This window comes from Duganella aquatilis (assembly GCF_009674565.1).
In the GTDB taxonomy this organism is placed as follows: domain Bacteria; phylum Pseudomonadota; class Gammaproteobacteria; order Burkholderiales; family Burkholderiaceae_D; genus Rugamonas; species Rugamonas aquatilis.
The window spans coordinates 111,833-169,503 of sequence record NZ_WKJL01000005.1; the positions used below are offsets into that span (position 1 = coordinate 111,833).

At 63.3% G+C, this 57,671-nt stretch carries 52 protein-coding genes and 1 pseudogene (2 of these 53 running past the window's edge); 42 read left to right on the forward strand and 11 right to left on the reverse strand.

The window, feature by feature from the left end:
• The 21 genes from GJ698_RS09875 to tatC all read left to right on the forward strand — a co-directional run.
• A protein-coding gene (locus tag GJ698_RS09875) for an MlaA family lipoprotein (protein ID WP_154357449.1) crosses the window boundary here: on the forward strand, positions 1–402 show its 3' end. 405 nt of this gene lie to the left of the window's left edge; only the last 402 of its 807 coding nucleotides appear in the window; its start codon lies off the left edge, out of view; it ends in the stop codon at positions 400–402.
• Positions 403–432: 30 nt separating this feature from the next.
• Positions 433–1,071: an MlaC/ttg2D family ABC transporter substrate-binding protein gene (locus tag GJ698_RS09880; protein ID WP_154357450.1), complete on the forward strand. Its 639-nt coding sequence runs from the start codon at positions 433–435 to the stop codon at positions 1,069–1,071.
• 9 nt (positions 1,072–1,080) lie between these two features.
• Positions 1,081–1,503, forward strand: a complete 423-nt coding sequence (locus GJ698_RS09885) for an STAS domain-containing protein (RefSeq protein ID WP_154357451.1) — start codon at positions 1,081–1,083, stop codon at positions 1,501–1,503.
• Positions 1,504–1,663: 160 nt separating this feature from the next.
• Complete coding sequence (locus GJ698_RS09890) at positions 1,664–2,578, forward strand: ABC transporter ATP-binding protein (protein ID WP_154357452.1); 915 nt, start codon at positions 1,664–1,666, stop codon at positions 2,576–2,578.
• A complete protein-coding gene (locus GJ698_RS09895) occupies positions 2,575–3,342 on the forward strand; it encodes an ABC transporter permease (protein ID WP_154357453.1) in 768 nt (255 codons plus the stop codon). The genes GJ698_RS09890 and GJ698_RS09895 overlap by 4 nt, the downstream gene beginning before the upstream one ends.
• 16 nt (positions 3,343–3,358) lie before the next feature.
• A complete protein-coding gene (locus GJ698_RS09900) occupies positions 3,359–3,595 on the forward strand; it encodes a BolA family protein (RefSeq protein ID WP_154357454.1) in 237 nt (78 codons plus the stop codon).
• 2 nt (positions 3,596–3,597) lie between these two features.
• Positions 3,598–4,848: a UDP-N-acetylglucosamine 1-carboxyvinyltransferase gene (murA, locus tag GJ698_RS09905; RefSeq protein ID WP_154357455.1), complete on the forward strand. Its 1,251-nt coding sequence runs from the start codon at positions 3,598–3,600 to the stop codon at positions 4,846–4,848.
• 5 nt (positions 4,849–4,853) lie between these two features.
• Positions 4,854–5,519: an ATP phosphoribosyltransferase gene (gene hisG / locus GJ698_RS09910; protein WP_154357456.1), complete on the forward strand. Its 666-nt coding sequence runs from the start codon at positions 4,854–4,856 to the stop codon at positions 5,517–5,519.
• 5 nt (positions 5,520–5,524) lie between these two features.
• A complete protein-coding gene (gene hisD, locus GJ698_RS09915; protein WP_154357457.1) occupies positions 5,525–6,832 on the forward strand; it encodes a histidinol dehydrogenase in 1,308 nt (435 codons plus the stop codon).
• Positions 6,829–7,641, forward strand: a complete 813-nt coding sequence (locus GJ698_RS09920; RefSeq protein WP_154357458.1) for a DNA-methyltransferase — start codon at positions 6,829–6,831, stop codon at positions 7,639–7,641. The genes hisD and GJ698_RS09920 overlap by 4 nt, the downstream gene beginning before the upstream one ends.
• A gap of 13 nt (positions 7,642–7,654) precedes the next feature.
• On the forward strand, positions 7,655–8,749 hold the full coding sequence (gene hisC / locus GJ698_RS09925; protein WP_154357459.1) for a histidinol-phosphate transaminase: 1,095 nt from the start codon (positions 7,655–7,657) through the stop codon (positions 8,747–8,749).
• An 18-nt stretch (positions 8,750–8,767) separates the two neighbouring features.
• On the forward strand, positions 8,768–9,358 hold the full coding sequence (hisB, locus tag GJ698_RS09930; RefSeq protein WP_090190670.1) for an imidazoleglycerol-phosphate dehydratase HisB: 591 nt from the start codon (positions 8,768–8,770) through the stop codon (positions 9,356–9,358).
• A gap of 9 nt (positions 9,359–9,367) precedes the next feature.
• Complete coding sequence (gene hisH / locus GJ698_RS09935) at positions 9,368–10,006, forward strand: imidazole glycerol phosphate synthase subunit HisH (RefSeq protein ID WP_154357460.1); 639 nt, start codon at positions 9,368–9,370, stop codon at positions 10,004–10,006.
• A 29-nt stretch (positions 10,007–10,035) separates the two neighbouring features.
• Complete coding sequence (gene hisA / locus GJ698_RS09940; RefSeq protein ID WP_154357461.1) at positions 10,036–10,824, forward strand: 1-(5-phosphoribosyl)-5-[(5-phosphoribosylamino)methylideneamino]imidazole-4-carboxamide isomerase; 789 nt, start codon at positions 10,036–10,038, stop codon at positions 10,822–10,824.
• Positions 10,824–11,594, forward strand: coding sequence for an imidazole glycerol phosphate synthase subunit HisF (gene hisF / locus GJ698_RS09945; RefSeq protein ID WP_154357462.1), 771 nt, complete (start codon positions 10,824–10,826; stop codon positions 11,592–11,594). Before hisA ends, hisF begins: the two co-directional genes overlap by 1 nt.
• On the forward strand, positions 11,594–12,022 hold the full coding sequence (hisI, locus tag GJ698_RS09950) for a phosphoribosyl-AMP cyclohydrolase (protein WP_154357606.1): 429 nt from the start codon (positions 11,594–11,596) through the stop codon (positions 12,020–12,022). The genes hisF and hisI overlap by 1 nt, the downstream gene beginning before the upstream one ends.
• The gene (locus GJ698_RS09955) at positions 12,019–12,366 is read left to right on the forward strand and encodes a phosphoribosyl-ATP diphosphatase (RefSeq protein ID WP_154357463.1); all 348 of its coding nucleotides are present in this window, start codon (positions 12,019–12,021) and stop codon (positions 12,364–12,366) included. The genes hisI and GJ698_RS09955 overlap by 4 nt, the downstream gene beginning before the upstream one ends.
• A 13-nt stretch (positions 12,367–12,379) precedes the next feature.
• The gene (locus GJ698_RS09960; protein ID WP_371865223.1) at positions 12,380–12,748 is read left to right on the forward strand and encodes a histidine triad nucleotide-binding protein; all 369 of its coding nucleotides are present in this window, start codon (positions 12,380–12,382) and stop codon (positions 12,746–12,748) included.
• A 114-nt stretch (positions 12,749–12,862) separates the two neighbouring features.
• Positions 12,863–13,069 carry a Sec-independent protein translocase subunit TatA gene (gene tatA / locus GJ698_RS09965; protein WP_154357607.1) on the forward strand — a complete coding sequence of 69 codons (207 nt, stop codon included), beginning with the start codon at positions 12,863–12,865 and terminating at the stop codon, positions 13,067–13,069.
• 13 nt (positions 13,070–13,082) lie between these two features.
• Positions 13,083–13,595 (forward strand): Sec-independent protein translocase protein TatB, encoded by a 513-nt coding sequence (tatB, locus tag GJ698_RS09970; protein ID WP_154357465.1) that lies wholly within the window; start codon positions 13,083–13,085, stop codon positions 13,593–13,595.
• The gene (gene tatC / locus GJ698_RS09975; RefSeq protein ID WP_154357466.1) at positions 13,596–14,351 is read left to right on the forward strand and encodes a twin-arginine translocase subunit TatC; all 756 of its coding nucleotides are present in this window, start codon (positions 13,596–13,598) and stop codon (positions 14,349–14,351) included. It abuts the gene before it with no gap.
• Position 14,352: 1 nt separating this feature from the next.
• Here tatC and GJ698_RS09980 read toward each other — a convergent pair whose 3' ends face one another.
• From GJ698_RS09980 to GJ698_RS09995, 4 genes are all read right to left on the reverse strand, one after another.
• On the reverse strand, positions 14,353–14,826 hold the full coding sequence (locus tag GJ698_RS09980) for a hypothetical protein (RefSeq protein WP_154357467.1): 474 nt from the start codon (positions 14,824–14,826) through the stop codon (positions 14,353–14,355).
• A gap of 97 nt (positions 14,827–14,923) precedes the next feature.
• Positions 14,924–16,837: a DUF885 domain-containing protein gene (locus GJ698_RS09985; RefSeq protein WP_154357608.1), complete on the reverse strand. Its 1,914-nt coding sequence runs from the start codon at positions 16,835–16,837 to the stop codon at positions 14,924–14,926.
• Positions 16,838–16,914: 77 nt separating this feature from the next.
• Entirely contained in the window at positions 16,915–21,072 is a 4,158-nt protein-coding gene (locus GJ698_RS09990; protein WP_154357468.1) for a DEAD/DEAH box helicase, read from the reverse strand.
• A complete protein-coding gene (locus GJ698_RS09995; RefSeq protein ID WP_154357469.1) occupies positions 21,069–22,988 on the reverse strand; it encodes a S9 family peptidase in 1,920 nt (639 codons plus the stop codon). Before GJ698_RS09995 ends, GJ698_RS09990 begins: the two co-directional genes overlap by 4 nt.
• A gap of 115 nt (positions 22,989–23,103) precedes the next feature.
• On the opposite strand from GJ698_RS09995, the gene hemE reads away from it, so the two are divergent.
• Both hemE and GJ698_RS10005 read left to right on the forward strand, forming a co-directional pair.
• Complete coding sequence (gene hemE / locus GJ698_RS10000) at positions 23,104–24,189, forward strand: uroporphyrinogen decarboxylase (RefSeq protein ID WP_154357470.1); 1,086 nt, start codon at positions 23,104–23,106, stop codon at positions 24,187–24,189.
• 731 nt (positions 24,190–24,920) lie between these two features.
• Positions 24,921–26,936, forward strand: a complete 2,016-nt coding sequence (locus tag GJ698_RS10005) for a primosomal protein N' (RefSeq protein WP_154357471.1) — start codon at positions 24,921–24,923, stop codon at positions 26,934–26,936.
• Here the strand turns inward: GJ698_RS10005 and GJ698_RS10010 are convergent.
• Positions 26,933–27,823, reverse strand: a complete 891-nt coding sequence (locus GJ698_RS10010) for an ArgP/LysG family DNA-binding transcriptional regulator (protein WP_154357472.1) — start codon at positions 27,821–27,823, stop codon at positions 26,933–26,935. The genes GJ698_RS10005 and GJ698_RS10010 overlap by 4 nt on opposite strands.
• A 96-nt stretch (positions 27,824–27,919) precedes the next feature.
• On the opposite strand from GJ698_RS10010, the gene GJ698_RS10015 reads away from it, so the two are divergent.
• Positions 27,920–29,362: a dihydrolipoyl dehydrogenase gene (locus tag GJ698_RS10015; protein WP_154357473.1), complete on the forward strand. Its 1,443-nt coding sequence runs from the start codon at positions 27,920–27,922 to the stop codon at positions 29,360–29,362.
• A 90-nt stretch (positions 29,363–29,452) separates the two neighbouring features.
• Positions 29,453–30,589: an HD-GYP domain-containing protein gene (locus GJ698_RS10020; protein WP_154357474.1), complete on the forward strand. Its 1,137-nt coding sequence runs from the start codon at positions 29,453–29,455 to the stop codon at positions 30,587–30,589.
• On the opposite strand, the gene GJ698_RS10025 is transcribed toward GJ698_RS10020, so the two are convergent.
• On the reverse strand, positions 30,586–31,068 hold the full coding sequence (locus GJ698_RS10025) for an SRPBCC family protein (RefSeq protein WP_154357475.1): 483 nt from the start codon (positions 31,066–31,068) through the stop codon (positions 30,586–30,588). The two genes, GJ698_RS10020 and GJ698_RS10025, sit on opposite strands and share 4 nt — an antisense overlap.
• A 144-nt stretch (positions 31,069–31,212) precedes the next feature.
• Between GJ698_RS10025 and GJ698_RS10030 the strand changes: the two genes are divergently transcribed.
• Both GJ698_RS10030 and GJ698_RS10035 read left to right on the forward strand, forming a co-directional pair.
• The gene (locus tag GJ698_RS10030; protein ID WP_154357476.1) at positions 31,213–33,291 is read left to right on the forward strand and encodes a UvrD-helicase domain-containing protein; all 2,079 of its coding nucleotides are present in this window, start codon (positions 31,213–31,215) and stop codon (positions 33,289–33,291) included.
• A complete protein-coding gene (locus tag GJ698_RS10035; RefSeq protein ID WP_154357477.1) occupies positions 33,288–33,497 on the forward strand; it encodes a SlyX family protein in 210 nt (69 codons plus the stop codon). The genes GJ698_RS10030 and GJ698_RS10035 overlap by 4 nt, the downstream gene beginning before the upstream one ends.
• Here GJ698_RS10035 and GJ698_RS10040 read toward each other — a convergent pair whose 3' ends face one another.
• Positions 33,498–33,965 carry a heme-degrading domain-containing protein gene (locus GJ698_RS10040; protein ID WP_154357478.1) on the reverse strand — a complete coding sequence of 156 codons (468 nt, stop codon included), beginning with the start codon at positions 33,963–33,965 and terminating at the stop codon, positions 33,498–33,500.
• A gap of 94 nt (positions 33,966–34,059) precedes the next feature.
• On the opposite strand from GJ698_RS10040, the gene GJ698_RS10045 reads away from it, so the two are divergent.
• From GJ698_RS10045 to GJ698_RS10060, 4 genes are all read left to right on the forward strand, one after another.
• Positions 34,060–35,229 (forward strand): GGDEF domain-containing protein, encoded by a 1,170-nt coding sequence (locus GJ698_RS10045; RefSeq protein WP_229259917.1) that lies wholly within the window; start codon positions 34,060–34,062, stop codon positions 35,227–35,229.
• Between the two features lie 69 nt (positions 35,230–35,298).
• Entirely contained in the window at positions 35,299–35,745 is a 447-nt protein-coding gene (locus tag GJ698_RS10050) for an SRPBCC family protein (RefSeq protein ID WP_154357479.1), read from the forward strand.
• Between the two features lie 10 nt (positions 35,746–35,755).
• Entirely contained in the window at positions 35,756–37,126 is a 1,371-nt protein-coding gene (locus GJ698_RS10055; protein WP_154357480.1) for a hypothetical protein, read from the forward strand.
• A 7-nt stretch (positions 37,127–37,133) separates the two neighbouring features.
• Positions 37,134–37,709, forward strand: a complete 576-nt coding sequence (locus tag GJ698_RS10060; protein ID WP_154357481.1) for a TMEM175 family protein — start codon at positions 37,134–37,136, stop codon at positions 37,707–37,709.
• Here the strand turns inward: GJ698_RS10060 and GJ698_RS10065 are convergent.
• Positions 37,699–39,003 (reverse strand): DUF6630 family protein, encoded by a 1,305-nt coding sequence (locus tag GJ698_RS10065; RefSeq protein ID WP_229259918.1) that lies wholly within the window; start codon positions 39,001–39,003, stop codon positions 37,699–37,701. The genes GJ698_RS10060 and GJ698_RS10065 overlap by 11 nt on opposite strands.
• Before the next feature lie 12 nt (positions 39,004–39,015).
• On the reverse strand, positions 39,016–39,705 hold the full coding sequence (locus GJ698_RS10070; protein WP_154357482.1) for a hypothetical protein: 690 nt from the start codon (positions 39,703–39,705) through the stop codon (positions 39,016–39,018).
• A gap of 268 nt (positions 39,706–39,973) precedes the next feature.
• Here GJ698_RS10070 and GJ698_RS10075 point away from each other — a divergent pair, with 268 nt between their 5' ends.
• The 11 genes and pseudogenes from GJ698_RS10075 to GJ698_RS10125 all read left to right on the forward strand — a co-directional run bounded on the left by GJ698_RS10075 (position 39,974) and on the right by GJ698_RS10125 (position 56,188).
• Positions 39,974–42,103 (forward strand): M3 family metallopeptidase, encoded by a 2,130-nt coding sequence (locus GJ698_RS10075; RefSeq protein WP_229259919.1) that lies wholly within the window; start codon positions 39,974–39,976, stop codon positions 42,101–42,103.
• 29 nt (positions 42,104–42,132) lie between these two features.
• Positions 42,133–44,239: pseudogene (locus GJ698_RS10080) on the forward strand (M3 family metallopeptidase).
• 83 nt (positions 44,240–44,322) lie between these two features.
• Entirely contained in the window at positions 44,323–44,526 is a 204-nt protein-coding gene (locus tag GJ698_RS10085; RefSeq protein WP_154357483.1) for a VF530 family protein, read from the forward strand.
• A 10-nt stretch (positions 44,527–44,536) separates the two neighbouring features.
• On the forward strand, positions 44,537–44,812 hold the full coding sequence (locus GJ698_RS10090) for a DUF4404 family protein (RefSeq protein WP_154357484.1): 276 nt from the start codon (positions 44,537–44,539) through the stop codon (positions 44,810–44,812).
• 90 nt (positions 44,813–44,902) lie between these two features.
• A complete protein-coding gene (locus GJ698_RS10095; protein WP_154357485.1) occupies positions 44,903–47,308 on the forward strand; it encodes a YgiQ family radical SAM protein in 2,406 nt (801 codons plus the stop codon).
• Between the two features lie 174 nt (positions 47,309–47,482).
• The gene (locus tag GJ698_RS10100; RefSeq protein WP_154357486.1) at positions 47,483–48,961 is read left to right on the forward strand and encodes an RCC1 domain-containing protein; all 1,479 of its coding nucleotides are present in this window, start codon (positions 47,483–47,485) and stop codon (positions 48,959–48,961) included.
• 140 nt (positions 48,962–49,101) lie between these two features.
• A complete protein-coding gene (locus tag GJ698_RS10105) occupies positions 49,102–51,894 on the forward strand; it encodes an EAL domain-containing protein (RefSeq protein WP_371865225.1) in 2,793 nt (930 codons plus the stop codon).
• 445 nt (positions 51,895–52,339) lie between these two features.
• On the forward strand, positions 52,340–52,903 hold the full coding sequence (ahpC, locus tag GJ698_RS10110; RefSeq protein ID WP_154357487.1) for an alkyl hydroperoxide reductase subunit C: 564 nt from the start codon (positions 52,340–52,342) through the stop codon (positions 52,901–52,903).
• Positions 52,904–52,999: 96 nt separating this feature from the next.
• Positions 53,000–54,598 carry an alkyl hydroperoxide reductase subunit F gene (gene ahpF, locus GJ698_RS10115; protein ID WP_154357488.1) on the forward strand — a complete coding sequence of 533 codons (1,599 nt, stop codon included), beginning with the start codon at positions 53,000–53,002 and terminating at the stop codon, positions 54,596–54,598.
• A gap of 167 nt (positions 54,599–54,765) precedes the next feature.
• A complete protein-coding gene (locus tag GJ698_RS10120; protein ID WP_154357489.1) occupies positions 54,766–55,050 on the forward strand; it encodes a helix-turn-helix domain-containing protein in 285 nt (94 codons plus the stop codon).
• Between the two features lie 100 nt (positions 55,051–55,150).
• Positions 55,151–56,188, forward strand: a complete 1,038-nt coding sequence (locus tag GJ698_RS10125) for a HipA domain-containing protein (protein WP_154357490.1) — start codon at positions 55,151–55,153, stop codon at positions 56,186–56,188.
• A 5-nt stretch (positions 56,189–56,193) separates the two neighbouring features.
• Here GJ698_RS10125 and GJ698_RS10130 read toward each other — a convergent pair whose 3' ends face one another.
• Together GJ698_RS10130 and GJ698_RS10135 are read right to left on the reverse strand one after the other, a co-directional pair.
• Entirely contained in the window at positions 56,194–57,321 is a 1,128-nt protein-coding gene (locus GJ698_RS10130) for an AI-2E family transporter (RefSeq protein ID WP_154357491.1), read from the reverse strand.
• Positions 57,318–57,671, reverse strand: partial view of a cyclic nucleotide-binding domain-containing protein gene (locus GJ698_RS10135; protein ID WP_154357492.1) — the 3' portion only. It continues 129 nt past the right edge of the window; the window shows 354 of its 483 coding nt (coding positions 130–483); its start codon lies off the right edge, out of view; it ends in the stop codon at positions 57,318–57,320. The genes GJ698_RS10130 and GJ698_RS10135 overlap by 4 nt, the downstream gene beginning before the upstream one ends.

A 57,671-nucleotide genomic window follows, 5' to 3' on the forward strand; every position in this document is an offset into this window, starting at 1 on the left:
GTGTGGGGCGTGAGTTCCGGTCCGTACCTGGTGCTGCCGCTGCTGGGCCCATCGACCGTGCGCGACACCGTCGCCCTGCCGGTCGACATTTCCGGCGACATCTGGCGCTACAAGGACCCGACCAATGTGCGTAACATGGGCACCGTGCTGCGCGTGGTCGACACCCGCGCCGGCCTGCTGGACGCCTCGACGCTGTTCGAGGACGCCGCGCTGGACCGCTACGAGTTCCTGCGCGACGGCTACCTGCAGCGCCGCGAGAGCCAGATCCACCCGGACGGCGACGGTGCGCCACGTAAAGTACAAAAAGATGATACTGCTGAAACTTCTGCACCCGTGTCATCCGAACCGGCCGCAAAAGAGTTAAACTCCGGCACACCGGCTGCAAAACCTGACAGCCAGTGACCTGAAGAACCACTCATAAGGCATAGAACAATGAAATTCATCAAACAATTTATCGCTTTGGCCACTGTGGCACTGGCATTCAACGCGGCCCACGCGGCCGACGAAGCGCCGGACGCGCTGGTCAAGCGCATCAGCTCGGACGTGCTGAACACCGCCAAGACCGACAAGGCCATCCAGGCCGGCGACACCAAAAAAGTCATCGACCTGGTGGAAACCAAGATCCTGCCGTACGTCGACTTCCAGCGCATGACCGCGCTGGCGGCCGGCCGCTTCTGGCGCGACGCCACCCCGGAACAGCAAAAAGCGCTGACCGAGCAGTTCCGCACGCTGCTGGTGTTCACCTACTCGGGCGCCCTGTCCCAGGTGAAAGACCAGACCGTCGAGTTCAAGCCGCTGCGCGCCGATCCGACCGATACCGAAGTGGAAGTGCGCTCGCAGGTCAACCAGGCCCGCGGCGAGCCGATTCCGCTGAACTACCGCGTCGCCAAGGGCCCGCAAGGCTGGAAGATCTACGACATCAACGTGCTGGGCGCGTGGCTGGTCGAGACCTACAAAGGCACGTTCGCTTCCGAAATCAGCAAGGGCGGCATGGACGGCCTGATCAAGGCGCTGACCGAGAAAAACAAAAAACTCGCCAGCAAACCGCTGAACACCAACGCACCGAAGTAATCTGACGCCATGAACGCCGTTACCGAACCGCTCGACAATCTGCAATCGCTCACGTCCCTGACCGTGCTCAACGCCTCCGCGGCGCTGGAGCGCGGCCACGCCGCCATCAAGGCCGGCCAGACCGCGTTCGACCTGCGCCACGTGTTGACGGTGGATTCGGTGGCGGTGTCGGTGATGCTGGCGTGGCAGCGCGCCGCGCACGACGCCGGCGTCAAGCTGGAACTGCGCAACCTGCCGCCGGCCCTGCAAAGCCTGACCAAGCTGTACGGCGTGTGCTCGCTGCTGTTCCCGAGCGACGTCCAGCTGGAACAGGATTGCCGCGCGCCGCGCAACCCGGCGCAGGACGAATTTGCGCCGGTCAAGGCGCCTGACACGGTCTTCGCCAAGAAGACCGCGGTGGCCGGCGACTCCGCCGCCCACCATCACCATTGACCTCCGCCCCACCCCGCCGCCAGCAGTAAATCCCCGGTCCGGCTCGGACCGCCTGAATTTCCAATATAATTGAACGTTGCCGCAGCCGCAGTGCTGTGGCGTTCCGCAGCATCTTCCCGCGCGCCGGCTTTGCCGCCGCAACCTTATTGATAAGTCAAGAATGACAGCGATCCAAATTAGCAATGTCGAGAAGCGCTACAAGTCGCTCCAGGCACTGGGCGGCGTGTCCCTCAGTATCGAGGAGGGCGAGTTTTTCGGCCTGCTGGGCCCCAACGGCGCCGGCAAAACCACCCTCATTTCCATCATCGCCGGCTTGATCCGGCCGGACTCCGGCTCGGTCAAGATCCACGGCCACGACGTGGTCAGCGATTTCCGCGAAGCGCGCAAGAAGCTCGGCGTGGTGCCGCAGGAACTGGTGTTCGACCCGTTCTTCACGGTGCGCGAGACGCTGCGCCTGCAGTCGGGCTACTTCGGCCTGAAGAACAACGACGCCTGGATCGACGAGGTGATGCACAACCTCAACCTGACCAACAAGGCCGACACCAATATGCGCGCGCTGTCCGGCGGCATGAAGCGCCGCGTGCTGGTGGCGCAGGCGCTGGTGCACAAGCCGCCGGTGATCGTGCTCGATGAGCCGACCGCCGGCGTCGACGTCGAGCTGCGCCAGACGCTGTGGCAATTCATCTCGCGCCTGAACCGCGAAGGCCACACCGTAGTGCTGACCACCCACTACCTGGAAGAAGCGCAGGCCATGTGCAAGCGCGTCGCCATGCTCAAGCTGGGCCAGGTGGTGACGCTGGACACCATGGCGTCGCTGGTGCGCCGCATCTCCGGCTCGCAGCTGATCGTCAACCTCACCCACGGCGACCTGCCGGACGATCTGCAGACGCTGGTCACGCACCCGGAAAGCTCGGAAAGCGGCAAGAAGTACAGCCTGCGCATCAACGAATACGCTGAAGTCGAACAGATCCTGCGCCGCCTGCGCGAGTCGGGCGCCATCGTCGACGAAATGCAATTGCAACAAGCGGATCTGGAAGACATCTTCATCCAGATCATGGAAAAAGGTACCGTATGAACTTCCTCTCCGCCGGCTTCCGCACCCTGGTCTACAAGGAGACCCTGCGCTTCTGGAAAGTCGCCACCCAGACCATCGCCGCGCCTATCCTGACCGCCATGCTGTACCTGATGATCTTCGGCCACGTGCTCGAAGGCCGGGTCACCGTGTACCAGGACGTCAACTACACCTCGTTCCTGATTCCCGGCCTGGTGATGATGAGCGTGTTGCAGAACGCCTTCGCCAATTCGTCGTCGTCGCTGATCCAATCGAAGATCACCGGCAACCTGGTGTTCGTGCTGCTGACGCCTTTGTCGCACTGGGAGATTTTCTCGGCCTACGTGATCGCCGCCATGGTGCGCGGCATCATGGTGGGACTGGGCGTGTTCATGGTCACCGCCTGGTTCGCCCACCTGTCGTTCGCGGCGCCGCTGTGGATCATCGTGTTCGCGCTGCTGGGCGCCGCCATCCTCGGCACCATGGGCCTGATCGCCGGCGTGTGGGCGGAGAAGTTCGACCAGCTGGCCGCCTTCCAGAACTTCCTGATCGTGCCGCTGACCTTCCTGGCCGGCGTGTTCTACTCGATCCACTCGCTGCCGCCGGTATGGCAGGCGGTGTCGCATTTGAATCCGTTCTTCTACATGATCGACGGCTTCCGTTACGGCTTCTTCGGCCAGTCCGACGTCAACCCGCTGGTGAGCCTGGCCATTGTTGCGGCCTTCCTGGTGGTGCTGGCGTTCCTGGCGATTCGTCTGCTGCGCAGCGGTTACCGCCTGCGTCACTAAAATTCAAGGACCCATCATGCCTACTACTCCAGAACTCATCCACGGCTACATCTCGGCCGGTCTCGAATGCACCCACCTCGAAGTGGACGGCGACGGCCAGCACTTCCAGGCGGTGATCGTCTCGCCGGCGTTCGCCGGCAAGCGCCCGATCCAGCGCCACCAGCTGGTGTACGCCGCGCTGGGCGACCGCATGCGCGAAGAAATCCACGCGCTGTCGATGAAAACCCTCACCCCTGAAGAATATCAAGGATAAGCATGGACAAGCTTCTGATCCAAGGCGGTAACCGCCTGCAAGGCGACATCATCATCTCCGGCGCCAAGAACGCCGCCCTGCCTATCCTGTGCGCGGGCCTGCTGACCTCCGGCGACGTCGAGCTGTCCAACGTGCCGCACCTGCACGATGTGGCCACCATCCTCAAGCTGCTGGGCGAAACCGGCCTGAAAGTCACGCAGGACAACGACAAGGTCACCTTGAACGGCAGCGCCATCACCAAGCTGGAAGCGCCGTACGACCTGGTGAAAACCATGCGCGCCTCGATCCTGGTGCTGGGCCCATTGCTGGCGCGCTTCGGCGAAGCCAAGGTGTCGCTGCCGGGCGGCTGCGCCATCGGTTCGCGTCCGGTGGACCAGCACATCAAGGGCCTGCAGGCGCTGGGCGCCGACATCACCGTCGAAGGCGGCTACATCTACGCCAAGTGCGCCAAGCTGAAAGGCGCGCGCATCGTCACCGACATGATCACCGTCACCGGCACCGAGAACCTGCTGATGGCCGCCACGCTGGCCGAAGGCGAGACCGTGCTGGAAAACGCCGCCTGCGAACCGGAAGTGACCGACCTGGCGCACCTGCTGGTGGCCATGGGCGCCAAGATCGAAGGCATCGGCACCAACCGCCTGGTGATCCAGGGCGTCAGCGAACTGCATGGCGCCAAACACGCGGTGATTTCGGACCGCATCGAAGCGGCGACCTTCCTGTGCGCGGTGGCCGCCACCGGTGGCGACATCACCATCCGCAACACCCGCGTCGACATCATGGACGCGGCGCTGGACAAGCTGCGCGAGATCGGCCTGCAGCTGACCATCGGCGACAACTGGATCCGCGCGCAGATGGACAGGCGTCCGACCGCCGTCACCTTCCGCACCACCGAATATCCCGGCTTCCCGACCGACATGCAGGCGCAGTTCATGGCGGTGAACACCATCGCCGACGGCGCCAGCCGCGTGACGGAAACCATTTTTGAAAACCGCTTCATGCACGTCCAGGAGATGAACCGCCTGGGCGCGCAGATTGAAACCGATGGCAACACCGCCTTTATCAAAGGCGTGGAACAGCTGGTTGGCGCGCCCGTGATGGCGACCGACCTGCGTGCATCCGCTTCGCTGGTGATCGCCGGCCTGGCTGCGCGCGGTGAAACGCTGGTCGACCGCATCTATCACCTGGACCGCGGCTACGACCAGATGGAACTCAAACTCTCCGCCGTAGGCGCCAACATCAAGCGAATCAAATAAACACCATGAGTACCTTCCAAGCCGACTCGCAGCAGCTGATTCTTGCGCTGTCGAAGGGCCGCATTTTCGAAGACACGCTGCCGCTGCTGGCGGCGGCGGGCATCACCGTCACCGAGAATCCGGAAACTTCGCGCAAGCTGATCCTGCCGACCAACGATCCCAATGTGCGCGTGCTGATCGTGCGCGCCACCGACGTGCCGACCTATGTGCAGCATGGCGCGGCGGACTTCGGCGTGGCCGGCAAGGATGTGCTGCTGGAGCACGGCGGCGAAGGCCTGTACCAGCCGATCGACCTGCGCATCGCCGAATGCCGCATGTCGGTCGCGGTGCGCAACGGCTTCGATTACGAGACCGCGGTGCGCCAGGGCGCGCGCCTGCGCGTGGCCACCAAGTTCGTCGAGACGGCGCGCGCGCACTTCGCCAAGAAGGGCGTGCACGTCGACCTGATCAAGCTGTATGGCTCGATGGAGCTGGCGCCGCTGGTCGGCCTGTCGGACGCCATCGTCGACGTGGTCAGTACCGGCAACACGCTGCGCGCCAACGACCTGAAAGAGGTCGAGGCCATCATGGATATTTCGTCGCGCCTGATCGTCAACCAGGCCGCGCTGAAGATGAAACGCGAGCGCCTGCAACCCATCATCGAAGCGTTTGAACGCGCTTCCAACAAGTGAACGCCATGATCACCAAGCTCGATTCCAGCCAGGCTGATTTCAAACAGCGCCTGGACACGCTGCTGGCCTTCGAAGCCAGCACCGACGACGCCATCGAGAGCGCCGTCGGCGGCATTCTCGCCGACGTGAAACGGCGCGGCGACGCCGCCGTGCTCGAATACACCAACCGCTTCGACCGCATTCCCAACGGCGGCGCCACCAGCATGGCCGCGCTGGAAATCTCGCAGGAAGAAATGCAGGCCGCATTGGCCGCGATTCCCGAGGCGCAGCGCAAGGCGCTGGAAGTCGCCGCGCACCGCGTGCGCGTGTTCCACGAACGCCAGAAGCAGGAGCTGAACGGCTTCACCTACACCGAGCCGGATGGCACGGTGCTGGGCCAGCGCGTGACGCCGCTGGACCGCGTGGGCATCTACGTCCCGGGCGGCAAGGCCGCTTACCCCTCGTCGGTGCTGATGAACGCAATTCCGGCGCACGTTGCCGGCGTCGAGGAAATCATCATGGTGGTGCCGACGCCGGACGGCGTGAAGAACCAGATGGTGCTGGCCGCCGCCGCGATTGCCGGCGTCACCCGCGTCATCACCATCGGCGGCGCGCAGGCTGTCGCCGCGCTGGCGCACGGCACCGAAACCATCCAGGCGGTCGACAAGATCGTCGGTCCGGGCAACGCCTACGTGGCCTCGGCCAAGCGCCGCGTGTTCGGCATCGTCGGCATCGACATGATCGCCGGCCCGTCGGAAATCCTGATCGTCTGCGACGGCACCACCGATCCGGACTGGGTCGCCATGGACCTGTTCTCGCAGGCGGAGCACGACGAGCTGGCGCAAGCCATCCTGCTGTGCCCAGACGCCGACTACATCGCCAAGGTGGAAGCCAGCATAGAAAAGCTGCTGCCCCAGATGCCGCGCCAGGAAGTGATCCGCACCTCGCTGGGCGACCGCGGCGCGCTGATCAAGGTGCGCGACATGGATGAAGCTTGCGCCATCGCCAACAGCATCGCCGCCGAGCACCTGGAAATCTCCGCCGTCGCGCCGCAGCAATGGGCCGACAAGATCCGCCACGCCGGCGCCATGTTCCTCGGCCGCTTCTCGTCCGAGTCGCTGGGCGACTACTGCTGCGGCCCGAACCACGTGCTGCCGACGTCGCGCACCGCGCGCTTTTCGTCGCCGCTGGGCGTGTACGATTTCCAGAAACGCTCGTCGATCATTCACGTGAGCGAAGCCGGCGCGCAAACGCTGGGCAGGGTCGCGGCCGAACTGGCGTATGGCGAAGGCCTGCAGGCGCACGCCCGCAGCGCGGAGCTGCGCCTGAAATGACCGGGACGTGGCTCAATCAGGTCTTCTGTGAGGATGCGCTGGCCGGACTGGCGCGCATCCCGGATGGTTCCATCGATCTGATTCTGACCGATCCGCCGTATAACCTCGGCAAGGACTACGGCAACGCCTCGGACCATCAGACGGTGGACGAATACCTGCGCTGGACCGAGCAGTGGGTGGACGCCGCGCTGCCCAAGCTGAAGCCCAACGGCAGCCTGTATATCTTTTTGACCTGGCGCTTTTCGCCGGAGATCTTCGTCATGCTGAAAAAGCGCATGATGATGATGAACGAAATTATCTGGGACCGCCGCGTGCCGTCGATGGGCGGCAGCGTGCGCAGCTTCTCGTCGGTGCACGACACCATCGGCTTCTTCGTGCGCCGCAAGGATTACTACTTCGACCTCGACGCCGTGCGCATTCCCTACGACGCCGAGACCAAGAAGGCGCGCACGCGCTCGATCTTCGTCGGCGCCAAGTGGCTGGAAGTGGGCTACAACCCGAAGGATTTGTGGAGCGTGTCGCGCCTGCACCGCGAGCACCCGGAGCGCGCCGACCATCCGACGCAGAAGCCGCTGGAGATCATCGAGCGCATGGTCAAGGCCTCGTGCCCGCCGGACGGCGTGGTGCTGGACCTGTTCATGGGCAGCGGTACGACGGCGATCGCGGCCAAGCGCACCGGCCGCAATTACGTCGGCTTCGAGCTGAATCCGGAATACTGCGCCATCATCGCCGAGCGGCTGGCGCTGCCGGAAGTGCCGGCGCCGCCGCCGAAGAAACTCAAGAAATCCCGAAGTACCGTCAACTCATAGGAGCCCAAGTAAGATGTCCCCCATCGACACCCTGGTCAACAGCACCATCCGCCCAGACGTGCGCGCCGTAGCCGGCTACCACGTGGCTGACGCGAGTGGCTTTATCAAGCTGGATGCGATGGAGAACCCTTACCACCTGCCGCACCATCTGCGCGAGGAACTGGGCCGGCGCCTGGCCGACGTCGCGCTGAACCGCTATCCGGTGGCGTCCTACGCCGGCATCAAGCAGCGCATCCGGGACAAGCTGGGCGTGCCGGCCGGCCATGACGTCATCCTCGGCAACGGCTCGGATGAACTGATCTCGATCCTGTGCATGGCCTGCGCCATGCAGGACCGCCGCGCCACCGTGGTGGCGCCGACGCCGTCGTTCGTGATGTACCAGCGCTCGGCGCAATTCGCCGGCATGGACTACGTCGGCGTGCCGCTGAAAGCCGACCTGACGCTGGACCTGCCGGCCATGCTGGCCGCCATCGCGCAGCACAAGCCGGCGCTGGTGTTCCTGTCCTACCCGAACAACCCGACCGGCAACCTGTTCGCCGCAGACGACATCGTCGCCATCATCCGCGCGCTGGACGGTTTCGGCCTGGCCGTGGTGGACGAAGCCTACGAGCCGTTCGCCCAGCAGACCTTCATGCATCGCCTGCCCGAATTTAACAACCTGGTGGTGATGCGCACGGTATCGAAGCTGGGCCTGGCCGGCATCCGCCTCGGCTATATGTCGGCGGCGCCGCAATTGCTGGCGGAATTCGACAAAGTGCGGCCTCCTTACAACATCAACGTGCTGACCCAGGTTGCGGCCGAATTCGCGCTCGACCACGTGGAGGTGCTGAACCGCCAAGCCGCCAATTTGCGCGCCGCACGCGCCGATCTGACGGCTGCATTGGCCCGTCTGCCCGGCGTCGAGGTTTTTCCGTCGGCGGCGAATTTTATCTTGATTCGCGTCCCCGATTCCGACGATGCCTACGCGAAACTGCTGTCTCACAAGGTTTTAGTCAAAAATGTGAGTAAAATGCACAGTGTGCTGACCAATTGTTTACGCATCACCGTAAGCACCCCGGAAGAAAATTCCACCTTCCTCGATGCCTTCGCCGCATCGCAGGCAGCCTGACACCATCGCGAGCTTTTCATGAACCGCACCGCAGAAATCATCCGCAACACCAACGAAACGCAAGTCCGCGTTTCCATCAACCTGGACGGCACCGGCAAGCAGAAGCTGAACACCGGCGTGCCCTTCCTCGACCATATGCTGGACCAGATCGCCCGCCACGGCCTGTTCGACCTGGAAGTGGAAGCCACCGGCGACATCCATATCGACAACCACCACACGGTGGAAGACGTCGGCATCACGCTGGGCATGGCGGTGGCCAAGGCCATCGGCGACCGCAAGGGCATCGTCCGCTACGGCCATTCGTATGTGCCGCTGGACGAGGCGCTGTCGCGCGTCGTGCTGGATTATTCCGGCCGGCCGGGCATCGAATACCACATCCCGTTCACGCGCGCGATGATCGGCACCTTCGACGTCGACCTGACGCTGGAATTCTTCCGCGGCTTCGTCAACCATGCGCTGGTCACGCTGCACATCGACAACCTGCGCGGTACCAATGCGCACCACCAGTGCGAGACGGTCTTCAAGGCCTTTGGCCGCGCGCTGCGCATGGCGTCCGAGCTGGACCCGCGCGCCGCCGGCACCATCCCGTCGACCAAAGGCACTCTGTAAACACACACCATGAAAAAAATCGTAGTAGTTGATTACGGCATGGGTAATCTGCGCTCGGTCGCGCAAGCGCTGCGCGCCGTCGCGCCCGAAGCCAACGTGCTGATTTCCGGCGACGTGGCCGATATCCAGAGCGCCGACCGCATCGTGCTGCCCGGCCAGGGCGCCATGCCGGACTGCATGCGCAGCCTGCGCGAATCCGGCGTCCAGGAAGCGCTGCTGGCGGCGTCGAAGACCATCCCCCTGATGGGAGTATGCATCGGCGAGCAAATGCTGTTTGATGGCAGCGAGGAAGGCAATGCCGCCGGCCTCGGCCTGTTGCCGGGCAAGGTGGTGCGCTTCCAGCTCGACGGCCAGATCCAGGAAGACGGCTCGCGTTTCAAGGTGCCGCAAATGGGCTGGAACCAAGTGCGGCAAACGGCGTCTCATCCGATGTGGCAGGATATTCCGGACCACGCGTACTTCTACTTCGTGCACAGCTATTTTGCCCAGCCGGAGCAGGCCGCGCACACGGTCGGACAAACTGTCTACGGTGCGGCGTTCAGTTGCGCGGTCGCCCGTGATAATATTTTTGCGACCCAGTTCCATCCGGAGAAAAGCGCCGCGACCGGTCTGCAGTTGTACAAAAATTTCGTTCACTGGAACCCTTGATTCCCTTTTTTAATTTAACTTAAACCATCATGCTGCTCATTCCTGCCATCGACCTCAAAGACGGTCACTGCGTTCGCTTGAAACAAGGCGATATGGAACTCGCCACCGTATTCTCCGAAGATCCGGCCGAGATGGCCCTGCATTGGCTCAAGCAAGGCGCGCGCCGCCTGCACCTGGTCGACCTGAACGGCGCCTTCGCCGGCAAGCCGAAGAACGAGGCGGCCATCAAGGCGATTCTGCAAGCGGTGCAGGACTACGCGGAAGAAAACGACCTGGACGAAATTCCGGTGCAGCTGGGCGGCGGCATCCGCGACCTCGACACCATCGAGCGCTACCTGGACGCCGGCATCACCTACGTCATCATCGGCACCGCCGCAGTGAAGGAGCCGGGCTTCCTGCACGACGCCTGCGGCGCCTTCCCCGGCCACATCATCGTCGGCCTGGACGCCAAGGACGGCAAGGTCGCCACCGACGGCTGGAGCAAGATGTCCGGCCACGAAGTGATCGACCTGGCCAAGAAGTTCGAAGCCTATGGCGTGGAATCGATCATCTACACCGACATCGGCCGCGACGGCATGATGGGCGGCGTGAATATCGAGGCCACCGTCAAGCTGGCGCAGGCGGTGAAGATTCCGGTGATCGCCTCCGGCGGCCTGCACAACCTGGCCGACGTCGAAGCGCTGTGCGCGGTGCAGGACGAAGGCATCGAAGGCGTGATCTGCGGCCGTTCGATTTACGAAGGCACCATCGACCTTGCCTCGGCCCAGCTGCGCGCCGACGAACTCAGTGGCGATTTGATCGAAGAAGAAGACGAATAATGCTGGCTAAACGCATCATCCCCTGCCTCGACGTGACCGACGGCCGCGTCGTCAAAGGCGTCAATTTCACCGAGCTGCGCGATGCCGGCGACCCGGTGGAAATCGCGCGCCGCTACGACGAGCAGGGCGCCGATGAACTGACCTTCCTCGACATCACCGCTACCAGCGACAACCGCGGCCTGATCCTGGACATCATCGAGGCGGTCGCTTCGCAGGTGTTCATTCCGCTGACGGTGGGCGGCGGCGTGCGCGAGGTGGCCGATGTGCGCCGCCTGCTCAACGCCGGCGCCGACAAGGTCAGCATGAACTCGTCGGCGGTGTCGAATCCGCAGCTGGTGTACGACGCCTCGCAGAAGCACGGTTCGCAGTGCATCGTGGTGGCGATCGACGCCAAGCAGACCTCGCCCGGCAAGTGGGAAGTGTTCACCCACGGCGGCCGCAAGGCCACCGGCATCGACGCCATCGACTGGGCGAAGAAAATGGAACAGCTGGGCGCCGGTGAAATCCTGCTGACCAGCATGGACAAGGACGGCACCAAGTCCGGCTTCGACCTGGGCCTGACGCGCGGCGTGTCCGACGCGGTCGGCATCCCGGTGATCGCTTCCGGCGGCGTCGGCGGCCTGCAGGACCTGGCCGACGGCATCAAGCTGGGCAAGGCCGACGCGGTGCTGGCCGCCAGCATCTTCCACTTTGGCCAATATTCGGTGCAGGAAGCCAAGCGCTTCATGGCGCAACAGGGCATTCCGATGCGCCTGGACGGAGCAGCATGATGAATACCCCCAACGTCCAGCCGAAAGCGGCCTGGCTGAAAAAAGTAAAGTGGGACGAACACGGCCTGGTGCCGGTGATCGCCCAGGAAGCGGGCAGCAACGATGTGCTGATGTTCGCCTGGATGAACCGCGAGGCGCTGGCCAAGACGGTGGAGCTGGGCGAGGCGGTGTACTGGAGCCGTTCGCGCAAGAAGCTGTGGCACAAGGGCGAAGAGTCCGGCCACGTGCAGAAGGTGCTGGAAGTGCGCCTGGACTGCGACGAGGACGTGCTGCTGCTGAAGATCGAACAGGCCGGCGGCATCGCCTGCCATACCGGCCGCCACTCGTGCTTCTTCCAGAAGTTCGAGGGCGACGCGCAGGAAGGCGACTGGCAGAATACCGAGCCGGTGCTGAAAGATCCATCCGATATTTACAAGGCAGGCAAATGAGCACCATTCTTGACCGCCTGGCCGACGTGATCGAATCGCGCAAGCCGGCCAACGGCGGCGATCCCGCCACCTCCTACACCTCCAAGCTGTTCGCCAAGGGCGACGACGCCATCCTGAAGAAGATCGGCGAGGAAGCCACTGAAACCGTGATGGCCGCCAAGGATGCGCGCGCCGGCGCCGACAGCGGCAAGGTGCTGTACGAAGTGGCCGACTTGTGGTTCCATACGCTGGTGCTGCTGGCGCAGTTCGACCTCAAGCCGCAGCAGGTGCTCGATGAACTGGCGCGCCGCGAGGGCGTGTCCGGCATCGAGGAAAAAGCATCCCGTAAAGAATCATTGGAATAATCGGAGCCTCCGCGTGGAAAACTGCATCTTTTGCAAAATAGCCGAAAAGAAAATTCCTTCTACCACCGTCTATGAGGACGAGGACTTGCTGGCGTTCAAGGACATCAATCCGGCCGCCCCGGTGCACTTGCTGGTGATTCCAAAGAAACATTTCGCCACGCTGCAGGACGCGGCCGGCGAACCGGCGCTGCTGGGCAAAATGCTGGCGCTGGCCCCTCGCCTGGCAGAGGAATTTGGCTGCGCGGTCAGCTATGATGCGGACGGCGCGCCGGCCGCCGGATTCAAGACCGTGATCAACAGTGGACCAGACGGCGGCCAAGAGGTGTACCATTTACACTTGCACGTGGTTGGCGGCGCGCATCCGTGGCGCGGCGAGCGTTGATTTAACGGCGATCGACCACACTTACGCCAGAGACTGCGCATCGCTTATACTGTCGCAGCAGTTCTGGGAATCAACGAATAAATCTGGAGCGCATGCGCTCCCAAGGGGAATATGATGGGTTCATTTAGCATTTGGCACTGGCTGATCGTTCTGGTTATCGTGATGCTGGTGTTCGGCACCAAGAAACTGGGCAACATGGGTTCGGATATCGGCAAGGCCGTCAAGGGCTTCAAAGATGGCGTAAAAGGTAACGACGAAGAGAAGCCGGCTCCGCCTGCCGCGCCTGGCACCATCGACGTCGATGCGAAAGAGAAGAAGTAAGTAGCGCCTTCTTATGATCGATCTCGGTCTTACCAAACTTGCTGTCATCGGCGTGATTGCGCTGGTCGTCATCGGTCCTGAAAAGCTGCCCAAGGTGGCGCGCATGGCCGGGACGCTGTACGGCCGCGCCCAGCGTTATCTGAACGACGTGAAATCCGAAGTCACGCGCGAGATCGAGCTGGAAGAGTTGAAAAACCTGCAAAAGGAAGTGCAGGACGCGGCCATGGCAGTCAAGACGGACGTGGAAAACTCGATTTCGCAGAATATGGCGGAAGTGGAAAACGCCTTCACCGAGATCGGCAACGATACGTCCTCGTCCGCGTATTCGCATAGTTCGTTCAACAGCGTGACCCCGGACGACCTGTCGCGCAAGGCGCGCGAGTTCCGCCGCAAGAAGCTGGTGCGCAATTCGGCCATTCCCAACTGGTACAAGCAGCGCACTGGCGGCAAGATGCACGTGACGTCCGGGGCGGCGCGGGTGGCCCGCTTCCGTCCGCGTGGTCCTACCAACAGCTCTTTCTATTAAATGACTACACCTAACCAGGGCGAAGAGACCTTTATCTCTCACCTGATCGAACTGCGGGATCGTTTGGTCAAGGCGTCGATCGGCATTGCGCTGGTCTGCATCGGCCTGATGATCTGGCCGGGGCCTTCGCACATCTACGACATCATCGCCGAGCCGATGATCCGTTCGCTGCCGGTCGGCTCGAAGATGATCGCCACCGGCGTGATCTCGCCGTTCCTGGTGCCGATGAAGGTGACCCTGGTGATTTCCATCATCCTGTCGCTGCCGTGGGTGCTGTACCAGCTGTGGGCGTTTGTGGCGCCCGGCCTGTATGCGCATGAGAAGCGGCTGATCGCGCCGCTGGTGATTTCGTCGTCGGTGCTGTTCATGTCGGGCGTGGCGTTCTGCTACTTCCTGGTGTTCGGCCGGGTGTTCCAGTTCATTGCCGAGTTTTCGCCGCAGTCGATCGCGGTGACGCCGGACATCGAGAACTACCTGGATTTCGTGATGTCGATGTGCCTGGCGTTTGGCGCGACGTTCGAGGTGCCGGTGGTGGTGGTGATCCTGGTGCGCATGGGTCTGGTCACGGTGGCCAAGCTGAAGGAGATTCGTCCTTATGCGATCGTCGGCGCCTTTGTGGTGGCCGCGATTGTGACGCCGCCGGATGCGGTCAGCATGTTCTCGCTGGCGATTCCGATGTGCCTGCTGTTCGAGCTGGGCCTGCTGGTGGCGCCGATGTTCGTACGCATGTCCACGGCCCCGGAAGAAAAAGCCTGAGCTAGGGCAAGCGGTCGATGACCCGCACCAGCATGCCGATCGTAACGGCATGCAATGCCAGTGAAATTCCCACCATCCAATAGACGGTAACCAGCTTGCGGTCGATATATGCCCGCAAGCGCTGCTCCAGCGCTTCCAGCTTGGCATTGAATCGCCCTTCGAGTGCTTCCAGCTTGGCATTGAATCGCTCTTCCAGCGCCTCCAGTTTGGAATTGAATTGCTCTTCCAGCGCCTCCAGTTTGGCATTCATTTCGGCACGAAGCGCATCGAATTTCTCGTTCATTTCGATACGCAACATTTCGATGCGCGCGGTCATGTCGGTTCTGAGCAGCACCAGCTCGCTTGGCGCGACAGTGGCTTCGGCCATTGCCTGACTCAGCGCTGCGGCTTGCGCCTCGGCCTGAGGCGCCGGGATGCCGGCTTCAATCAGACTTCTGGTGTATTCAAGGGTGTCGAATTTGATGGGCATATTCATGTTACCTCCCCGATTTGATCGTAGCAGAAAACGGCTGATTCACAGCCGTTCTCCATCGTATCGAATCACATGCCCATCTGTTTGAGCGAACGCAGGACTACTGCGTCATCAAGCCCTTGATCACGCGCACCGGCGCGCTGCCGTAGCTGAGGAATTGCTCGTGGAACTGCTTCAGGTTGAAGCTGGCGCCCAGCTGCTGCTTGCGCTGCTCGCGCAATTCCATGATCTCGCTGTAGCCGCTGAAGTAGCTGGTCAGCTGCACCGACGACACCTGCACGCGATGCCATTTCTCCACCGCCTCACTATGCGTCTGGAACGCCTGGCGCTGCAGCAGATCCACCGCCTGCTCTTCCGTCATGCCCAGCACGTGCACGCTGTAGTCGAGTATCGTGTTGGTCACGCTGCGCAGATTCCACTTCGACCACATCAGCCACATCTCCGGCGCGTTGTCGCCGTAGCCGGACTCCAGCATCATGCGCTCGCCATACACCGCCCAGCCTTCCACCATCGCGCCATTGCCGAAGATCGATTTGACGATCGACGGCGAGCGGTTGGCGTAGACCAGCTGCGCATAGTGGCCCGGAATCGCCTCGTGGATATTCAGGATCTGCAGGATCCAGTAGTTGTACTCGCGCAGGCTGCTCTCGGCTGCTTCCGGCGTCGCGCCGTCCAGCGGCGTCACGTTGTAGTACGTGCGGTCCTGCGGACGATACGGCCCCGGCGCATCGATGCTGGCGCCCGCCACACCGGCCTGGTAGGCCGGCGTCGCGCGCACTTCCAGCTGCTTGTTCGGATCCAGCGTCAGCAGGTTGTGGCTGATCACCCAATCCTGCAACACCGGAATCTGGCGCTTGATCTCGCTGACGAAATCCTCGCGCGCCACGTGACGCGCCGACAGCTTGTCGATCACCATGCCGATCTTGGCAAAGCGGTCGGCCGGCCTGGCGGCGCCGCCCATGGTCTTGTCCCACAGCTCGTCGGACAGCTTGTCCATATTCGCCAGCAGCTCTTCGCGCGCCGCCAGGGCTTTCTGATAGGTCTGCTCGGCGGTGCTGCCGGACTGGATATCGTAGGCAAACTTCTGCTCATACAGCTCCTTGCCCAGGCGGAAAGTGCGACGGCCCCTGCTGTCCATCTGCTTGTCCATCTCGGTCAGGAAAGCCACGTAGCCGTCCACCGCCATCAAGGCCGCGTTGACGCGCTGCGTGTACTGCTGCTTCTCCACCGGCGTCAGGATCGAGGCCTGCGCCACCTTGTCGACCTCGGCCAGCAGCGCCTGCACGCCGGGCGCCTGCGCAATCGCCAGGCGGGTGTGCTCGCGCGTCGGATTGACGATGTTGGCGCGCGCCGCCTCGTAGTAGGCCGGAATGCTGGCGATGCGCTTGAGCAGCGTGCGCAGGCGCTGCGGCTGGGCCGCGTATTCGGTGTTGAGGATCAGGTCGATCGGACCGGCGACGTTGTAGCTGGCCGGATTCCATTCCCACTCGCGCAAGGTGGTCAGGCGGAAGCGGTCGCCATCGAGCTTGTTGAGCAGCAGCGCCAGGTCGGTGCGCTGCTTGGGCGCCAGCTTGCCGGCGTTGACGGCGGTCAGGCGCTGCTTCCAGTCGTCGATGAAGGCCAGTTCCTTGTCCTGCTCCGCCTTGTCGAACACGGTCAGCGTGGCGGCGGTGTCGTACTTGCCGGCGTAGATCGCGCTTTCCGAATCGATGCGCCACAGGGCGTTGAGGAACTGGTTGCTCAGGTTGTCGAACTGCCGGTCCTGCCAGCGCTCGGCCGCGACCTTCAGCGCCGGCACGGCGGCAACCGCGGCGACAGCCTTGGTCTTGCCGGGCGACTTGGCCGTTGACTTGCCTTTGCTCTTGGTGGATTTGGTGCTCTTGGCCTTGCTGGTGCTGGCCTTGGCGCTGCTTTTCTTGGTGGGAGCAGCCTTGTGGTGGTGTGTGGCGGCGCCGGCTGGCGCGGCGGCAAGAGCCGCCATCAGCGCAGCCAATGCAAATCTTGTCTTAATCATCATTATGCAGCCTTGTATCTGAAGCGGAGGAGATTATCACTAATCCGACCGCTTGAGAGCGCTCGATACAAGCCGAATTACTTTTTCAAGCCCTCTTGCAGCATCGCTAACATTTCGCCGGCCGACATGCGGCCGCTGACATCGCTGCCCTCCAGCAGGCTGTCGGCCAGGTCGCGCTTGTGCTGGTGCAGGTCGACGATGCCTTCCTCGATGGTGTGGCGCGCCACCAGGCGGTAGATGGTCACCGGCCGCAACTGGCCCATGCGGTGCGCGCGGTCGGAGGCCTGGTCTTCCACCGCCGGATTCCACCATGGGTCCATGTGGATCACGTAATCGGCCGCCGTCAGGTTGATGCCGACGCCGCCCGCCTTCAGCGAAATCAGGAACACGTCGCCGACGCCGGCCTGGAAGGCGTCCACGCGCTTCTTGCGGTCGGCCATGGAGGTCGAGCCGTCCAGGTACTGGTAGCTGACGCCCTGCGCGTCCAGATGGTCGCGAATCAGCGCCAGGTGGTCGACGAACTGGCTGAATACCAGCACCTTGTGCTTGTTCTCCAGCAGGCCTTCCAGCAGGTGCGCGAAGGCCGCCAGCTTGCTGCTGGCCAGGTTCAGTTCCGGTGCGATCAGGTTCGGATTGCAGCAGGCGCGGCGCAGCTTCATGATCTCGGCCAGGATCTGGATCGATTTCTTCTCGGCCGGTCCTTCGACTGCTTCCAGATTTTCCAGCGCGGCGCGGCGCAGCGATTCGTACAGCGCCGTTTCGTCGGCCGACAGGTCGACTTCCAGCGTGATCTCGGTACGCGACGGCAGCTCGGTCAGCACCTGCGCCTTGGTGCGGCGCAGGATGAACGGCTGGATCAAACGGCGCAGGCGCTTGCGCGCGCCCAGTTCGGCGCGGTGATCCTGCGGCTTTTCAATCGGCGCGGCGAAGCGCAGGTTGAATTGCTCGATGCTGCCCAGCAGGCCGGGATTGATGAAGCGGAACAGGTTCCACAATTCGCCGAGGTGGTTTTCCAGCGGCGTGCCGGTGACGGCGATGCGGAAGTCGCCCTTCAGCGCCATCACGGCGGCCGAGCGCTTGGTGGCGGCGTTCTTGATGGCCTGCGCTTCATCGAGCACGATGGTGTTCCACTGCACGCCCGCAAACAGCGGCGATTCCAGCTGCAGCAGGCCGTAGCTGGTCACCACCACGTCGTAGGCGTGCAGATTGTTCAGCACTTCGGCGCGGTCGCCGGCGCCGAACAGCTGCACGTTCAGCGTCGGCGCGAAGCGCGCGGCTTCGCTCATCCAGTTCATGCAGACCGAGGTCGGCGCGATCACCAGCGTCGGGCCTTGCGGTGCGCGCGATAGCATCAGCGCCAGCGCCTGCAGGGTTTTGCCGAGGCCCATGTCGTCGGCCAGGCAGGCGCCCACGCCCCAATGCGCGAGGCGCGACAGCCAGTTGTAGCCCTCGACCTGGTAGTCGCGTAGCTCCGCCTGCAGGGTGCTTGGCAGCTGCGGCTCAAAGACAGTCTGCTCCTGCATGCGCGCCAGGTGCTCTTTCCACAGCTTGTCGGATTTCAGGCCGCCGACGTCGTCGGCCAGTTCTTCCAGCGCGAAGGAGGCCAGCGGATGCACGCGCACGCCGTCGGCGGTGATCTCGCCGTAGGCCGAGACTTCCTGCAGGCGGCGGTACAACTCTTCGGTGAGCGCCATGTAGCGGTTCTCGCCCAGTTCGACGAAGCGGCCCTGGCTTTTCTGCATCATCTCCAGCAGCGTGCGCAGGTCGATCACCTTGTCTTCATCGACCTTCAGTTCACCGCTGGCCGCGAACCAGTCCTTGTTGCTCTTGATGGCGAGGCGCAGATGCTTGGTCTCGACCTTGGCAGTGACGCGGAAGCTTTCGCCTTCCGGCCAGGCGATGACGATGCTGGCCGGGTCCAGCTCCTGCAACTCCACCAGCAATTGCAGGCACAGCGCCGGCTGGCCGAGCAGCCATTCGCCGTGGTCCTGTTCCGCCGATTCCAGCACCGGGCATTTGGCGATCAGGTCGCGCTCCGCATCGCGTTCGTCGATCAGTTTGCGACGCGCCTGCACCGGCTTGCCGCCGATGTCGGCGATCACGCTGTCGGCGCCGTCGCCCGGCTTGTAGTAGGCGCCGTTGACCAGCGGCCGCACCAGGATCTGCATCTTCAGACCGTGCTGATACGGCAGCAGGTGCAGGTGCAGGCGCATGTCGGCCTCCATCTGCTCCATGTCCGGCGCGGCGCCGCCGATTTCCGATTGCACCGTCACCAGCGACGAGATGGCGCTGATAGCGGACAGCACCTGCTGCTCCGCGTGCGCCGGCACATTCAGCGCATCGCCGACGATGGCGGCGATGCGGCGGTGTTCGTCGAGGATGGTGACCACGCGCAGGCGGGTTGGGGTTTCCTTGGTGATCACCACCGAGGAGCTGTCGTCGGGGATCGGCGGCTGCAAGCGCAGTTCCAGGTTGCCCGGACTTTTCTTGATCAGCAGTTCAGGCTCGCCGGACAGCATCTCGACGCGCATGTCCGGCAGGTCGGACCAGAACAGCAGCGGGTGATTCACCAGCGTCGGCGCGGCGCGCTGCGGGTCGATCTCGTAGGTCAGGCCGGTGGACTGGTAGCCGCGATGGGCGACGGTGATCGCTTCCGCCGCGCGGATGTCCTGCGGCGTCAGGAAATCGAACTGCTCGGATTCGAAGCGCAGGCGCTTCAGGCCCACGGCGCGGCCCTTGCTCCACAGGCCGCGCGCATCGCGCTTCTGCTCCAGCGGCACGATGTCGGTCAGGCCGTGGCGGTTATCGTAGGTCAGCAGCCACACCAGGCGCGAGCTGCCCGCCGCATCGGGCGCGGACGGCTGGTGCAGGTTGATCAGCGCGGTGAGCTGGCGCTGCCAGCCTTCCTGCCGTTCGAACCAGGTGCTCAGGTCGGGGAAACCGAAGCGCGAGCGCAGCGCCTGCGCGTGCGTCTGCATCTCGGCGTCGCCCATCTGGCCCAGCAGCGCCGCGGCCTGGCCGGCGATGAACATATAGCCGGCGCGCTCGGCGTTCTTCACCAGCTCCTGCAACTGCTCCTTGCGCTCCTGCAGTTGCGGCAGCGAGAGCCAGAAGTACAGCAGGAACTGAAACACCTGCGTTTGCAGGCCCGGTTCCCACGCCAGGTTGGCGATGGCGTCGGTCTGCATGACGCCGGCGCGGACCTGGCGCAGCATGTCGATCTGCTGGTGCACCGAGCTGTCGTGGTTCTTCGGCAGCTTGACGGCGATTTCCAGGTAGGCTTCCACCGCCTTCAAGTGCTTGGCGTCGCCGCTGCGCAGCATCGACAGCAGGTACAGGTAGCTGCCCATGCCGGCAAACAGGTGCTTGCGCTTGCCGGTGTCGCGGCGCAGGGTTTTCAGCGCGGCGTCGAAGCCGATGATGGCGGCGCTGGCGGCGCCGCGCAGCAGCACGATGACGCTGGCGAGGTATTGGCTTTGCGGGCCGGCGGTGCGTTCCAGATAGCGCTTGGCGTCATCCAGGCGGCCGCACAGCAGCGCGTCTTCCGCCATGGCCATGCGCAGTTCGGCGTTGATGTCGCCGTGGCGACGCTGCATGTGCATCTCGCAGAATTCGCGGATGGCCGGCGCGGTGGCCGGTTCATGCTGGGCGTTGTGCATCAGGACCGCCAGCACGTCGTCCTGCAGCAGCGGGTTGACCAGCGCGATCATGCCCGGCTCGAACGGCCGGCCGAAGATGTCGACGATAGGATGCAGCTGCGCCGCTTCGTAGCTGCCCAGGCAGAAGGCCAGCACCTGCTGGATCTGCTGCGGGCCGTGGCCGCGCAAGAGGCCCATGCGCAGGCGCGCCATGCCGGCGCGGTAGCTGCGCGGTTCCATGCTGTTCCAGGTCTGGCGCATCGGCACCAGTTCGGCGTAGGCGGCGCACAGGTCTTCCAGCGCATGGGTGCCGATGGCGGCGCGCAGCGCGGGCCAGCGCAGCTTGGGATTGCAGACAAAGCCGCGTCCCGTCACCACGCTGATGAAGGCCAGGCGCTCCAGTTTTTGCAGGGCTTCGTCCAGCGTGCCCACCGTGTACAGGTTGCCGTCGTCATCGAATTCAATGCGCGCGTGGATCAGGTGATCGAGCACCAGCGTGCGTCCGGCCGGCTCGCCGATCAGGGCGAGCAGGGCGAGGATCATTTTTTCGTTGAAGGGCAGCGCGTCGAATTCGGCGAGCAGCTTGGGATCGGTCATGCGTTATTCAAGCCAAAGATGTTTTGATAGAAGTTCAGTTCCGCTTCCAGCGTGCGGATGATGTTTTCGGCTTTGCGGAAGCCGTGGCCTTCGCCTTCGAGCGGCACGTATTCTACCGGGATGCCGCGTTTCTTCAGCGCGTCCACCATCATTTCCGATTGCTGCGGCGGCACCACCTTGTCGTCCAGGCCCTGGAAGAAGATCATCGGGCGCGAAAGCTTGTCGGTGTGGTTGATCGGCGAGCGTTGCTGGTAGATGGCGTCGGCCTGCGCTTTCGGCGCGATCAGGTATTCATTGTAGTGCGATTCGAACTTGTGCGAGTCCTGGTCCAGGCCCTTGAGGTCGGAGACGCCGTAGTAGCTGGCGCCGGCCTTGAAGACGTCGTGGAAGGTCAGCGCGCACAGCGTGGTCAGGCCGCCGGCGCTGCCGCCACGGATGATCAGACGGTCGCCGTCGGCCAGGCCGCGCTCCACCAGCGCCTGGGCGCCGGCCACGCAGTCTTCGACGTCGACGATGCCCCACTGACCCTTGAGCAGGTCGCGGTAGGCGCGGCCGAAGCCGGTGCTGCCGCCGTAGTTCACGTCCAGCACGCCGAAGCCGCGGCTGGTCCAGTACTGCGTCTTGAGGTTCAGCGTGTTGACGGTCATGCCGGTCGGGCCGCCGTGGCTGATGACGATCACCGGCGGCTTGCTGCCTGCCGGCGCCCGCACGTCGCGGTTGCGCGGCGGGTAGTAGAAGGCGTGCGAGGTGCGGCCACCGGCGCTTGGGTAGCTGATGCTGGCCGGGATGGAGAGGTTGGCCTCGTCCGGCAGCTCTTCAATCGACTGCGCCAGGATTTCCACGCCTTCTTCGGTGAAGTCGATGCGCGCCAGTTCCATCGGGATGGTAGGGCCGCCGGCCAGCATGGCGATGTAGCCGGGACCGACGCGCAGTTCGCGGATTTCCTCGTAGGGATTGGCGATGGCTTCCAGCTTGCCGCTGCCCGGCAGCAGGCGCGCCAGGCGGCTCACGCCCTTGTCGATATAGGTGCAGATGATTTCGCTGGCCGAGCGGAAGCCGTACATGCTGTTGCCGAAGGTCCAGTGCGGGGAGGCGAATTCGGCTTCCATCGGGCACAGGCCTTCGATGCGCTGGCGGTCGGCGCACAGGCGGTACAGGTTCCACCAGCCGCTGCGGTCGGAGACGAAGTGCAGCAGGTTGTCCGGCGACCACTCGGGCTGGCAGATGGACTCTTCTTCGCCGCCGGCGATGCGCACCGGCGCGGCCAGCGTGCCGTCGGCGTTGACGCCGGCCAGCCACAGGGTGGTGCCCTGCCACGGCATGCGCGGATGATCCCAGCTCAACCAGGCCAGCGCGCGGCCGTCCGGCGACAGCCGCGGCGACGAATAGAAGTCGGCGCCTTCAGCCAGCACCGTTTCGGCGCCGGTGGCGATGTCGATCGCGCAGAGGGTGTTGGTGGGCTGCGCGTGCCCGTCGTCGCCATGCAGCTCGCGCACACCGATCAGGCGGTTGCGCGCGCGGTCCACGACGAAATCGGCGAAGCGCTGCTTGCCGGCCTGTGTGACCGCGATTGGCGCCTCACCGGCGGCCATGCGGTAGACGCAGTTATCCTTGAAATGCGAGAAGTACACCATCTCGCCATCCACCGCATAGGCGCCGCCGCCGTATTCATGCACCCGCGAGCGCACATTGAACGGCGCCGGCGTCAGTTCCTCGGTGGTGGCGCCGTGGTAGCGCAGCAGCGTGTTGCGTCCCGCTTCCGCCGCGCGGCCGGCCAGCCAGAAGATATCGCTGCCGTCGGACCCGCCCAGCATCAGCGAGGACAGCGGTGTCGCCCCGGCCGCCACGCGCGCGGCGCTGATGGTCGAAGGCCAGGCGCCATAGGCGGCGATGGTAGGCGATACGGTCGATGTCATGGCTACTCCAGAAAGGGTCAACGCAGGGTGCTACGCATGATAGAGAAAGCGTCGCGAAAAAAAAAGCGGCGCGGGATGCGATAATAGCCGCTTTGAATGTCTTTGATTGCCTTCCATGCCACAATTTGCTCCGCTCAAGAATGACACCTTCCTGCGCGCGTTGCTGCGCCAGCCCACCGACTACACCCCTGTGTGGCTGATGCGCCAGGCGGGAAGGTATCTGCCTGAATACCGCGCCACCCGCGCCAAGGCCGGCTCCTTCATGGGCCTGGCCACCAATCCGGACTACGCCACCGAGGTGACCATCCAGCCGCTGGACCGCTTCCCGCTGGACGCCGCCATCCTGTTTTCCGACATCCTGACGGTGCCGGACGCGATGGGCCTGGGCCTGCACTTCGTCGAAGGCGAAGGACCGAAATTCGAGCGTCCGCTGAAGACCGAAGCCGACGTGCTGGCCCTGCGCCAGCCGGAACCGGGTTCGCTGGACTACGTGTTCAAGGCCGTGACCCAGATCCGCACCGAGCTGAATGGCCGCGTGCCGCTGATCGGCTTCTCCGGCAGCCCGTGGACGCTGGCCTGCTACATGGTCGAAGGCGAAGGCTCGCGCGAGTTCCACAACATCAAGAAGATGCTGTACAACCGCCCTGACCTGATGCGCTTCATCCTCGACACCAATGCCAAGGCGGTGGCCGAGTACCTGAACGCCCAGATCGACGCCGGCGCGCAAGCCGTGATGATCTTCGACTCGTGGGGCGGTGCGCTGGCCGACGGCGCCTACCAGGAGTTCTCGCTGAAATACATGCGCCAGGTGGTGGCGCTGCTGAAACGCGAAAAGGACGGCGTCAAGATCCCGGCCATCGTGTTCACCAAGGGCGGCGGCCACTGGATCGAGGAAATCGCCGACATCGGCGCCGACGCGCTGGGCCTGGACTGGACCGCCAACCTGACCCAAGCGCGTCACAAGGTCGGCCACAAGGTCGCCCTGCAGGGCAACCTGGATCCGGCCATCCTGTTCGCCAGCCCGGACCAGATCACCGCCGAAGTCCACAAGGTGCTGGATGCCTTCGGCAAGCCGGGCATCAGCGGCAGCGGCCACGTCTTCAACCTGGGCCACGGCATTTCGCAGTTCACCCCGCCGGAAAACGTGGCGGCCATGGTGGAAGCCGTGCATACCTACAGCAAGGCGCAGCGCGCAGGCTGATTGGCGTCCGTCTCGGGGCACGTTTCGGAAGAAACGTGCCCTTTTTCATTGGTGCGAGCAGTCTGTGCAGACTGACTTATGCACAATTTTTTTTGCTGCGGAAATAACAGGCAGTGCATTTCGCCTAGCCCCGGAGCATGTTTCAAGTTGTTGATTTTTAACGATAAATTTCGTGGTTCATAGAGCAATGTTTAGCAAGCCGTAAACACTCTGGGAAAGGCGGATCCAGTTTATTTCTTCATTTTCCACAAAGTTATCCACAAAAACTGTGGACAAGAAATAAAATGACTTAGTAAACCGTGACTTAGCCATAATATTGCTGTTTGACCTGAGATTCATGTTGCGCTGCACGATTTTTAGGCAAAAATAGCAGGCTTGCCAAGCTAGTTATCAGGACGCAAAGCTTGGTGTGAGCATAAGGATAAAATTTGGAACGATGGTGCACCGCAAAGCAGTGGATAAGCGCAAAAAAGTGCTTGATTTCGGTGCAAAAAGTATCCTAAATACTTCACTTATGCACAGCTGAGCAGAAACGGCGGCGATTTTTCTTCCCCTAGGAAGCATTTTCCAAGTAACTGATTTTAAAGAGAAAAAATTTTGAATTTTTGCCCGGTTTACGACGATACCAACTTGGATGTCATGGCTTTCCGGGGATTAAGATTCCATTGTCCACAAAGTTATCCACAGAAACTGTGGATACATACAGCACCCGGTTTTTCGCAAGGTGCAGCATGAATAATCCACGCCTCTGTTACCTGCAAATCGCGATTGATACGCCGCTCAACGCGGTGTTCGATTACCGCTGGGAGTGCGATCCCGCCGAGCGGCCGCAAATCGGCCAGCTGGCGCTGGTGTCGTTCGCGCGGCGCGAGGTGGTGGGACTGATCGTCGGCGTGGCCGACCAGACCGATGTGCCGGCCGACAAGCTGAAGGACGCGCTGGCCGTGCGCAGCCAGCTGTCGCCGCTGTCGGCGCAGTGGCTGGCGCTGGCCGGCTTTGCCGCCGATTACTATCAGCGTCCGCTGGGCGAGGTGGCGCTGCCCGGCCTGCCGAAGAATCTGCGCGTGCTGACCACGGTGGCGCTGGACCGGGCGCTGAAAAAGCTGGCCAAGGTGGCGCCGGCGCACGATCCGGCGCCGGTCGACATGCCGGTGCTGAACGCCTCGCAGCAGGCGGCGGCGGACGCCATCGGCGGCCAGCAGGGCTTCAAGCCGACCTTGCTGTACGGCGTCACCGGCAGCGGCAAGACCGAGGTCTATCTGCAAGCCTGCGCCCAGGTGCTGGCGCGCGAGCCCGAGGGCCAGATCCTGATCCTGGTGCCGGAGATCAACCTGACGCCCCAGCTGGAAGGCAATATCCGCGCGCGCTTCCCCGGCGTGATGCTGGCCACTTTGCACAGCAGCCTGTCCGAGGGCGAGCGCATGCTGCACTGGCTGGCCGCGCACCATGGCAAGGCGCGCATCGTGCTGGGCACGCGGCTGGCGATACTGTCGTCGCTGCCGCATCTGAAGCTGATCATCATCGACGAGGAGCACGATCCCTCGTACAAGCAGCAGGAAGGCCTGCGCTATTCGGCGCGCGACCTGGCCGTGTGGCGCGCCTGGCAGTTGCAGATTCCGATCGTGCTGGGTTCGGCCACGCCGTCGCTGGAAAGCTGGCACCATGCCCAGTCCGGCCGCTACCGCAAGCTGGAGCTGCGCGAGCGCGCGGTGCAGAACGCCGTGCTGCCGACCGTCAAGCTGGTCGACATGGAGCGCGACAAGCCGTCCGACGGTCTGACGTCGCGGCTGGTGGCGGCCATCAAGCAGCGCCTGGAGCGCGGCGAACAGTCGCTGCTGTTCCTGAACCGGCGCGGCTATGCGCCGGTGATCTGCTGCGAATCGTGCGGCTGGGTCAGCGAATGCACGCGCTGCACCTCGTTCATGGTGCTGCACCGTCCGGAGCACCGGCTGCGCTGCCACCATTGCAGCCTGGAGATGCGCATTCCGCGCCATTGCCCGACCTGCGGCAACGTCGACCTGCAACCGCTGGGACGCGGCACGCAGCGCGTCGAGGAAGGCTTGCAGGCCATGTTCCCGGAGGCGCGCATCCTGCGCATCGACGCCGACTCCACCCGCAAGAAGGGCAGCGCGCAGGAGGCCTTCGACACGGTGCACCGGGGCGAGGTGGATATCCTGATCGGCACGCAGATGGTCGCCAAGGGGCATGACTTCAAGAAGCTGACGCTGGTGGGCATCATGAATCCGGACACGGCGCTGTTTTCGCAGGACTACCGCGCCAGCGAGCGGCTGTTCGCACAGCTGATGCAGGTGGCCGGCCGCGCCGGACGGGCCGGCATTCCGAGCGAGGTGCTGATCCAGACGCGCTATCCGCAGCACCCGCTGTACGGCGCGGTGGTGCACCACGATTACGACCACTTCGCCACGGCGCTGCTGGAGGAGCGCGAGCAGGCCGCGCTGCCGCCCTATCTGTTCCAGGCGCTGCTGCGGGCCGAGGCGCGCGAGCTGGCCACGGCGATCGAATTCCTGACCATGGCCCGCGATTGCATGGAGCATCCGGGCATCACCATCAACGATCCGATCCCGATGACCATGACGCGGGTGTACAACGTCGACCGTGCGCAGCTGCTGGTCGAGTCGCCGTCAAGGCCGGCGCTGCAAGCGTTTCTGAAGGAGTGGATGCTCACTCTCAAGGAAATGAAGAGCCGCGTGAAATGGTCGCTGGAAGTCGATCCGCTGGATATTTAAGCCGGCAACAGGTAGCGCCGGGCGGTCGTCACGATCTGCTCGGACAGCGCGCGGGTGAACGGCGTGTCGAGGTTCCAGGCGTACCAGTTGAGCGGCACGTCGACATGCTGGCCGGGCGCCAGATCCACCAGCCGCTCGTCGGCCAGCGCCGCCGCCACTTCGGGCTGCGGCATCAGGCCATACGCCAGGCCGCCGAACACGCACTCGCTGGTGGCCGCCGACAGCGGCAGCGTGTGATGCGGATAGGCGCCGCGCAGCGCCAGCGCCTGGTGCAGGAAAGCATCCATCATGTCGCGGTCGCTGACCACGGCCGGCGCCAGCTGCGCCGCCTCGATCAGGAAGCCGTCGCCGAACCAGTGGTTGGCAAATGCCTTGGTGGCCACGCAGACGTAGCGCATGTGGCCCAGCGGCGTCACCTGCGGGCCGTTGGCCTGCGGCTCGGCCGCACCGGCCGCCACGCAGCCGAACACGCTGCCTTCGCGCACCAGATGCAGCGCCAGCTCCGTGCTTGCCAGCTGCACGTTCAACTGGCAGCGCGGCGGCGACAGCAGCGGCTGCAAACTCAGCGGGAACCACGTCGCCAGGCTGGCGGCGTCCACCGCCAGCGCAATCTCCGGCATGCTGACCTGGTTGCCGAGGTCGATGTCCAGCGCTGCTTCCATCAGCTTGACGTTGCGGTGGTGGGACACCAGCCGCTGGCCCAGCCCGGTCGGCACGGCCGGCTGGCCGCGCACGATCAGCAGGCGCCCGGCCGCATCCTCCAGCGCCTTGATGCGCTGGGACACGGCCGACTGGCTGATGCCGAGCGCCAAAGCCGCCTTCTCAAAGCTGCCCTGGCTGACCACCGCATCCAGCACGGCCAACGCCCGATAATCCAGATTGTCCATAAGGCAAGCTTATAAAATTTGAAAACGATAAGCCATACTAATACCGTTTTGCCACAAAGTAAAACACGATTGAAACTTCAGAGTAGACTTATCCCCATGAAAACCGTACGCACTGAAGTCGCCATCATCGGCGCAGGCACCGCCGGCATGACCGGCTATCGCGCCGCCAAGGCCGGCGGCAAACAGGCATTGCTGATCGAAAGCAATGTCTATGGCACCACCTGCGCGCGTGTCGGCTGCATGCCCAGCAAGCTGCTGATTTCGGCGGCCGACGCGGCCCACACGCTGCACACCGCCGCCGACTTCGGCGTGCATGCGGGCGACGTGCGCATCGATGGCAAGGCGGTGATGGCGCGCGTGCGCAGCGAACGCGACCGCTTTGTCGGCTTCGTGGTCGACAGCGTGGAGGCCTACCCGGCCGAGGACAAGCTGCGCGGCCACGCCCGCTTCCTCAGCCCGACCCGGCTGCAAATCGACGACCACACGGTGGTGGAGGCCGAGCGCTTCGTCATCGCCACCGGTTCGACGCCGATCGTGCCGGACGAATGGCGCGCGGCCGGCCCGCGCGTGATCGACAGCGACGCCGTGTTCGACTGGGACGACCTGCCGGAATCGGTGGCGGTGGCCGGCACCGGCGTGATCGGGCTGGAACTGGGGCAGTCGCTGCATCGGCTGGGCGTGCGCGTGACCATCTTTGGCCGGGGCGGCAGCGTCGCCCAGCTGAGCGATCCGGAAGTGCTGGATGTCGCCCGCAGCGCCTTGCTGGACGAGCTGGATGTGCGCTTTAAAACCAAAGTGGTCAAGGTGGAGCAGCAAGGCGACGGCCTGGCCGTCACCAGCGAGGACACCAACGGCGACCAGCAGACCGAGCATTTCAGCTATCTGCTGGCGGCCATCGGCCGGCGGCCGAATGTGCATCATCTGCGGATGGAAAACACCGGCCTGCAGCGCGACCATCACGGCATCCCGCTGTTCAATCCGCAGACGATGCAGTGTGGCGCCAGCGCCATCTTCATCGCCGGCGACGCCAACAACGACCGCCCGCAGCTGCCGGAGGCCGCCGACCATGGCCGCATCGCCGGCGAGAACGCGGCGCGCTTCCCGGATGTCCATCCCGGCCTGCGCCGCACGCCGCTGGCGATCTCGTTCACCGAGCCGCAGATCGCCACCATGGGCGCCAGCTACAGCGAGCTTTGTATTACACACGCGGGCCGCTTCGCGGTCGGCAAGGTGTCGTTCGTGAACCAGGGCCGCAGCCGCGTGATGTTGCAAAACAAGGGCATGCTGCGCGTGTATGCGGAATACCAGAGCGGCCGTTTCCTCGGCGCAGAAATGATCGGTCCGCGCGCGGAAAACATCGGCCATCTTTTGTCCTGGGCAGTACAGGCCGGGCTGACGGTGGACGCCATGCTGGACATGCCGTTCTACCATCCGGTGGTGGAAGAAGGCGTGCGCAGCGCACTGCGCGATCTGGCGCATCATCTGCAACATGAACCGGCGCATGACTGTCCTTGCGTCGATTGCACACCCGCGCCTTGATTGTTATTGTTAAATCAAAGATACAAAAATTTTACACACATGACCCTGAAAAGCCGTATGCTGCCGCATCGATAGCATCTTTATCAGGGAATGAACATACGCAAAGTCACAGCGGCCGACTTGAAACTGGGCATGCTGCTACCGTGGGATGTCTACGGTGAAAATGGCGCTTTGCTGGTTCGCAAGGGACATATGATCGCCAGCGCCAACCAGATCGCGTATCTGGTCGAGCGCGGCGTGTTTGAAGACGGTGTGCCGCCCGAGGCGCCGCCGGAACCGCCGTCCGTGCTGCGCAAGCTGAACGCAGCCTATCTCGAATTGCACACCCTGCTGCAAGCGGTGTCGCAGGGCGTCGCGCCGGCCGATTTCTGCCGCAAGCTGGACGATATCGCGCTGCTGGTCCACGCCGCCGTGGACCTGAACGCCGACATCGCCACCGCCAGCGTGCTGCACAACCAGCAGGAGGCGCCATATGCGGCGCGCCACAGCGTCAACACGGCGGTGATTGCCGTGCTGCTGGCGCGCGCGCGCCAACGCTCGCGCAACGACGTCATGACCGTCACGCTGGCCGCGCTGACCATGAATACCGGCATGCTGGCGCATCACCAGCGCTGGCATGACAGCGGCGCGCCGCTGGACGCGGACGACCGCGCCCGCATGCTGGCCCATCCCGAACTCAGCGTGCAGCTGCTGCGCGCCGCCGGCGTCAACGACGAGGCGTGGCTGAGCTGCGTGCTGCACCACCACGAAAACGAGGACGGCACCGGCTACCCGCACGGCAAGGTCGGCGCGCAGATTCCGTTGCTGTCCAAGCTGGTGGCGCTGGCCGACCGCTATTGCGCCCGCGTGTCCGAACGCCGCTACCGGCCGGTGATGACGCCGAACGGCGCGCTGCGCGACATGCTGCTGGAAGCACGCACCACGCTGGACACCAACCTGGTGTCGCTGGTAATCCGCGAACTGGGCATCTATCCGATCGGCACCTGGGTGCGGCTGATCAATGGCGAGGTGGGCGTGGTGGCGCGGCGCGGCTTGCAGTCGACCACGCCGCATGTGGAATCGGTGCTGGGACCGCGCGGCGCGCCGCTGGACGTGTTCCTGCAGCGCGACACGCGCAGCGAACTGCATACCATCCGCGAAGTATTGACCAACGCGCAGGTGGCCGCGCTGCACGTCCCGCCGCTGCGCATGGCGCAGGTGTGGGGACGGGCGGCGCTCGCCGACTAGTTCAGCAGCGCGTCCAGGCGGCCTTCCTGCGCCAGGTTGCGCAGCATGCCGATGGTGTCGATGTCCGACTCGACGTAGGCCGAACGGCGGAACTCGTCGTACATGGCGTTGGCCGCATCGGTGGCGGCGTCGTGGCTGTCCTCGTACTGGAAGCGCACGAACAGCGCGTTTTCGCTTGGCGTCTCGATGGTCATGGTCAGGCTGGACTCGGCGATGTCCTGCTGCGCCGCCACGCGGTAGCGCACCTGGCGCATCGGTTCCAGCTCGACGCGGTCTTCCACCACCAGCTCGCCGTAGCGCAGGCGGCGGCGGAAACTGTTTTCGGTGCGCTCGTCGATGATGGATTCGTCCAGGTGCGGCACGAACAGTTTCGGCGATTCGGCGCGCAGCACCAGGCCGCGCCAGACTTGCTGGACGGTCAGGGCGTCGATCAGCGGGTTGAGCGGGTCGTTTACTTCGATTAAATGTTCAAATTTCATGATTGCAACCAGAATAAGGTTAGGCGGTGGCCCGATGTCCGCATGTTAGCGCATTGTCAGCAACGCCACATGCGGCATATCAGTGGCGGCCGCAGCGACTGATACAATGTGGGGCTGTTCTCCCGTTTTCCTAGTCCTCACGCCATGTCCACCAAAGTTCCCGTATTCGGCCTTAACTTGCCGCAGAGCCAGGCTGTTACCTACCTGGATGGTCCATGCCTGGTGCTGGCGGGCGCCGGCTCGGGCAAGACCCGCGTGATCACGCAGAAAATCGCCCATCTGATCGAGGACCGCGGCTACGATCCGCGCACCATCGCCGCGCTGACCTTCACCAACAAGGCGGCGCTGGAGATGCAGGAGCGGATCGCCAAGCTGCTCAAGCAGCCCAAGCAGGCCAAGCAGCTGACGGTGTCGACCTTCCACTCGCTGGGCGTGAAGATCCTGCGCCAGGAAGCCAACGGCGTCGGTCTGAAGGACCGCTTCTCCATCATGGACAGCGACGATTGCGGCTCGCTGATCCAGGATCTGGCGATCACCACCGACAAGCAGGTGGTGCGCCGCATCCAGACCGACATCTCGCTGTGGAAGAACGGCCTGGTCGATCCGCTGATCGCGCTGAACCAGGCCAAGGACGAGGACGAGGCGCAATCGGCGCGCATCTACGCCAGCTACGTGGCCACGCTGTCGGCCTACCAGGCGGTGGATTTCGACGATTTGATCCGCCTGCCGGTGGAACTGTTCCGCAACAACGACCCGGTGCGCGACAAGTGGCAGCGCCGCCTGCGCTACCTGCTGATGGACGAGTACCAGGACACCAACACCTGCCAGTACGAGCTGGTCAAGCTGATGGTGACCGGCGTCGGCAAGAAGCCGATGTTCACCGCCGTGGGCGACGACGACCAGGCCATCTACGCCTGGCGCGGCGCCTCGGTGGAAAACCTGAAAACGCTGCAGACCGATTTCCCCAACCTGGAAGTGATCAAGCTGGAGCAGAACTACCGTTCCACCACGCGCATCCTGCAGGCCGCCAACGCGGTGATCGGCAACAATCCCAAGCTGTTCGAGAAGTCGTTGTGGTCGGAGCACGGCCTGGGCGAGCCGATCAACGTGCTGGCGATGGCCAACGACGACCAGGAAGCCGAGCAGGTGGCGATCATGATTTCGGCCGACCATTTCCAGCGCAAGAACAAGTGGTCGGATTACGCGATCCTGTATCGCGGCAACCACCAGGCGCGCATCATCGAGCAGGCGCTGCGCAAGGAGCGCATCCCGTACACCATTTCCGGCGGCCAGTCGTTCTTCGACAAGGCCGAGATCAAGGACATCATCAGCTATCTGCGGCTGCTGGCGAATACCGACGACGATCCGGCCTTCATCCGCGCCGTGACCACGCCGCGCCGCGGCGTCGGCCAGTCGACCATGGAAACGCTGGGCACCTTCTCGGGACAGTGGCAGTGTTCGCTGTTCGAAGCGGTGTTCAAGGGCGGCATCGAGGGCCTGCTGCCGGATCGCCAGCTGAATCCCCTGCGCGACTTCTGCAACTTCATCAACAACCTGGAAGCGCGCGCCAGCCGGCCGGGACCGAGCGGCAGCGGCGACAACGCGGCGCAGGTGCTGGATGACCTGCTGGAGGCGATCAGCTACGAAAACTATTTATACGATATGTTCGACGAGCGCGCGGCGCAGAGCAAGTGGCAGAACGTGCTGGAGTTCGTCAACTGGCTGAAGGATCGCGGCCGGGGCGGCAAGGACCGCGACGGCGAAGAGAAGAACGTGCTGGAGCTGACGCAGATGGTGGCGCTGATGTCGATGCTGGAAGGCCAGGACGAGGATCCGGACGCGGTGCGCATGTCGACCCTGCATGCGTCGAAGGGACTGGAGTATCCGCACGTGTTCCTGGTCGGCGTCGAGGAAGGCATTCTGCCGCACAAGGGCGACGCCGATGCGCCGGCCGAGTCGATCGCGGCGCGGGTGCAGGAAGAGCGGCGCCTGATGTACGTCGGCATCACGCGCGCGCAGCGCACCTTGCAGATCACCTGGTGCAAGAAGCGCAAGCGCGCAGGCGAGCAGGTGCACTGCGATCCGTCGCGCTTTATCAAGGAAATGAAACTGGACGAGGGGACCGCCGTGCCGCTGGAAACCGAAGTGATCACGCCAAAGGAACGCCTGGCGCGCATGAAGGAACTGCTGGCCACCCCGAAACCGGACAAGGAACAACCATGAACACCGAAGAACGCTTCATCGAAATAGAAATCAAGCTGGCGCACCAGGAACACGTGGTGGAAACGCTGAACCAGCGCGTCTACGAGCAACAGCAGCAGATCGACAAGCTGGAACAGCTATGCGGTTTGCTGGTCCAGCGCGTGCGCGAAAGCGCGCAAGGCGGCAACGGCGGCCAACTCCCCCACGAGCGGCCGCCGCACTACTGATCAGGCCAGCACGGCGCGCAGGGCTTCGACGACCAGTGCGTGATCTTCGGCCTGGCGCAGGCCGGAAACGGTGACGGTGCCGATCATGCCGGTGCCCTTGATGGTGATCGGGAAGGCGCCGCCGTTGGCCGCGTAGTCCTGCGGATCGAGGTACTTGATCTCGTCAAACGCCACGCCGCGATGCTTGTGGTCGATGCCGATGTAGAACGAGCAGCGGCCGAAGCGCGCGACGACGTTGTTCTTGCGCCGTATCCAGTCGGCCTGGTCGGCCGCCGCCCCCTGCATCGCATGGTGGAACAGCACCTTGTCGTTGACGGTGATGTTGACCGTGATGATCTTCTGCTTGGCCTTCGCCAGCTCGACGATTTTCAGTCCCAGCGTCAGCGCGGTATCGCTGCTGAAGGCGGTAAATTGCAATTCTTCTTCCTGCTGCGTCAGTGTTTGCAGCAGTTCCGCGTAGTTTTCCATGCTTCCTTCCCAATCTTGAGGTGATGTCAGACCAGAGTGTAGCCCACGCGGGCTTGCTATACTCTTTCCCTACGCACACAAATTTTCCTCCGCCATGCATATCGACGTCGCTTCCCTGCTCATCGCCATGACGCTCAGCCTGCTGACCATGGCCGTGGCGTTGCTGGCGGTAATGGGCAAGGTCAACCTGGCCGCGCGCCGGGCGCAGCTCGGCATCAGCCTGCAGGCGCTGGGCTGGGTGTTGCTGCTGTCGTCCGGCCTGGTGACGGCGGGCGGCTGGGAGGATCGCCTGCTGTCGACGCTGTCGATGGCCGGCATTGCCGTCGGCCTGGGCTGCAACGCCATCGCCTTCGACCTGTGGTGCGGCCGCGTGGCGGTGGCGCGCGCGCCGATGGCGATCGCGGTGGTGATGACGGCCGGCTACTGCGCCGGCTTCGACAGCTATCCGTTCCGCGTCGGCTGGGCCAACGGCCTGCTGACCTTGCAGCTGGCGATGGTGGTGGTGGCGCTGTGCCGCACGCCACGGGTGCCGGTCGGCCGCTGGCGCTGGCTGCTGGTGACGTCGCTGCTGGTGCAGATGGCGGTGACCGCCGCGCGCGGCGTGCTGGGCGCGTTTTATACCGAACTGTTTCCGAATTTCTTTGCGCCGCATCCGGCCAACCTGCTGTTTGCGCTGGCCGCCAATGTGACGGTGGTGATGTCGATCGTGGCCATCCTGCTGGCGCACCGCGACGAGGCGGCGCGCGAGCTGGAACGGCTGGCCAGCACCGACGGCGTCACCGGCGCTCTGAACCGCCGCGCCTGGCTGCTGCAGGGCAGCGAGATGCTGGCGCACAGCCAGCGCCTGCAGGAACCGCTGTGCCTGATGCTGCTGGACCTCGACCTGTTCAAGGAAATCAACGATACCTATGGCCATGAAGCGGGCGACCGCGCGCTGAAGCTGTTTGTGCAAGGCATGGATGCGGTGGGCGGCGAGCGCAACCTGATCTGCCGCTACGGCGGCGAAGAGTTCAGCATGCTCAAACGCGGCGACCTGACCGCCATCCGCGCCTACGACGGACGGCTGCGCGCCTGGCTGACCGAGGCCGGTCCGCGCGAACTGGGCATGCAGCTGAGCTACAGCGCCGGCATCGCCGCGGTGCTGAATGAACGCGATACGGTGGAAGCCATGCTGCGCCGCGCCGATTCGCTGCTGTACAGCGCCAAGCTGCTGGGCCGGAATCGCACGCTGGACGAGCAGGCGCTGGAACTGGGCATGGAGTAGCGCCGCGTGTCGATTTCCGTTACCCTCGTTCGTCATGGAGATGAACAAACTTTTGAGGGGGAATCGATCATGACCACCAACACCGTACAACTGCAACGCGTGCTCAAGGCGACGCCGGACCGCGTCTACCGCGCCTTCCTCGACCCGGATGCGCTGGCCAAATGGCTGCCGCCGCACGGCTTCATCGGCAAGGTGCATCAGCTGGATGCGCGCGTCGGCGGCGCCTACCGCATGTCGTTCACCAACTTCACCACAGGCGGCAGCCACGCGTTTGGCGGCGAATACCTGGAACTGGTGCCGGGCCAAAAGCTGCGCTACACCGCCACCTTTGATGATCCCAACCTGCCCGGCCAGATGCAAACCACCGTCACGCTGCGCGCCGTGTTCTGCGGCGTGGAGATGAAGGTGGTACAGGAAGGCATTCCCGCCGTGATTCCGGTGGAGGCGTGCTACCTGGGCTGGCAGGAATCGCTGGTGCTGCTGGCGCAGCTGACGGAACCGGAAATCCGCGAGTAACAGGATCACAGTGGCCGAACTGGAGAAAATAGCGCTGGATAGCGCTGCATTTGCCAGGGCGTTGCGCGAAGGGCGTGGCGCTGCGCTGATGCACGTCCGCGCACACGGGCTGGCGGACGTGGTGCAGGCGGTGTTAAGCGCCTGCCTTGAAGAGCAGGCCTATGACGCGCAATGCGAAGGGCACCGAGCCGCGTGGCTCTATCTGATGTTCAAGGATGCGCCTGAGTATGATCTGTTCCACCGCCGTTTCATCGCTGAATTTGCCGATATGTCCGAGGACACCAGTGTGGAGCAGCTATGTGAACTGGCCAGCCTGATGGCGCTCGACGGCGATACCGAGATGGCGCGGGTTTTGCGCGCGTTCGTGTGGCAGCAGGATTTCGCTGGCAGCGAGACAGATACGTTCCAGGCGGCCGGCTGCCATGCCATTGCGATGCTGGATGGACTGAGTGCGATCGCCGAAATTGCGCGTCGATACGGTCGAATGTTACTGGCCGACCCGAAAGCCTTCGTCGATTCACTCGATGCGCTGACTGATGAAAATCAGGAAGCCTACGCAGCAGCTTTTGCCGGCTTGAGTACGCTCGCTGCAACAGATCCCGCCGTTGCAGCCTATATGGTGGCCGAACAGGATAGGATCGATGATCGCCTCAGGGAGGGGCAGCGTGGCGAAGCAGAAAAGGCCGCGCGCAAGGAATGGCGACGCACGCAAGTTCTTGGCGAATTTCCAGTTGATAAAATCCTTGCCGCCGCCAAGGAGCGTGACAACGCGAGAGGAAAGTTTCTGCGGTTCGGTAAATGGAGCGACGAAGCAGGATTGACTGCGGTGCTGCGGCAACTGGAGGTAGAAGAAGATCCAGAGGTTTGCCTGCGCTTGCTGTGGGTGTTTTGTCGTACAACGCCGCCGTTCATGGCTGAACGTCTCCGCAGTCTGGCGATGCATCCTGACGCAAGGTTGCGCCATGCGGCATGGGACGCATGGCGGCACGTCGATGATCCCCAGGTAGCGGAATTTGGCCGACAGTATTTGCGCAACAGTATCGCTGGCGCAGAAGACGCGGTAGTGATTGAGCTCCTCAGCAAGCATCCCCAAGCTGGTGATGAGGCGCTGATCCTGAACACACTGGAACGACTGCATCCCGGCGCGACGCAAGCGCATGATATAGGAATGAGTATTCTTCGTTACTGCGAAGAGCGGCGTGCGCCGTCAACGGTCGATATCTTGCATTGGCTATATCGGACGAACCCCTGTACGATTTGCCGTTGCGATGCGGTGAAATTAATGGTCGAAACCAATTGCCTTTCTGCGCGCATCGCATTGGAGTGTCAATATGATGCCAGAGGCGCAACGCGTGATTTAATGTGTCGTCATAACGGATAGAGAAAAAATGGGCAAAGGCCGGTTGGAAGCATTCAGCGATGGCGTCATCGCGATCATCATCACGATTATGGTGCTGGAGCTGAAGGTGCCGCATGGGGCGGACTGGGCGGCGCTGGCCGAGATCCTGCCGGTGTTTTGCAGCTATGTGCTGAGCTTTATCTACGTGGGCATCTTCTGGAACAACCATCATCACTTGCTCCATGCGTCGACGGTGGTGGATGGCCGCGTGCTGTGGGCGAACCTGCACTTGCTGTTCTGGCTGTCGCTGGTGCCGTTCACCACCGGCTGGATGGGCGAGAACCAGTTCGCGCCGCTGCCGGTGGCGCTGTATGGCGCCATGCTGTTCATGTCGGCCATCGCCTATACGATGCTGGAGAAGGCGCTGATCGTCTGCAACCCGAGCGACGCGGTCGTCACCATGGCACTGACCAAGGAGCGCAAGGGGATCGCTTCGGCGGTGATGTATTTGCTGGCGGTTCCGGCCGCCTTCCTGCACGTGTGGCTGTCGTTCATCCTCTACATCCTGGTCGCCATCCTGTGGTTCCTGCCGGACCGCCGCATCGAGGCGCGCTTCAAGTCTTAAGTGACGCCAGCAGCGGGATTTCCAGCGCTTCGGACAGTTCAAGCAGTTCGTTGCGGTAGATGCTGCGCACCAGCACGGCGTGCCAGGCATCGTCCTGCAGGTCGATCTGGACCACGCTGTAGCCGCGTGCGGGGCTTTCTTCCTCCCAGGTGTGCAGCATGGCCTCGCAACGCGCTGCCCCTTGGGGCGGCGCGAGCGGTCCTTCAAATGGCGGCAGGCCGCGCGCTTCGTTCAGGCTGCTGATCTGGGATTCCAGCGAGTCGTCGTCCTTGATATCGGCGTGCACGGCGATGTCGTTGTCGAACAGGGCGGACAACAGTTCTTCCGGATCCCGCACCTTGCGCAGTTTGCCGGTGATTTCCAGCACGCTGTCGGTGGCGCCGATGTCGCCATCGGCCGCCAGTTCCACCCAGCGCGCCAGGTTTTTGCGCTTGCTGTTGGCCAGGTCGGCCTTGACCGGCGGCGGCGGTGCGATCACTTCGACGCCGGCGCCCACATACTCGCCGCGCCAGCCGTCGCGCGTGCTGCGGATGTGGGCGCGGTAGTAGTCCACCAGATCGCGCGGATAGTAGGGATGCGTGTTGAAGGCGCTGTCATCGATGTCGTACAGCGCACACGCGAGCGCGACTTCAAACGCAAAATGGCAGAACCAGCGGTCGCTGTCGGGCGTGTCCTTGAGGTTGGGTTTCCAGCCGAACGGGCGCATGATGCGTGTCCACTGCTGCATGTGCTTGGCCATGGCGGCCGGCCGCTGCTGCGGCGGCAAGGCCAGCACGCGTACTACCGGGTCCAGCCATATCTTCTGATATTTGTCGGACTTGTATTTCTTTTGCACCTTATGCCGCGGATTGACGGCCAGCAGCATCAGGTCGTACAGATAGCTCTGGCAATCCTTGTAGGATGAAGTCATCTGACGGATCATTTCCATCAACTCCGGCTCCGGCAGCAACAGCATGGCCAGCGTGATGTAAGCAAAGGTGCGCCGGTGCTTGCCGTCCAGCGGGCTGGCATCGGACCATTCGCCGCCCTCATAGGCGCGCACATAGGCCATGTCGGCCAGCATGCGCGGCGTGCGCAGCTGCAGGGTGGCGATGATCTCGTCCAGGCTGGCGCCGATGCCGTACATGAGGTGCACATGTTCCTGGTCGCCGACATAGCGGCTGGCCGTGCGGTAGGCCTGGTTATACGGCGGCAGCGCCGCGAGAATTTGTTCCCACTTGGTTTCGCTCTCGACGTCGCGGCCGAGATGGAATTCGTAGCGATGGGGATGGCCGGCGGGATCGCGCATCTTCATGGGGATTGCTTTCTATCGGGGTTGGCATTGATCGGCAATGCGGGTCCAGCGCTGGACGCTGGTATCGCGCATGGCGACTTGATTGGTATAGCCTGGCTTCATGCCGATGCTGGCCAGCTGGGCTTCCAGCGCCGCCTGCCGCTGCGGCAGCTCGGCCAGCATCTGTTTCGCCTGCTGGCGCTGCTGTTCGCTGGCGCCGTGCCGCGCCATTTGCTCCAGCATGGGTTTGAGCGCAGTAACGTTGGGCACGCCGCCCATGATCTCGGCCGCGTGGCTGACTTGCCAGTGCGTGCTGTCCAGCCGCTGGAACACGATCGACATGCGCCCGGTCTGGCACTGGTGCACCAGCGTCAGGCTGTCGCCGCTGACGGTTTCGGACAGGTTCTTGCACACGGCCGGCAACATGTACGAGGGCAGCGGCGCGGCTTTGGCGGGGCGCGGCGGCACGCAGGTGGTTTCCGGCTGGTCCAGCGGCAACTGGCGCGTTACCTGCTGGTCTGGCGCGATGTAGGTGGTGGTTTCGGTGGCGCCGCTGCGTTGGGTGCGTACGCCCAGTGGCTGCTGGGTGTGCATGATCTTGGCATCGGCCTCGATGCTGTACAAGCCAGGCGGCGGCATGATGCGCGCGTAGTCGGCCTGACTGACGGCGGCCACATTGGCTGCGGCCAGCAGCGCAGCGATGGCGAGATATTTATTTTGCATGCTTTTAATGTAATTTCGTGGCGCGACGAAGTCAATTGTGCGGACCGTGATTGCATTGGCGCATCTCCTATTTCACATGACATTAGACGGGAATTTACAAAGAGGCAAAGTATTCTTCGGAAAACAGCCCATGATTCCAAGAAAGTGCAGTGCAGCATTATTTGCCAGTGACCACGCCGCATCACGCTGCTATGATCTATCGCTTCCATGCTGAACTTTTGAGCACTTCAGCATTTTTCCTGCCCTTCATAAGAGAAAAGAGATCTTCATGACCCGTCCTCATATGCTTGTCGTTGCTGCCGCCCTGGGCGTAGCGTTTTCGCAAACCGTACTGGCGGTGCCGGCCGCCGCCCTGGCCGGCAATCCGCTGGCCACCGCCAGCACCTTGCCGTTCCACTACCCTGCATTCGACAAGATCAAGGACGAACATTTCATTCCGGCCTTCAACGAAGGCATGCGCATCCAGCTGAAGGAAATCGACGCCATCGCCAACAGCAAGGCGGCGCCAAGCTTCGACAACACCATCGTCGCCATGGAAAAATCCGGCGCGCTGCTGACCCGCGTGCAGACCATCTTCGGCAACCTGCAAGGCGCCAACACCAACGACAAGCTGGACGCCATCGACAGCGAGATGTCGCCGAAGCTGGCCGCGCACGCGGACGCCATCTACCTCAACGCCAAGCTGTATGCGCGCGTCAAAGCGCTGTACGACAAGCGCACCACGCTGAAGCTGGACGCCGAATCCGAACACCTGCTGGAGCGCTACCACACCGACTTCGTGCGCGCCGGCGCCAACCTGTCGGCCGCCGACAAGGAAAAGCTGAAAGCCATCAACGGCACCATCGCCAAGCTGCAAACCACCTTCACCCAGAACGTGCTGAAGGAAACCAACGCCTCCGGCCTGGTGGTCGATACGCGTGAAGAGCTGGCCGGCATGAGCCCAGCCGCCATCGACGCCGCCGCAGCCGCCGCCAAGGCCAAAGGCATGGACGGTAAATTCTTCGTTGCCGTGGTCAACACCTCGGGCCAGCCGCCGCTGGCGGAACTGACCAACCGCGCCGTGCGCGAGAAGCTGATGGCGCTTTCGCTGGCGCGCGGCAGCCATGGCGGTGAATTCGACAACCGCGAAGTGGTGCTGAAGATCGCCAAGGCGCGCGCCGAAAAAGCCACGCTGCTGGGCTATGAAAACTTCGCCGCCTATTCGCTGGAAGACCAGACCGCGCACGACACCGCGTCGGTCAACAAGCTGCTGAGCGAACTGGCCAAGCCGGCCGTCAGCAACGCCAGGAAGGAAGCGGCCGACCTGCAAGCGGTGGTCGATGCCGACAAGGGCGGCTTCAAGATCGGCGCCGCCGACTGGGCCTTCTACACCGACAAGGTGCGCGCGCAGCGCTTCGCCTTCGACGAGAACCAGCTCAAGCCTTACTTTGAACTCAACAACGTGCTGACCAACGGCGTGTTCTACGCGGCCAACAAGCTGTATGGCCTGTCGTTCAAGGAGCGCAAGGATCTGCCGGTGTACAACCCGGACGTGCGCGTGTTCGACGTATTCGACGCCGACGGCAAGCAGCTGGCCATCTTCATCGCCGACATGTACGCCCGCTCCAACAAGCAGGGCGGCGCCTGGATGAACGAGTACATCTCGCAATCGTCGCTGCTGGGCACCCACTCGGTGGTGGCCAATCACCTGAATATTCCGAAGCCGCCGGCCGGCGAACCGACGCTGCTGACCTACGATGAAGTGAAGACCGCCTTCCACGAATTCGGCCACGCGCTGCACGGCATGTTCTCCAATGTGAAGTACCCGCGCTTCTCCGGCACCAGCGTGCCGCGCGACTTCGTTGAATATCCGTCGCAGGTCAACGAGATGTGGGCGGTGTGGCCCGAGGTTCTTTCCAACTACGCCAAGCATTACAAGACCGGCGAGCCGATGCCGAAGGAACTGCTGGACAAGGTCATCGCGTCGAAGAAATTCAACCAGGGCTTCCTGACCACCGAGTACCTGTCGGCGTCGCTGCTGGACCAGCGCTGGCACCAGCTGACGCCGGCGCAGATCCCGACCGACGTGCTGGGCTTTGAAGCGCAGTCGCTGAAGGACATGGGCGTCGACTTCGCGCCGGTGCCGCCACGCTACCGCACCACCTACTTCTCGCACAGCTTCTCGGGCGGCTACTCGGCCGGCTACTACGCCTACCTGTGGTCCGAGAAACTGGATGCCGACACCGTCGAATGGTTCAAGGAAAACGGCGGCCTGCAACGCAAGAACGGCGACTGGTTCCGCGCCAAGCTGCTGTCGCGCGGCGGCACCGACGATGCGATGAACTTGTTCCGCAACTTCCGCGGCCGCGATCCTGTGATCGAGCCGCTGCTGGAACGCCGCGGCCTGACCGGCAAATAAGAAAGGGACAGGCCATGAACCGTACCAATATGATCGTTGCCGCCAGCGTGGCGGCTGTCTTCGGCGCCGCGCACGCGGAGCCGGCGTCGATGCTGCCGGCATCGAATCCGTTTGCCAAGCCCAGCACGCTGTCGTTCGGCTATCCAGCCTTCGACAAGATCAAGAACGAGGACTATGCGCCGGCGTTTGAAGAAGGCATGCGCCAGAACGCCGCCGAAATCGAGGCGATCGCCAACAACAAGAAGCCGGCAACTTTCGACAACACCATCGTGGCGAAAGTCGGGCCAGCTGCTGTCGCGCGTATCCAGCGTGTTCGGCAACCTGTCGGGCGCCAACACCAACGACACCTTCAAGGCGCTGGAACGCGAGCTGTCGCCGAAACTGGCCGCGCACAGCGACGCCATTCGCCTCAACAGCAAGCTGTATGCGCGCATCAAGTCGCTGTACGACCAGCGCGACAAGCTGCACCTGGATGCCGAATCGAAGTATCTGCTGGAACGCTATCACACCGACTTCGTGCGCGCCGGCGCGCAGCTGTCGGACGCCGACAAGGCGAAACTGAAAGCGATGAATGCCGAACTGGCCAAGCTGCAAACCACCTTCGCGCAGAACGTGCTGGAAGAAGCCAACGCCTCGGCGCTGGTGGTCGACAGCCGCGAGGAACTGGCCGGCATGTCGGACAAGGCGATCGACGCCGCCGCTGCCGCCGCCAAGGCCAAGGGCCAGGACGGCAAGTTCCTGATCCCGGTGGTGAATACCACCGGCCAGGCCAACCTGGCGGTGCTGACCAACCGCGCCGTGCGCGAGAAGCTGATGGCGCTGTCGCTGGCGCGCGGCAGCCACGGCGGCCAGTTCGACAACACGCAGGTGGTGCTGTCGCTGGCCAAGCTGCGCGCCGAGAAGGCTGCGCTGCTGGGCTATCCAAGCTACTCCGCCTACGCGCTGGAAGACCAGACCGCGCACGATCCGGAAGCGGTCAACAAGATGCTGTCCGAGTTCGCCCGCCCTGCCGTCGCCAACGCGAAGAAGGAAGGCGCCGAGATCCAGCAGGTGATCGACAAGGAAAAAGGCGGCTTCGCGCTGGCGGCGCAGGACTGGTCGTTCTACAGCGACAAGGTGCGCGCCGAGCGCTTCAACTTCGACCAGAACCAGCTGCGTCCTTACTTCGAGCTGAATAACGTCATCACCAACGGCGTGTTCTACGCCGCCAACAAGGTCTACGGCCTGACCTTCAAGGAACGCAAGGATTTGCCGGTCTACGATCCGGACGTGCGCGTGTGGGACGTGTTCGACGCCAACGGCAAGCAGCTGGCGATCTTCATCGGCGACTACTACGCCCGCTCCAACAAGCGTGGCGGCGCCTGGATGAACGCCTACGTGTCGCAATCGTCGCTGATGGGCACCCATCCGGTGGTGGCCAATCACCTGAATATTCCGAAGCCGAATCCGGGCGAGCCGACGCTGCTCACCTACGACGAGCTGCGCACCGCCTTCCACGAATTCGGCCATGCGCTGCACGGCATGTTCTCGAATGTGAAGTACCCGCGCTTCTCCGGCACCCGCGTACCACGCGACTTCGTCGAGTTCCCGTCGCAGGTCAACGAGATGTGGTCGGTGTATCCGGCGGTGCTGGCCAACTACGCCAAGCACTACCAGACCGGCGCGCCGATGCCGCAGGAACTGCTGGACAAGGTGATCGCGTCGAAGAAGTTCAACGAAGGATTCCGCACCACCGAGTACCTGGCGGCGTCGATCCTGGACCAGAAATGGCACCAGCTGGGCGTGTCGCAGATGCCGGGCGACGTGCTGACGTTTGAAGCGTCGGCGCTGAAATCGGCCGGCGTCGACTACGCGCCGGTGCCGCCGCGCTACCGCACCACCTACTTCTCGCACGTGTTCTCGGGCGGCTACTCGGCCGGCTACTACGGCTACCTGTGGTCGGAGAAGCTGGACGCCGACACCGTCGACTGGTTCAACGAAAACGGCGGCATGCTGCGCAAGAACGGCGACTACTTCCGCAAGATGCTGTTGTCGAAAGGCGGCACCATGGACGCGATGCAGATGTACCGCAACTTCCGCGGCCGCGACGCGAAGATCGAACCGCTGCTGGAACGCCGTGGATTGACTGAAAAATAAGTTTGCGTGAAGTATCACACGGGGGCCGGCCTTGATTTGTGTAGAATCAAAGCTGGCCTTTTTGATTTTTGAGTAAGATAACCATGAATAACCAACTGCACGGCGTGACGCTGGAAGCCATCGTGACCCGTCTGCAAGAATATTATGGCTGGGAACAGCTGGCGCAGCGGATCGACATCAATTGTTTCCACAGCGACCCGAGCATCAAGTCCAGCCTGAAGTTCCTGCGCAAGACGCCGTGGGCCAGGGCACAGGTGGAAGAACTCTACCTGGCCACCAAATTTTAGGGAAAACACTATGGACAGCAATCTGAAAACCTCGCTCAAGAGCCTGCACGCCAACCTGGCCGATGCCGGTCCGATCGATGAGGAACTGCAGGAACTGCTGCGACAGCTGAATGGCGATATCCAGGCGCTGCTGGAGCGCGGCGCCGAACCGGCCCCCGGCGAGTCCACTACCTATGGCCTGGCGGAGCGCTCGCAGGAGCTGTCGGCCAAGTTCGCCGCCAAGCATCCGACGCTGGAGTCGGGCCTGCGCGAACTGGGCACGATCCTGTCAAACATGGGTATTTGATATCGTTTTCGCACAAGTGTTTGAAAAGTAAAAGGAAATTCACGAGCGCGTGAGCGGAACGGGCCTAACTCCGGTACAATACGGCCCCATATGAATCCCCCTACCAATTTATTTGCGGCCGTCCCGAAGCGGTCTGCCCGCGCTCCTGTGGCGCCTTTCCTGCCGATGTCCCGTGAAGAAATGGACGTGCTCGGCTGGGATCAGTGCGACGTCATCCTGGTGACCGGCGACGCCTATATCGACCATCCGAGCTTCGGCATGGCCCTGGTCGGCCGCCTGCTGGAAGCCAACGGCTACCGCGTCGGCATCATCGCCCAGCCGGACTGGCTGTCGGCCGACGCCTTCCGCGCGCTCGGCAAGCCGCGCCTGTACTACGGCGTCACCGCCGGCAATATGGACTCGATGGTCAACCGCTACACGGCCGACCGCAAGCCGCGCTCGGACGACGCCTACACGCCAAACGGCGAGCCGAACAAGCGTCCCGACCGCGCCGTCACCGTCTACGCCCAGCGCTGCCGCGAAGCCTTCCCCGGCACGCCGGTGGTGATCGGCTCGATCGAAGCGTCGCTGCGCCGCATCGCCCACTACGATTACTGGTCGGACAAGGTGCGCCGTTCGGTGCTGTTCGAATCCAAGGCCGACATGCTGATCTTCGGTAACGCCGAGCGCGCGCTGGTCGACCTGACCCGCCGCATGGCCGAAGGCGAAAGCATCAAGAATATCCGCGACCTGCGCGGCACCTCCTTCCTGGTGCCGGCCGGCTGGATGCCGAGCGAAGAGTGGGGCGTGCACAACAGCACCCGCGTCGACACGCCGGGCAAGGTCGACAAGCACGTCGACCCGTACCTGATGGTCGAGCCGAACTCGCCGACCTGCGCCACCAGCAACGATCCGAACGCCAAGCCGGGCGAGGAAAGCAATCCGGCCATGGTCGAGCCGACCAAGGCCGCCGCCCAGGCGGCACCGCCGCCACCGCCGCCGTCCGAATACAAGCCGATCCGCATCATGAGCCGCGAAGAACGCCGCGCCATGGAGCTGGAAAAACACCACAAGACCGTGGTGCGCCTGCCGTCGTTCGAAACCGTCAGCAACGACCCGGTGATGTATGCGCACGCTTCGCGCGTGTTCCACCTGGAGTCGAATCCCGGCAACGCCCGCGCCCTGGTGCAGGGCCACGGCGACCGCGACGTCTGGATGAACCCGCCGCCGCTGCCGCTGCAGATGGACGAGATGGACAACGTCTACGACATGAACTACGCGCGCGGTCCGCACCCGAGCTACGGCAACGCCAACATCCCGGCCTGGGAAATGATCCGTTTCTCGGTCAACATCATGCGCGGCTGCTTCGGCGGCTGCACCTTCTGCTCGATCACCGAGCACGAAGGCCGCATCATCCAGAGCCGTTCCGAGCCGTCGATCCTGCGCGAAATCGAGCACATCCGCGACAAGACCAAGGGCTTCACCGGCATCATTTCCGACCTCGGCGGCCCGACCGCGAATATGTACCGCCTGTCCTGCAAGGACAAGGAAATCGAGACCACCTGCCGCCGCCTGTCGTGCGTCTACCCGTCGATCTGCGTCAACCTGGGCACCAACCACAACCCGCTGATCAAGCTGTACCGCCGCGCCCGCGCCATCCCTGGCATCAAGAAGATCCTGATCCAGTCCGGCCTGCGCTACGACCTGGCCGTGCGGTCGCCGGAATACGTCAAGGAACTGGTGACCCACCACGTCGGCGGCCTGCTGAAGATCGCGCCGGAGCACACCGAGTCCAACGTGCTCAGCAAGATGATGAAGCCGGGCATCGGCGCCTACGACGAGTTCAAGGCGCTGTTCGAGAAGTATTCGCTGGAAGCCGGCAAGAAACAGTACCTGATTCCGTACTTCATCGCCGCCCACCCGGGCGCCACCGACGAGGACATGCTGAACCTGGCGCTGTGGCTGAAGAAGAACAACTTCCGCCTGGACCAGGTGCAGACCTTCATGCCGACGCCGATGGCCATGGCCAGCGCCATGTACCACTCGCGCCGCAATCCGCTGCACAAGGTCACCGATGACTCGGAGGAAGTGTTCACGCCGCGCAGCCTCAAGCAGCGCCAGGCGCACAAGGCTTTCCTGCGCTACTACGATCCAAAGAACTGGCCGATCCTGCGCGACGCCCTGCGCAATATGGGCCGTGGCGACCTGATCGGTACCGGCGAACGCCACCTGATCCCGCCGTACGTGGTGGGCGAGGAAAACTTCAAGGCTTCGCAGGGCAAGCGCGCGATGCCGATGCTGGCGCCAGGCGAAGGCCGGCGCGAGCGTGGCCTGCCGGTGGGCAGCCGCGGCAAGCCGAACGCCCTGACCGGTTCGCTGACCGCGCGCGCCACCGTCGAGAGCAAGGCCAAGCCGTCGATCCTGGACACCATCAAGATCAAGAAGGCGCCGCCGGCGTCGGCCAAGGGCGGTAAACCGGCCCGCGCCGCCGCCGCGCCGCCGCGTGGCCGCAAGTAATCCTGAAAAAGCACCTGCGGGTGCTTTTTTTTGCACAAATTCTCAAAAGAAATGTTGTTAAATCACCTTATCGCGGCAATTACGTGGATAATTCAGTCCTGCTCGTGCGATGCGCGGCCACCGTGCCGGACTACACTATGTGCACCGCAGACCTTCTCTGTGAACTGGAAGATCATGAAAAATTTTAAATTCTCCTCCCTCTTGCTGATCCCGGTGTTTGCCGTGCTGGCCGCGTGCGGCGGCGGTGGCGGCGGCAGCAGCAATAGCGGTTCGTCGACCCCGACCCTGAAAAGCATCGCGGTCACGCTGGCCTCCACCACCATCCCGGTCACCACCTTCCAGGATGCGACCGCCACCGGCACCTATTCGGACGGCAGCACCAAGGCGCTGACCGTGGCCGGCGGCCTGGCCTGGACCACCAAGAGCGGCAACGCCGCGGTGGCCTCGATCGCCACCGCCACCGGCCGCGTGACCGGCGTCGCGGTCGGCACCGAGACCATCAACGCCACCCAGGACGGCGTGGTCGGCTCGGTCCTCATCACCGTCACCGCGCCGTGGAAGGAGGTCTCGGCCGGCGGCTTCCAGACCATCGCGCGCCGCGCCGACGGCAAGCTGTACGCCTGGGGCCAGAACAACTGGGGCCAGCTGGGCGACACCAGCACCACCGCGCGCCTGACGCCGGTGGTGGTCGCCAACGGCGCCGCCACCACCGCCTGGAGCAAAATCTCGGTCGGCGACCAGTTCGCGGTCGCCATCCGCGCCAATACCGGCGCCACCGCGACCGGCGGCACGCTGTGGTCGTGGGGCCTGAACACCTATGGCCAGCTGGGCCAGGGCGACCAGACCAACCGTTCGACCCCGACCCAGATCGGCAAGGACACCACCTGGATCGGCGTCTGGGCCGGCAAGTACCACGTCGTGGCGCTGAAGGCCGACGGCACGCTGTGGGCCTGGGGCCGTAACGCCGAAGGCCAGCTGGGCGACCTGACGGTGCTGGTGCGCACGGCACCGGTGAAGGTCGGCGGTACGGATAAAACCAACACCACCACCTATATCGCCGCCAGCGCCGGCGGCACCCACACCCTGGCGATCCAGAAAGACGGTTCGCTGGCGGCCTGGGGCGACAACACCAGCGGCCAGCTGGGCAATGCGTCAACTGGCGGCTCGAATTCGACCCCGACCAAGGTGGGCAGCCTGACCTATGTCGCCGTCTCGGCCGGCGGCAGCCACTCGATGGCGATCGATACCTCCGGCAAGCTGTGGGCCTGGGGCGCCAATGGTTCCGGCCAGCTGGGCAACAACGCCGGCAGCGGTGTGCAGAATGCACCGACCCAGATCAGCACCGACACCGACTGGACCCTGGTCTCGGCCGGCGGCCTGCACACCCTGGCGGTGCGCAGCAACGGCACGCTGTGGGCCTGGGGCGCCAACACCGACGGCCAGCTGGGCGACGGCAGCGGCGCCGACCAGTTCTCGCCGGTACAGGTGGGCCTGGACCGTACCTGGACCGGCATCAGCGCCGGCGCCAACCATAGCGCCGGCCTGAAAGCCGACAACACGCTGTGGACCTGGGGCCTCAACGCCGATGGCCAGCTGGGCAACGGCAAGACCACCACCTCGACGGTGCCGGTCAGCATCGCCAACCCGAACTAAGCGGTTTTTTCCGCCAGCAACGGACGGCAGGCGCCAGCCTGGCCGTCCGTTGCTTTTTGTGCGTCCGGGTTGGCATAAAGCAGCGTTGTGACGCATGAAACAGCTACACTGGAGCCAGTGCTTTCTGTCCCGGGATCTCCGTGCTTTTCCGCTTCAGCGTCCTTGCCAAGCTGTGTGCCGCCGCCGCCCTGCTGCTGGGTGCGGCGCCGGCCTTGGCGCTGGAAAAAGTCACGCTGCAGCTGAAGCATGCGCACCAGTTCCAGTTTGCCGGCTACTACGCCGCGCAGGAACTGGGCTATTACCGCGAGGCCGGACTGGAGGTGCGCATCCTGGAAGGACAGGACGGCAACGCGCCGGAGCGCGACGTCATCGCCGGCACCGCCGAGTACGGCACCGGCAGCAGCAGCCTGCTGCTGGCGCGCATGGCCGGCAAGCCGGTGGTGGTGCTGGGCGTGATCTTCCAGCATTCGCCGTATGCGCTGGCGATGCGGCAGAACGGCGGCGACGCCGACATCCGGCGCCTGATCGGCAAGAAGGCCATGATCGGCTCGCTCACCGACGACCTCGGCAACGCCGACGAGCTGCTGGCCTATCTGACCAAGGAAGGCGTGCCGACCAGCAGCTTCCAGCGCGTCGAGCACAGCTTCAATCCGGACGACCTGATCAACGGCAAGGTGGACGCCATGGCGATCTACACCACCAACGAGCCGGACATCTTCGACCGCGTCGGCTTTCCGTATGATATCTACAGCCCGCGCGCGGTCGGCATCGATTTCTACGGCGACAACCTGTTCACCAGCGAGCAGGAAATCGCCAGCCATCCGGCGCGGGTGGCCGCGTTCCGCGCCGCCAGCATGCGCGGCTGGCAGTGGGCCATGAGCCACCAGGAGGAAGCGGCCGACCTGATCCTCAGTAAGTATTCGCGCCGCAGCGAACGCCAGCACCTGCTGTACGAGGCGCGCCAGATGGTGCCGCTGGTGCAGCCGGTGCTGGTGGAAATCGGCTACATGAATCCGGAGCGCTGGCAGCATATCGCCGACGTCTACGCCGGCCTCGGCATGATGACGCGCGGCGCCCGCTTCGACGGCTTCATGTACCGCGTCGATCCGCCGCGCGGCAACCTGCTGTGGCTGTACCGCGCGCTGGCCGCGGCGGCGCTGGTGCTGATGCTGGGCGTGGCCATCCACTTCAGCCTGCTGGCGCGCGAGCGCAAGCGCGCGCTGGAGACCATCCGCCAGGGCGAGCAGCGCTTCCGCACCATGTTCGAAGCGTCGCCGCTGGGCATCGCGCTGATCGATTCGATCAGCTATGAATACCGCGACATCAATGCGCGTTACCAGGAAATTCTCGGCCGTACCCAGCACGAACTGCGCGCGCTGCATTGGCTGGATGTCGGCCACCCGGACGACATCGTGCAGATCAAGGCGCAGATGGCGCTGATGACCACCGGGCAGATCAGCAGCTTCAAGGCGCTCAGCCGCCTGTTCCGGCCGGACGGCAGCGTGGCCTGGATCGATGTCTCGGTGAACAGCATCGCCACCGCGGCCGGCAGCCATCCGCACCACCTGTGCATGATCGAGGATGTGACGGCCAAGAAGCAGAGCGAGGCGCTGATCTGGCAGCAGGCCAATTTCGACACGCTGACCCAGTTGCCCAACCGCCGCATGTTCCTCGACCGCCTCGGCCACGACATGCTGAAAAGCCAGCGCGACAAGTCGCGCATCGCCGTGCTGTTCATCGACCTCGACCACTTCAAGGAAGTGAACGACACGCTAGGCCACCAGCAGGGCGACGTGCTGCTGATCGACGCCGCGCGCCGCATCGGCGCCTGCGTGCGCAAGTCGGACACGGTGGCGCGGCTGGGCGGCGACGAGTTCACCGTCATCCTGACCGAGCTGGAGGCGCCGGACCACGTGGAGCGCATCGCCCAGGCCATCCTCAACAGCCTGCTGAAGCCGTTCGACCTGGGCCAGGAGCAGGCGTTCGTCTCGGCCAGCATCGGCATCACCCTGTATCCGGACGATGCGCTCGACATCGACGACCTGCTCAAGCACGCCGACCAGGCCATGTACGCCGCCAAGGGCGCCGGCCGCAACCGCTACAGCTATTTCACGCCGACCCTGCAGGTGGCGGCGCTGAACCGCATGCGTCTGACCAATGACTTGCGCGGCGCGCTCAAGGGCGAGCAGTTCGAGCTGTATTTCCAGCCCATCGTCCACCTGGCCAGCGGCGCCATCCACAAGGCCGAGGCGCTGATACGCTGGAACCATCCGTCGCGCGGCCTGGTCAGTCCGCTGGAATTCATTCCGCTGGCCGAGTCGAGCGGCCTGATCATCGACATCGGCGAATGGGTGTTCCGCGAGTCGGCGCGCTGGGTGCAGCGCTGGCGGCAGCAGCATTACGCCGAGTTCCAGGTCAGCCTGAACCAGTCGCCGCTGGAGTTCCAGCGCGAGGGCAGCTCCTACCAGGGCTGGCTGGAACACCTGCAATCGCTGGCGCTGCCCGGCCAGTCGCTGGTGGTGGAAATCACCGAGGGCCTGCTGCTGGACGCCAGCAGCGCCGTCAGCAACCGCCTGCTGCAATTGCGCGACGCCGGCATCCAGGTGGCGCTGGACGATTTCGGCACCGGCTACTCGTCGCTGTCCTACCTGAAGAAATTCGACATCGATTACCTGAAAATCGACCGCTCCTTTACCCGCAACCTGGCGCCGGACTCCAGCGACATGGCCTTGTCGGAGGCGATCATCGTCATGGCCCACAAGCTGGGCCTGAACGTGATCGCCGAAGGGGTGGAAACGCCCGAACAGCGCGACCTGCTGGCCGCCGCCGGCTGCGACTATGGCCAGGGCTATCTGTTCGCCAAGCCCATGCCCGCCCAACAATTCGACGCCTTCCTGCATGCCACCGCCGGATTGCCGGCGGCGCAAGGCTGACCAGATAATCTTCCGGCACTGATCTCGCTCAGCAAGCGCGGCGCGTAAGGAAATATACAGGGGCGGCACGCCGCCAGCAGCGGACGGACGGTGCCGCAAATGCCAGCGGCACACGATATCCGTCACATTGTCACTAAACGCTAGCAGGATAATCGCTATGCTTGATACTTTCTGTCGATGGGCACAGCGGGGCGCGATTTACTGGATAAGCACGGCAAGATCGAATTCACAGCAACTATTGACCAGTCACTAAAGCCTTTCTTGCGCGAGCTTGGGATTGATTAAGACCAGCCGCATTTGGCGCTGAAACAGTGATAATGCTATACCGTTTGCAACGTCGATAGTAAAAGCCAATTGAAACTATTGGAACAATCAATTTTGCAAATGGGTTAAAAAGCCTTAAACTGGCGTCTCAATGATTCACAACCCCAACGAGGAAACCACAATGTCCCTGATCAATACTCAAATCAAGCCATTCGCCGCCACCGCTTATGTCGACGGCAAATTCATCGACCTGACCGAAGAGTCGCTGAAAGGCAAGTGGTCCGTTCTGATGTTCTACCCAGCCGACTTCACCTTCGTGTGCCCAACCGAACTGGAAGATCTGGCCGATTTCCAACCTGAATTCGCCAAACTGGGCGTGGACGTGTACGGCGTATCGACCGACACCCACTTCGCGCACAAAGCATGGCACGACACCTCGGACGCGATCAAGAAAGTGAACTACCCGCTGATCGGCGACCCAACCGGCAAACTGTCGCGTAACTTCGAAGTGATGATCGAAGAAGAAGGCCTGGCACTGCGCGGCACCTTCGTCATCAATCCAGAAGGCTTCATCAAAGTGATGGAAGTGCACGACAACGGCATCGGCCGCGACGCGTCGGAACTGCTGCGCAAAGTTAAAGCAGCGAAATACGTTGCCGAGCACCCAGGCCAGGTTTGCCCAGCAAAATGGACCGAAGGCGCAGCAACCCTGACCCCATCGCTGGACCTGGTCGGCAAGATCTAAGTCTTGAACAAGACTGCAGCACACAAGTAGTTACCGCGATGCCGGACCGGGCGTCCGGCCCGGCATACGCCTAAATATTTGTAAAGGAAGAAAATCATGTTAGACGCAACCCTCAAAACCCAGCTGAAAGCCTACCTGGAAAAAGTGGTTTACCCACTGGAGCTGGTCGCTTCTCTCGATGACAGCGCCAAAGCCCGCGAGATGAAAGAACTGCTCCTCGAAATCACCGAGTTGAGCGACAAAATCACGCTGGTGGAGCGCAGCGAAGCTGGCGTGCGCGCCCCTTCGTTCAGCATCAACCGTGTCGGCACCGATATCGCCGTGCGTTTCGCCGCGATTCCGATGGGCCACGAATTCACCTCGCTGGTGCTGGCGCTGCTGCAAGTCGGCGGCCACACCATCAAATTTGACGAAGCCGTGATCGAGCAAATCCGCAACCTGGATGGCGATTACGAATTCGAAACCTTCATGTCGCTGACCTGCCATAACTGCCCGGACGTGGTGCAGGCGCTCAACGCCATGTCGGTGATTAACCCACGCATCAAGGTGACCACCATCGACGGCGGCCTGTTCGCCAAGGAAGTGGAAGAACGCCAGATCCTGGCCGTGCCGATGATGTTCCTGAACGGCCAGCATTTCGGCCAGGGCCGCACCAACGTCGAGGAAATCCTCGCCAAGCTGGACACCAATGCCGGCGTGCGCCAGGCAGCTGAGCTGAGCAAGAAAGAGGTGTTCGACGTGCTGGTGGTCGGTGGTGGCCCTGCCGGCGCCGCTGCGGCGATCTACGCCGCCCGCAAAGGCATCCGCACCGGCGTACTGGCCGAGCGTTTCGGCGGCCAGGTGCTGGACACCCTGGCGATCGAGAACTTCATTTCGGTGAAAGAGACCGAAGGACCGAAGTTTGCCATCGCCCTGGAACAGCACGTCAAAGAATATGACGTCGACATCATGAACACCCAGCGCGCCAGCAAGCTGGTGCAGGTGGGCAAGGTCACCGAAGTGCACACCGCTTCCGGCGCCGTGCTGAAAGCCAAGTCGGTGATCCTGGCGACCGGCGCCCGCTGGCGCGAGATCAACGTGCCGGGCGAGAAGGAATACCGCAACCACGGCGTGGCCTACTGTCCGCACTGCGACGGTCCGCTGTTCAAGGGCAAGCGCGTGTCGGTGATCGGCGGCGGCAACTCGGGCGTGGAAGCGGCGATCGACCTGGCCGGCCTGGTCAAGCACGTGACCCTGATCGAGTTCGGCGCGGAACTGCGCGCTGACGCGGTGCTGCAACGCAAGCTGCGCAGCCTGGCCAACGTTACCGTGATCACCTCGGCGCAAACCACCGAGATCCACGGCGACGGCAAGATCGTCAACGGCCTGAGCTACACCGACCGCAACACCAATGTGTCGCACAAGGTCGAGCTGGAAGGCGTGTTCGTGCAGATCGGCCTGGTGCCGAACACCGAGTGGCTGAAAGGCACGGTGGCGCTGTCGCGTCACGGCGAGATCGACGTCGATGCCCGTGGCCAGACCTCGCTGCCAGGCGTGTTTGCCGCCGGCGACGTCACCACGGTGCCGTACAAGCAGATCATCATCGCCACCGGCGAAGGCGCGAAAGCGGCACTGTCCGCCTTTGACCACCTGATCCGCTCGGACGACGAGGAAGTTGTCGAAGAGTCGGCAGACAAGCAGGCCATGACCGCCTAAGCCGCTATAGTGACCGCAAAAGCCCAAAAGTTGGAGACAACTTTTGGGCTTTTTATTTCGGAGTTTCAGAAAAATGGAGCTTATTTCTCTGCTTGCATAAGAATTTCGGAAAAACAGAAATAATCAACCTATACTGAATGTAATGCTAAAATTTCTGAAAATCCGAAATGAATGCGAAAACCCCATCTTTGCCTGCGGTGCAGCTCGTCACGCACACTGCCGATATCGGTCACCAGATCCGTGCGCACCGGAAAAAACAGGGATTGCGAATTGATGATGCCGCCGCATTGAACGGCGTTTCCGTCGATCTTCTTTCCCGGCTGGAAAATGGCGCCGGTGGTGTGCGTACCGATAAGCTGCTGGCCGTGCTCGACGGACTTGGACTGACGCTTATTGTCGCGCCCAAGGACCATGATTTCCTGCGTACCCTGCCGCAAGACACCCTGCCATGAGCGACGACCTGCAACTCTGTCTATGACTGGAAAAGCGTCTGATCGCGGAAATCGGCTATATCCCGCTTGAGCAGCAGTGGTCCCTGCGCTATACGGAGGATTGGCGAACCGATGCCGCCGCCTTTCCCCTGTCGCCAGCCCTGCGGCTGGCCTGCGCGCCATTTCGATAGCGGAGCTGGATCAGCGGATCGCCGAGCGCGACACGCGTCCGTTGATCGAATGGGACGGCAAGATACGCATGTCGGTGGCCGGCTATCAGGACAAACTGCTGGTCTATGCCGATGGCGAGCCGGAAGCTGGGGCGCCCATGTTTCTGCCGGATTTTCCGTTGGCGTCCACACATATCCTCAAACCGCAGCCGACAGATGTGCGTCTGCCGCATATGGTGGCCAACGAGCATTTCTGCATGACGCTGGCGCAATCGCTGGGCTTGCCAGCTGCGCGGGTGGCAATCCTGCGCACCCCCAGGCCGGTGCTGGTGGTGACCAGGTTTGACCGCGCCATCCTGCATCGCGAAGAAAGCAAGGTCGAACGCAAGCACATCATCGATGCGTGCCAAGCCAGCGACCTGCCAGTCAGCTATAAATATGAAGGCAATATCGGCAGCGTCGGCGATGCCGCGCACTATCGCGACGGCGTCAGCCTGCCGAAGCTGTTTGAATTACTGCGGCATGTGAATCGCAAGGCGATCGACAAGCTGAGCATGTTGCGTTGGGCCTTGTTTCAATTGGTGATCGGGAACAGCGATGCGCATGGCAAGAATTTTTCATTCTTCGTCCATCGTTCGGGATTGCAGGCAGCCCCGTGGTATGACTTGGTGAGCGTCGTGCAATATCCGCAGCTCTCGCACGAATTGGCGATGGCATTCGGCGATGTCTTCATCATGGAGCAAATCAAGGGCTTTGCACTGGCGGATTTTGCGCAACGCTGCGCGATTGATCGCCGGTTGATGCTGCGCGAAAGCCGCCGTTTTCGTGACGGCGTACGGAAACACGCCATGGCGCTCGCGCATGCCGGCCCGTATGAAGAGGCCGAGCGCGATCTGGTGCAAGGCATCGCCGCATTCGCCATCGCTCAGTCGGAGCGGCTGTGCGACAGCGCGGCGGAGGCGCTCGGCATCCCTGATGAGTTGCTGTAGACGCTTCAGGAACTCAGGTCGTAGCTGGCTTGCCTGGTGCGCAGTTCGATGGCGTTGCGGTGGCGCGCGCGCAGGCGCGGGTCGGTGATCAGGCGGCCCAGGGTTTCGCCGATCACCATCACCACGCCCAGCAGCGGCAGCACCAGCATCAGGCCCGCCACGCCGGCCACCGAGCCGCCGATGAAGATCATCAGCACCGTGATCAGCGGGTGGATGTGCAGGCTGCGGCCCAGGGTCAGCGGCATGAACACGAAGTCGTCCAGCAGCCGCACCAGGATGAACACGCCGATCGCCAGGTAGGCCACCGACGGATCGGCCGGCGCATCGGTCGACGCCACCATCACCACCAGCATGCAGCCGACGATCGAGCCGACATACGGCACCCACGCCAGCACCGCCGCAATCAGGCCCAGCACCAGCGGCGACGACACGCCGATCGCCCACAGGCCCAGCGCCAGCACCGCCGTGTCCAGGATGGTCAGCCGGATCAGGCCGCGGAAGTAGCGGTGCGCGGTCTGGTCGACTTCATGCAGCAGGCACAGCGTGCGTTCGAAGAAGGCGTTCGGCACCGCGCGCGCCAGGAATTTCTTGAAGCGCAGGCCATCGCGCAAAAAGAAGAAGGTCAGGAACGGCGCCAGCAGCAGCGACGGCAGCCACGCCGCCACCGACACCAGGATGTCGGTCAGGTGCGACTGGATGAAGTCGCCGGTGAATTCGGTCATGCGCTGGTTGACGGTGTCGGCCAGCTGCACCTGCTGCAGGATGGGGAACTGCTGTTCCAGCGCCGTCATCGTATGGCGCACGAACTCCAGGCCGCCGGCCAGGTAGATCCCCAGCATGGCCTGCCACGAGGTGGTCGGCGCCGACTTCCAGTACACCGCCGCCAGCACGGCCAGCGCCAGCAGCAACAGGAACAGCGCGCCGACGCTGAGCGTGGCCGCATTCTGGCTGAAGCCCATGCGCACCAGCCGCTGCGTGGGCGGCTGCAGGATGTAGTACAGCACGATGCCAAGCAGGAAGGGAATCGCCAGGAACAGCATCTGCTGCAACAGGAACAGCAGCACGCAGGTGGCGGCGATGATGCCGCTCCATACCACCGGGCCGCCGCGCTTCTGGGTTGGCAGCAGGTTCATAAGGCTTCCAGCTGCGGCTTGCCGGTCATCCAGTCGCGCAGGCGGCGGCCGATGTGGCGCGCCAGGGCCAGCGAAATCTTGTAGCCGATCACGGGATCGGTATCCATCAGTCCCATGAAGTCGGCGCGGAAGAACACCGCCAGTTCGCAGTTGTCCAGCGCCCGCGTCTGCGCGTTGCGCGGCGAGTTGTCCAGCAGCGCCAGGTCGCCGAAGAAGGAGCCTGCCGACAGCTCGGCCACCACTTCGCGTGCCGCGCCCAGCTGGCGGCTGATGATCACGCGGCCCGACATCACCAGGTACAGCGCCTGGCCTTCCTCGCCCTCGTCGAAGATGATTTCGTCGGCCAGGTA

Bases quoted from the DNA above. Each gene is read 5' to 3' on its own strand.
- GJ698_RS09880 (WP_154357450.1), top strand. From the start codon at position 433: ATGAAATTCATCAAACAATTTATCGCTTTGGCCACTGTGGCACTGGCA.
- GJ698_RS09885 (WP_154357451.1), top strand. From the start codon at position 1,081: ATGAACGCCGTTACCGAACCGCTCGACAATCTGCAATCGCTCACGTCC.
- GJ698_RS09890 (WP_154357452.1), top strand. From the start codon at position 1,664: ATGACAGCGATCCAAATTAGCAATGTCGAGAAGCGCTACAAGTCGCTC.
- GJ698_RS09895 (WP_154357453.1), top strand. From the start codon at position 2,575: ATGAACTTCCTCTCCGCCGGCTTCCGCACCCTGGTCTACAAGGAGACC.
- GJ698_RS09900 (WP_154357454.1), top strand. From the start codon at position 3,359: ATGCCTACTACTCCAGAACTCATCCACGGCTACATCTCGGCCGGTCTC.
- murA (WP_154357455.1), top strand. From the start codon at position 3,598: ATGGACAAGCTTCTGATCCAAGGCGGTAACCGCCTGCAAGGCGACATC.
- hisG (WP_154357456.1), top strand. From the start codon at position 4,854: ATGAGTACCTTCCAAGCCGACTCGCAGCAGCTGATTCTTGCGCTGTCG.
- hisD (WP_154357457.1), top strand. From the start codon at position 5,525: ATGATCACCAAGCTCGATTCCAGCCAGGCTGATTTCAAACAGCGCCTG.
- GJ698_RS09920 (WP_154357458.1), top strand. From the start codon at position 6,829: ATGACCGGGACGTGGCTCAATCAGGTCTTCTGTGAGGATGCGCTGGCC.
- hisC (WP_154357459.1), top strand. From the start codon at position 7,655: ATGTCCCCCATCGACACCCTGGTCAACAGCACCATCCGCCCAGACGTG.
- hisB (WP_090190670.1), top strand. From the start codon at position 8,768: ATGAACCGCACCGCAGAAATCATCCGCAACACCAACGAAACGCAAGTC.
- hisH (WP_154357460.1), top strand. From the start codon at position 9,368: ATGAAAAAAATCGTAGTAGTTGATTACGGCATGGGTAATCTGCGCTCG.
- hisA (WP_154357461.1), top strand. From the start codon at position 10,036: ATGCTGCTCATTCCTGCCATCGACCTCAAAGACGGTCACTGCGTTCGC.
- hisF (WP_154357462.1), top strand. From the start codon at position 10,824: ATGCTGGCTAAACGCATCATCCCCTGCCTCGACGTGACCGACGGCCGC.
- hisI (WP_154357606.1), top strand. From the start codon at position 11,594: ATGAATACCCCCAACGTCCAGCCGAAAGCGGCCTGGCTGAAAAAAGTA.
- GJ698_RS09955 (WP_154357463.1), top strand. From the start codon at position 12,019: ATGAGCACCATTCTTGACCGCCTGGCCGACGTGATCGAATCGCGCAAG.
- tatA (WP_154357607.1), top strand. From the start codon at position 12,863: ATGGGTTCATTTAGCATTTGGCACTGGCTGATCGTTCTGGTTATCGTG.
- tatB (WP_154357465.1), top strand. From the start codon at position 13,083: ATGATCGATCTCGGTCTTACCAAACTTGCTGTCATCGGCGTGATTGCG.
- tatC (WP_154357466.1), top strand. From the start codon at position 13,596: ATGACTACACCTAACCAGGGCGAAGAGACCTTTATCTCTCACCTGATC.
- GJ698_RS09980 (WP_154357467.1), bottom strand. From the start codon at position 14,826: ATGAATATGCCCATCAAATTCGACACCCTTGAATACACCAGAAGTCTG.
- GJ698_RS09985 (WP_154357608.1), bottom strand. From the start codon at position 16,837: ATGATTAAGACAAGATTTGCATTGGCTGCGCTGATGGCGGCTCTTGCC.
- GJ698_RS09990 (WP_154357468.1), bottom strand. From the start codon at position 21,072: ATGACCGATCCCAAGCTGCTCGCCGAATTCGACGCGCTGCCCTTCAAC.
- GJ698_RS09995 (WP_154357469.1), bottom strand. From the start codon at position 22,988: ATGACATCGACCGTATCGCCTACCATCGCCGCCTATGGCGCCTGGCCT.
- hemE (WP_154357470.1), top strand. From the start codon at position 23,104: ATGCCACAATTTGCTCCGCTCAAGAATGACACCTTCCTGCGCGCGTTG.
- GJ698_RS10005 (WP_154357471.1), top strand. From the start codon at position 24,921: ATGAATAATCCACGCCTCTGTTACCTGCAAATCGCGATTGATACGCCG.
- GJ698_RS10010 (WP_154357472.1), bottom strand. From the start codon at position 27,823: ATGGACAATCTGGATTATCGGGCGTTGGCCGTGCTGGATGCGGTGGTC.
- GJ698_RS10015 (WP_154357473.1), top strand. From the start codon at position 27,920: ATGAAAACCGTACGCACTGAAGTCGCCATCATCGGCGCAGGCACCGCC.
- GJ698_RS10020 (WP_154357474.1), top strand. From the start codon at position 29,453: ATGAACATACGCAAAGTCACAGCGGCCGACTTGAAACTGGGCATGCTG.
- GJ698_RS10025 (WP_154357475.1), bottom strand. From the start codon at position 31,068: ATGAAATTTGAACATTTAATCGAAGTAAACGACCCGCTCAACCCGCTG.
- GJ698_RS10030 (WP_154357476.1), top strand. From the start codon at position 31,213: ATGTCCACCAAAGTTCCCGTATTCGGCCTTAACTTGCCGCAGAGCCAG.
- GJ698_RS10035 (WP_154357477.1), top strand. From the start codon at position 33,288: ATGAACACCGAAGAACGCTTCATCGAAATAGAAATCAAGCTGGCGCAC.
- GJ698_RS10040 (WP_154357478.1), bottom strand. From the start codon at position 33,965: ATGGAAAACTACGCGGAACTGCTGCAAACACTGACGCAGCAGGAAGAA.
- GJ698_RS10045 (WP_229259917.1), top strand. From the start codon at position 34,060: ATGCATATCGACGTCGCTTCCCTGCTCATCGCCATGACGCTCAGCCTG.
- GJ698_RS10050 (WP_154357479.1), top strand. From the start codon at position 35,299: ATGACCACCAACACCGTACAACTGCAACGCGTGCTCAAGGCGACGCCG.
- GJ698_RS10060 (WP_154357481.1), top strand. From the start codon at position 37,134: ATGGGCAAAGGCCGGTTGGAAGCATTCAGCGATGGCGTCATCGCGATC.
- GJ698_RS10065 (WP_229259918.1), bottom strand. From the start codon at position 39,003: ATGAAGATGCGCGATCCCGCCGGCCATCCCCATCGCTACGAATTCCAT.
- GJ698_RS10070 (WP_154357482.1), bottom strand. From the start codon at position 39,705: ATGCAAAATAAATATCTCGCCATCGCTGCGCTGCTGGCCGCAGCCAAT.
- GJ698_RS10075 (WP_229259919.1), top strand. From the start codon at position 39,974: ATGACCCGTCCTCATATGCTTGTCGTTGCTGCCGCCCTGGGCGTAGCG.
- GJ698_RS10085 (WP_154357483.1), top strand. From the start codon at position 44,323: ATGAATAACCAACTGCACGGCGTGACGCTGGAAGCCATCGTGACCCGT.
- GJ698_RS10090 (WP_154357484.1), top strand. From the start codon at position 44,537: ATGGACAGCAATCTGAAAACCTCGCTCAAGAGCCTGCACGCCAACCTG.
- GJ698_RS10095 (WP_154357485.1), top strand. From the start codon at position 44,903: ATGAATCCCCCTACCAATTTATTTGCGGCCGTCCCGAAGCGGTCTGCC.
- GJ698_RS10100 (WP_154357486.1), top strand. From the start codon at position 47,483: ATGAAAAATTTTAAATTCTCCTCCCTCTTGCTGATCCCGGTGTTTGCC.
- ahpC (WP_154357487.1), top strand. From the start codon at position 52,340: ATGTCCCTGATCAATACTCAAATCAAGCCATTCGCCGCCACCGCTTAT.
- ahpF (WP_154357488.1), top strand. From the start codon at position 53,000: ATGTTAGACGCAACCCTCAAAACCCAGCTGAAAGCCTACCTGGAAAAA.
- GJ698_RS10120 (WP_154357489.1), top strand. From the start codon at position 54,766: ATGAATGCGAAAACCCCATCTTTGCCTGCGGTGCAGCTCGTCACGCAC.
- GJ698_RS10130 (WP_154357491.1), bottom strand. From the start codon at position 57,321: ATGAACCTGCTGCCAACCCAGAAGCGCGGCGGCCCGGTGGTATGGAGC.